The sequence below is a fragment of the Streptomyces sp. NPDC057287 genome, from assembly GCF_042667905.1.
In the GTDB taxonomy this organism is placed as follows: domain Bacteria; phylum Actinomycetota; class Actinomycetes; order Streptomycetales; family Streptomycetaceae; genus Streptomyces.
This window is the reverse complement of sequence record NZ_JBHUYV010000007.1, coordinates 166,743-223,276: the sequence shown is the minus strand read 5'-3', so window position 1 is coordinate 223,276 and position 56,534 is coordinate 166,743. Positions and strand designations below refer to the sequence as shown.

The following is a 56,534-nucleotide window of genomic DNA, read 5'->3' as shown; positions in this document are numbered from 1 at the left end:
GCTTCACGGGGGTTTCCTCCCAGTGGCTGGGCGGGCTCGGAGGGCTGCGCAACACGGTCCGCCAGGAGCTCGTCGCCCGGCAGCTCGACGAGCAGATAGCCGGGCGCTTCCCCGTGGGGCAGCGGCTGCGGGTGCTCGACGTCGGCATGGGCCAGGGCACGCAGGCGCTGCGCCTGGCGCGGGCCGGGCACTCCGTGACGGGCCTCGAGTCCGACCCCGAGATGCTGCGGACCGCGCGGGAGTCCCTGGCGGGCGAGCCCGAGGGCATCCGGGAGCGGGTGCGGCTCATCGAGGGCGACGGGCGGGACACCGGGGTGCACTTCCTGCCCGGCAGCTTCGACGTGGTGCTCTGTCACGGCGTCCTGATGTACGTCCCCGAGCCGGATCCGCTGCTCGCCGGTCTCGCCAGGATGCTGGCGCCCGGCGGGCTGCTCTCGTTGCTCGTCCGGAACGCCGACGCCCTGGCTATGCGGCCGGGGACGGCGGGCGACTTCGCCGCCACCCTCGCGGCGTTCGACACGGACACGTACACCAACAGGCTCGGCCTCGACGTCCGGGCGGACCGGCTCGGGGTGCTGCGGGCCACCCTCGCCGGGATCGCCGCCCCGCTGCACGCCTGGTACGGCGTGCGGGTCTTCACCGACAACGTGGGGAACGAGGAGGAGCTGCCCGGCCCCGAGGAGCTGGAGCGGATCTTCGCCGCGGAGGACAGGGCGGGACGGACCGATCCGTACCGCGGGGTGGCCGCGCTCCTGCACCTGTGCGGGGTACGCGGCTGACCCCGTCGGAGCCGTACGGCTGATCGGCCCAGCACCGCAGGCCGCGCCCGGCGGGCCCTGGCGATACTCCGGGAATGGACGCAACCCCTTCCCGCAGCCGGGTACGCCGCTCGCTCACGCCCCTGGCCGCCGGTGCCTGCGCCATCGCGCTGGCGGGCGGCTGCACCGGCCTCGGGCCGGCCCCGGCCGCCGCCCCGGCCCAGCAGGCGGCGGTGTCCCGGGCCGCGGGTGACCTGGAGGACCAGTACCGGGCCGTGATCAGGGACGTCCTGCCCTCCGTCGTGCAGATCGGCGCCGGTGACGGGCTCGGCTCGGGCATCGTCTACGACGACAAGGGCCACATCGTGACGAACGCCCACGTGGTGGGCGACGAGAAGACCTTCGACGTCAGCGTCGCCACCGGCGAGAAGGTGTTCAAGGCCTCCCTCGTCTCCTCCTATCCGGAGCAGGACCTGGCCGTCGTCAAGCTCGACGACGTCCCCGACGGGCTGCGGGCCGCCGAGTTCGGTGACACCGACGAGGTCGAGGTGGGGCAGATCGTCCTCGCGATGGGCTCACCGCTCGGCCTGTCCAGCAGCGTCACCCAGGGCATCGTCTCGGCCGTGGGCAGGACCGTCAGCGAGAGCAGCTCGGGCGGCGGCACCGGGGCGACGCTCGCGAACATGGTGCAGACCTCGGCGGCCATCAACCCCGGCAACAGCGGCGGAGCCCTGGTGAACCTCGACAGCGAGGTGATCGGCATCCCCACCCTCGCGGCGACGGACCCCCAGCTGGGCGACAGCGCGGCACCCGGGATCGGGTTCGCCATCCCCGTCTCGATGGTGCGGACGGTCGCCGACCAGATCATCAAGTCCGGAAAGGTCACCGACTCGGGCCGGGCGGCGCTGGACATCAGGGGCCGCACCGTCGTCGACGACGAGTACCGGCCGGCCGGAGTCGCGATCGTCAGTGCGCAGAAGGGCGGGGCCGCGGAGAAGGCCGGCCTGCGTGCCGGGGACATCATCACCCGGATCGGCGACACCCGGGTCACGACGATCACGTCGCTCTCGGAGGCCCTGGCGGACGACGATCCCGGTCAGAAGGTCGGGGTGACGTACCGGCGGGGGGACGCGTCGAGGACCGCCCAGGTCACCCTGGGCGAGATCTGAGAGCGGGCCGGGGGCACGACGGCCGCACGGCCCGCCCGGACACCGTGGCCCGGGCGGACCGGCGGACCTCAGTCGGCCTGGAGGCTCATCGGGCCGTAGATCTTCGTCGTGTCCTCGAAGAGCGTCACCTGGTGCGCGCCGCCTTCGAGGAGCTCCTTCCAGAACTCACCGATCCAGGACTCCGCGTCGCCCTGAGTGGTGAACTCCTCCGGCTGCAGCGCCGGCTCCGTCTCCGTACCGTCGGACTTCTCGAACCGCCACGTCCACGCCATGTCCGCCTCCTGGGTCACGTTGCTCCCCGAAGACTAGTGGGTGTCCCGGGCGCGCAGGTGGTTCACGGACGCGGGAGGATCGACACGTGGAACTGACACTGCTCGGCACCGGAGCCCCCGACGGGCTGCCGCGGCCCGACTGCCCCTGCGCCGTCTGCGCGTTCTCCCGCGGTACGGGGGCCCGTGCCGCGACCGCGCTGCTCGTGGACGACGCGCTGCTCCTGGACCTCACCCCGGGGGCCGTGTTCGCCGCCGCCCGCGCGGGTCACTCGCTCGCCGCCGTGCGGCAGGTGCTGCTGACCCATCCCCACGACGGGCCCGCCGTGGAGCTGCCCGACTCGCTCCCGCCCGCGGGACGTGTCCCGGACGGCCAGGAGCTGACGCTGATCAGCGGTCACCGGATCCGGGCCCTGGCCATGGACGCGCCGGGCACCGGTTACGAGGTGACCTCGCCGGAGGGCGAGCGCCTGCTCTATCTGCCGCCGGGCGCAGCGCCCGCCGGTCTGGCCGACCCCGTGGCGGAGCCGTACGACATGGTCGTCTGCGATGTGATCGGGCGTCCGGACGCGGTGGCCAGGCTGCGGGCGACAGGGGCCGTCGGGGCCGCCACCGAGGTGCTCGCCGTCCACCTGGACCACGACGCGCCGACCGGGGCCGAGCTGGACCGCCGGCTCGCCGCGGGCGGGGCGCGCGCCGTGCCGGACGGGACGACCCTGCCGGTGGGCGCCTACCACGCCGTGCCCGAGGTGCCCCGGCGCACGCTGGTCACCGGCGGGGCCAGGTCCGGGAAGTCGGTGGAGGCCGAACAGCGCCTGGAGACCTTCCCCGAGGTGGTGTACGTGGCGACGGGCGGCCGCCGTGAGGGGGACGCGGAGTGGGACGCCCGGATCGGGCTTCACCGGGAACGCAGGCCTGCCGCCTGGCGCACCGAGGAGACCTGCGAGCTGGCGGGCCTGCTGGAGCAGGACGGTCCGCCGCTGCTGATCGACTGCCTGTCGCTGTGGCTGACGGACGCGATGGACCGGGTCGACGCCTGGGACGACGGCCGGTGGGCGGACGGCGGGGAGGAGAAGCTGCGCGAGCGGGTCTCCGAGCTGGTCCGCGCGGTGCGCGGGACACGTCGTACGGTCGTCGCCGTGACCAACGAGACCGGGTCGGGCGTGGTCCCGGCAACGGCCTCCGGACGGCGTTTCCGGGACGAACTGGGCCGTCTCAACGCGGCGTTCGCCACCGAGTGCGAGCAGGTGCTGCTGGTGGTGGCGGGGCAGGCCCTGGTGCTGCGGGGCTGAGCACGGGCACGTGCGGGGCCGGGGATACGGGAAGGGGTGCCGGGTACTGTTCCGCAGAGGAGCCCTCCGGCGGGTTCCGGCCCACCCAACGCCCACCCAGCGCCGACCCGCGAGGCAGACCCCCGTGAACCTGGACGACTTCTCCGACCTGATCGAACGCCCCGACGGGGGCGTGCGGCGCGATGCCGAGGAACGCCGGGAGCGGCTCGCCGTTCCCGTCGGCGCGCTCGGCCGGCTCGACGAGCTGGGTGAATGGCTGTCGGCAGCCCAGCAGTCGGTCCCGGTCCAGCCGGTCGAGCGGCCGCGCGTGGTGCTGTTCGCCGGCGACCACGGTGTGGCGGAGCTGGAGGTCTCCGGCCGGGCTGCCGGTACCGCGCACGAGCTCGTCCGGTCGGTGCTGGACGGTGCGAGCCCCGTCGCGGTGCTGGCCCGCCGCTTCTCCGTCCCCGTACGGATCGTGGACGCCGGTCTGGACTGCGACCCCGGGCTGCTGCCCGAAGCCGTCGTACGCCACCGGGTGCGGCGCGGCAGCGGCCGGATCGACGTCGAGGACGCGCTGACGGCCGAGGAGGCCGAGCAGGCCGTGCGGCTCGGCATGCGCATCGCCGACGAGGAGGCCGACTCCGGCACGGACCTCGTGGTGCTGGGTGATCTGAGCGTCGGCGGCACGACGGCGGCGTCGACCCTGATCGCCGCCCTGTGCGGCACGGACGCCTCGGTGGTGACGGGGCGCGGCGGCGCCGGGATCGACGATCTGGCGTGGATGCGCAAGTGCGCCGCGATCCGGGACGCCCTGCGGCGGGCCCGGCCGGTCCTCGGCGACCAGCTGGAGCTGCTGGCCGCGGTCGGCGGCGCGGATCTGGCGGCGATGACCGGATTCCTCCTCCAGAGCGCGGTGCGCCGGATGCCCGTGGTGCTGGACGGCGTGGTCTCGGCCGCCTGTGCGCTGGTGGCCCAGCGGGCGGCCTTCCGGGCGCCGGACTGGTGGCTGGCGGGGCAGCTCAGCGGGGAGCCGGCGCAGCTGAAGGCGCTGGACCGGATGGCTCTGACGCCGCTGCTGGACCACGGGATGACGGCGGGCGAGGGCAGCGGCGCCCTGCTCGCGCTGCCGCTCGTCCAGGCCGCGGCGGCACTGGCGGCGGAGCTGCCCGAGCGCGTGCGGGAGCCCGCCGGGGAGTCGGAGGAGCCTTCGGGGGCCACCGAGCCCGCGGAGACGACCGCCTGAGACCTCAGGGGCCGGCGCCCGGGCGGGGCGGCAGCGGGGTCCTGTCCGGGGCCCCGCCGATCAGGTCCTGGAAGCGGCGCCGGGGCCCCACCCAGCGCACGTCGTGGTGATACGCCCTCAGCACCGCCCTGGCGCGGGCCCGGTGGCGCCGGCGGTACAGGCGCCTCGCCCACAGCGACGCGGGCCGGGCGAGCCTGATCGCGCCGATCAGCGCGACGAACGGGATCAGGGTGCCGATGACCGCCATCCGGGCCTTGCCCTTGAACAGCGCGATCAGCACCAGCCCGAAGTTGAAGACGTAGGTCAGGACGACACCGAGCCTGTCCTGCTGCTGCTGCCCGGTCAGTTCGTCGACGCCGAGCGGTGAGAAGCCCGCCAGGACGAGCAGGACGAGCGAGGCCGTGAGCACGACGACCTCCACGCTCTGGCGGCCCTCCTCCGTCCAGTACACGTCGTCGAGGTGGAGGATCAGCGCGAACTCGTCGAGGACGAGGCCGGCGCCGACAGCGAAGATCACCGCGAAGATCCCCGCCGCGACGCCGTGCTGACCGCTGGCGACCGCGCCGAAGCCGCCGACCACCGACAGCACGACACCGGGCACGACGTGGTGGACGTGCACGCCACCGGGCGTGATGTTGCCGAACGGCCCCTTTCCGGCCCTGATCATCCTGGTGATCACCCGGGTGATGGCGAAGGTCAGCACGAAGGCGCTCAGCGCGAGCAGCAGAGGAAGCTTGCCCGGCTCGACGATGTTCTGCTGGAACCAGTGACCCATGCCACCTCCACCCGAGGACCGCATGTGCGGCTTATAGGACACTTTGCCCAATTCGGCGCGCCGCCGCACCGGCTAGCGTGCGCGCGGTGACCTCCCTGAACACCCACGGCGTGCGTTTCGCCTTCGGCACCCTGACCGCGCTCCCCGTACGTGTCTCCCGCTGGGACCGGCGGGCCGCCCGCGCCGGAATGCTGTGCGCCCCGCTCGCCGGCCTCGCCGTGGGGCTGCTCGCGGCCGTCCCCGGGGTGCTGCTCCTGATGGGCGGGGCGGGCCCCCTGCTGTCGGCGGTCGCCTCCGCCGCACTCCCCGCCGCGCTGACCCGCGGACTGCACCTGGACGGGCTCGCGGACACCGCCGACGGGCTCGGCAGCGCCAGGCCCGCCGAGGACGCGCTGCGGATCATGAAGCAGTCGGACATCGGCCCGTTCGGTGTGGTCACCCTGGTGTTCGTGCTGCTGGCCCAGGTCGCGGCGCTCTTCGAGCTGTACGGCCGGGGCTGGGCCGACGGCGCGCTGGGCACGGTCGCCGCCGCCGTGACGGCGCGGCTCGCGCTCACCCTCGCCTCGCGCCGGGGCGTCCCGCCCGCCCGGCCGGAGGGTCTCGGCGCGGCTGTGGCGGGCACCGTCCCGCCCCTGGGCGCGGCGGCGGCGGCCTGCGCGGTGGCCGCGTGCTGCGCGGCGGCCGGCGCGGCGGCGGGCGGATTCGGCGCGGCCCTGCATCACACCCTCGCCGTCCTGGCCGGCCTCGGAGCCGCGCACCTGATGCTGCGTCACTGCGTGCGGCGCTTCGGCGGGGTGACGGGCGACGTGTTCGGCGCACTGGAGGAGACGGCCGCGACGGCGGCTCTGCTCGCGCTGTCGCTGGGCTGAGGGCACCGCCCCCGTGAGCGGGACGCATCGGCGCGCGTAGGCTCATTCCCGGCACATTGCGGCGGGTCTACGATGCGCCGGGCCCGGTCGGCCACCCCCTCGACCAACACAGACCGGCACACAACTCAACGGAAGCGAGATTTCACCACCGTGACTGCTCTCACTCTCAGCACCTCCGGTGCGGCGACGCTGCGCGCCGACGCACTCGTCGTCGGCGTCGCCAAGGGCGCTGGGTCCAAGGCGGGGAACCTGGTCGTCGCACCGGGCGCCGAGGCCGTGGACAAGGCGTTCGACGGAAAGCTCGCCACCGTCCTGGAGACCCTGGGCGCCTCCGGCGCCGAGGGCGAGGTGACCAAGCTCCCCGCGCCGGCCGGCCTCAAGGCCCCGGTCGTCATCGCCGTCGGCCTGGGTCCGGTCCCGGAGAAGGACGACGCCTACGACGCCGAGACGCTGCGCCGGGCCGCCGGAAGCGCCGCACGTGCCCTGAAGGGCTCCAAGAAGGCCGGATTCGCGCTGCCGACCGAGTCGGTCGAGGACGCCGCGGCCGTCGCGGAGGGCGCCCTCCTGGGCGCGTACGCGTTCACCGCCTACCAGGGCGGCGAGAACAAGCTCGCCCCCAAGGGCGCCAAGCCCGACGCCAGGAAGCTTCCGCTCGGCGAGGTCGCCCTGCTCGGCACCAAGCCGCGCGACAAGGCCTTCAAGGCGGCCGCCGAGCGCGCCGTCGCGGTCGCCGAGGAGATCAACCGGGCCCGCGACCTGATCAACACCCCGCCGAACGACCTGTACCCCGAGTCCTTCGCCGCCGTGGCCACCGCCGCCGGCAAGGAGCACGGCATCAAGGTGCAGGTCCTCGACGAGAAGGCGCTCGTCAAGGGCGGCTACGGCGGTCTGCTCGGCGTCGGCCAGGGCTCCACCCACGGTCCGCGCCTGGTCAAGCTGGCCTACACCCACCCGAAGGCCGAGAAGACCCTGGCGCTGGTGGGCAAGGGCATCACCTACGACTCGGGCGGCATCTCGCTCAAGCCGGCCGGCCACAACGAGACGATGAAGTGCGACATGAGCGGCGCCGCCGCCGTGTTCGCCGCCGTCGTCGCGGCGTCCCGCCTCGGCCTCCAGGTCAACGTCACCGGCTGGCTGGCCCTCGCCGAGAACATGCCCTCGGGCAACGCCACCCGCCCCGGTGACGTACTGCACATGTACAGCGGCAAGACCGTCGAGGTCCTCAACACGGACGCCGAGGGCCGCCTGGTCCTCGCGGACGCACTGACCCGCGCCTCGGAGGAGAAGCCCGACGCGATCGTCGACGTGGCGACCCTGACCGGTGCGATGGTCCTCGCCCTCGGCAACCGCACCTTCGGTGTGATGGCCAACGACGACGCCTTCCGCACGTCGATCCACGAGATCGCCGAGGAGGTCGGCGAGGCCTCGTGGCCGATGCCGCTCCCCGCCGACCTGCGCAAGGGCATGGACTCCCCGACCGCCGACATCGCCAACATGGGCGAGCGGATGGGCGGCGGCCTGGTGGCCGGCCTGTTCCTGAAGGAGTTCGTGGGCGAGGGCATCGCCTGGGCGCACCTGGACATCGCGGGCCCGGCGTACCACGAGGGCGCCCCGTACGGCTACACGCCCAAGGGCGGCACCGGCTCCTCGGTCCGCACCCTGGTCAGGCTGGCCGAGCGCACGGCGGCCGGCGACCTCGGCTGAGGTCTCGACAGGCCGTCCGCACGGGACGGTCCGCCCGCGGCGCTCCCGCGCCGTACACGGCCCCGGGCATACGTCCGGGGCCGCGGGCGTTCACCCTTCGGCTCCGTCCTACTTTTTCCGAAGATCTGTACGCATCGGTAACCGTCCTGGCCCGGTGATCGTCCGGCTCGGAGCAGGGGCCCGCGTCCCGTCCGCCCGCAACAAGTGCGAAGATGGGTTCTCGGCAGGACAGGGCCCCCACCACAGGGCCGAATAACGCAAGCGGCCGAACACCAGCCGACCGGCCGGTCACACCCCAGCGACGGGGCCCGGCATACGGCGCACATGCATGGAGGACGTGACGTGGCGAACGACGCCAGCACCGTTTTCGACCTAGTGATCCTCGGCGGTGGTAGCGGCGGTTACGCCGCGGCCCTGCGCGGAGCTCAGCTGGGCCTGGACGTCGCACTGATCGAGAAGGGCAAGGTCGGCGGCACCTGCCTGCACAACGGCTGCATCCCCACGAAGGCGCTGCTGCACGCCGGCGAGATCGCCGACCAGGCCCGCGAGGCCGAGCAGTTCGGCGTGAAGGCCACCTTCGAGGGCATCGACATGGCGGCCGTCCACAAGTACAAGGACGACGTGATCTCGGGCCTGTACAAGGGTCTGCAGGGGCTCATCGCCTCGCGCAAGGTGCACTACATCGAGGGTGAGGGCCGTCTCTCGTCGCCCACCTCGGTGGATGTGAACGGCCAGCGTGTCCAGGGCCGCCACGTGCTCCTGGCGACCGGCTCCGTGCCGAAGTCGCTGCCGGGCCTGGAGATCGACGGCAACCGGATCATCTCCTCGGACCACGCGCTGAAGCTGGACCGCGTGCCGAAGTCCGCCATCGTCCTGGGCGGCGGCGTCATCGGCGTCGAGTTCGCCTCGGCGTGGAAGTCCTTCGGCACCGACGTCACCATCGTCGAGGGCCTGAAGCACCTGGTCCCGGTCGAGGACGAGAACAGCTCGAAGCTTCTTGAGCGCGCGTTCCGCAAGCGCGGCATCAAGTTCAACCTCGGCACCTTCTTCGACAAGGCCGAGTACACGCAGGACGGCGTGAAGGTCTCCCTCGCCGACGGCAAGACCTTCGAGGCGGAGGTGCTGCTGGTCGCGATCGGCCGCGGCCCGGTCTCGCAGGGGCTGGGCTACGAGGAGGCCGGCGTCGCGATGGACCGCGGCTACGTCCTCGTCGACGAGTACATGCAGACCAACGTGGAGACCGTCTCGGCCGTCGGTGACCTGGTCCCGACCCTCCAGCTCGCTCACGTCGGCTTCGCCGAGGGCATCCTGGTGGCGGAGCGGCTCGCCGGCCTCAAGACCGTGCCGGTCGACTACGACGGCGTGCCGAAGGTGACGTACTGCCACCCCGAGGTCGCCTCCGTCGGCATCACCGAGGCCAAGGCCAAGGAGATCTACGGTGCGGACAAGGTCGTGGCCCTCAAGTACAACCTGGCGGGCAACGGCAAGAGCAAGATCCTGAAGACCGCGGGCGAGATCAAGCTCGTCCAGGTCAAGGACGGTGCCGTGGTCGGCGTCCACATGGTCGGTGACCGCATGGGCGAGCAGGTCGGCGAAGCCCAGCTGATCTACAACTGGGAGGCGCTGCCGGCCGAGGTCGCGCAGCTCATCCACGCCCACCCGACGCAGAACGAGGCGATGGGCGAGGCCCACCTGGCCCTGGCCGGCAAGCCTCTCCACTCCCACGACTGATCCAGTCCCGGGGACGACCGACCACATCCGCACTTTCGTAAGGAGCAACTGAAACCATGTCGGTTTCCGTAACCCTTCCGGCGCTCGGCGAGAGCGTCACCGAGGGCACTGTCACCCGTTGGCTGAAGGCCGAGGGCGAGCGCGTCGAGGCCGACGAGCCGTTGCTCGAGGTCTCGACCGACAAGGTCGACACCGAGATCCCGGCGCCCGCCTCCGGCGTCCTGTCGTCCATCAAGGTCGCCGAGGACGAGACCGTCGAGGTCGGCGCCGAGCTGGCCGTCATCGACGACGGCTCGGGCGCACCCGCCGCCGAGGCTCCGGCCGCCGAGCCGGAGGCCGCACCGGCTCCGGCCGAGGAGGCCCCGGCCCCCGCCGCCGAGGCCCCCGCTGCCGAGGCGCCCGCCGCCGAGGCCCCTGCCGCCGAGGCCCCCGCTGCCGCTCCGGCCGGCGGTGCCTCCGGCACCGACGTCACCCTCCCCGCGCTCGGCGAGAGCGTCACCGAGGGCACCGTCACCCGCTGGCTGAAGGAGGTCGGCGACGAGGTCGCGGAGGACGAGCCCCTGCTCGAGGTCTCCACGGACAAGGTCGACACCGAGATCCCCGCCCCGGTCGCCGGCGTGCTGCTGGAGATCGTGGTCGCCGAGGACGAGACCGCCGAGGTCGGCGCCAAGCTCGCCGTCATCGGCGCTCCGGGTGCCGCACCGGCCGCCGCTCCGGCCGAGGCCGCCCCGGCCCCCGCCGCAGCACCGGCACCGGCCCCCGCCGCACCGGCCGCACCGGCTCCGGCTCCGGCTCCGGCAGCTCCGGCTCCGGCCGCGCCCGCCGCTCCGGCACCGGCCCCGGCTCCGGCCGCCCAGGCACCGGCGGCACCGGCACCCGCCGCTCCGGCACCCGCGGCTGCCGCTCCGGCTCCGGCCGCTCCGTCGGCGCCTTCCGGTGACGACGGCGCGTACGTCACGCCGCTGGTCCGCAAGCTCGCCGCCGAGAACGGCGTCGACCTGGGCTCGGTCAAGGGCACCGGCGTCGGTGGCCGCATCCGCAAGCAGGACGTCGTCGCCGCAGCGGAGGCCGCCAAGGCCGCCGCAGCCGCTCCGGCTCCGGCCGCCGCCGCTCCCGCGGCCAAGGCCGCGCCGAAGCTGGAGGCGTCCCCGCTGCGCGGTCAGACGGTCAAGATGACCCGCATGCGCAAGGTCATCGGCGACAACATGATGAAGGCCCTGCACTCGCAGGCCCAGCTGACCTCGGTCCTCGAGGTCGACATCACCAAGCTGATGAAGCTGCGCAACCAGGCGAAGGAGTCCTTCGCCGCCCGTGAGGGCGTCAAGCTGTCCCCGATGCCGTTCTTCGTGAAGGCGGCGGCCCAGGCGCTGAAGGCCCACCCGGTCGTCAACGCCCGGATCAACGAGGACGAGGGCACCATCACGTACTTCGACTCGGAGAACATCGGCATCGCCGTGGACGCCGAGAAGGGTCTGATGACCCCGGTCATCAAGGGTGCGGGCGACCTGAACATCGCCGGTATCGCGAAGAAGACCGCCGAGCTGGCCGGCAAGGCCCGCGGCGGCGGCCTCACCCCGGACGACATGTCGGGCGCGACCTTCACCGTCAGCAACACCGGTTCGCGCGGTGCGCTGTTCGACACGGTCATCGTGCCGCCGAACCAGGCGGCCATCCTGGGCATCGGTGCCACGGTCAAGCGTCCGGCGGTCATCGAGACCGCCGAGGGCACCGTCATCGGTATCCGCGACATGACCTACCTCTCGCTCTCCTACGACCACCGCCTGGTGGACGGCGCGGACGCCGCCCGTTACCTGACGACGGTCAAGGCGATCCTCGAGGCGGGCGAGTTCGAGGTCGAGCTCGGCCTCTGAGCCGTACAGCTGTAACCAGCCTCACCAGCGGCGCCCCCGTCCGGAACACTTCCGGACGGGGGCGCCGCCGTATTGTCTAGACACCACCGGTCGTCTCCGCCGCCGGTCGGCGCAGGCAGCACCGGTTCGTCCCCGAAGGAGCTCCTCATGACCCCGCCCGTCGTCCACTCGCTGCGCGAACAGATCCGCGAGCACATCGTGGAAGGGATAGTCAGCGGGCGCTGGAAGCCGGGCGAGCGGATCGTGGAGCGCCGCATCGCCACCGAGCTGGAGGTCAGCCAGACACCCGTGCGCGAGGCGCTGCGGGAGCTGGAGACCCTGCGGCTGATCGAGTCCGCGCCGAACAAGGGCGTCCGGGTCCGCAATCTCACCGCGGCCGATCTGGAGGAGAGCTATCCCGTGCGGGCCGGGCTCGAACAGATCGCGGCCGAGCTGGCGGCGCCGGCGCTCGGCGAGGACTGCTCGGCGCTCGCCCCGCACGTGGCGGCGCTGTACGAGGCGGACCGGCTGGCCGACGGTGAGGCACAGGTGCGGCACACGGTGGCCTTCCACCGGGAGATGGTGCGGGCCGCGGGGAACGCCGTCCTGCTCCACACCTGGGAGGGACTGGGCATCGAGGTGTTCACGGCCCTGTCCATCCGCTGGCTGGGCACAGTGCAGAAGTCGTACGCGGAGGAGCACGAGGCGCTCATCGAGGCGTTCCTCCGGCGGGACCCGCGGATCGCCGTGCTGGTGAAGGAACACGTCCTCGGGTGCGCTCCGCGCGCCTGACGTTCCGACCGGCCGCGGGCAGGTCGCCCATCTGCGGCGCAAGGCGCTCGACCGTGCAGGTCAGCGCCCGTTTCGCCCCCTTGATCCCGTCACTGCGTGCCCCGTTTCGCGGCACCGCATGCCACTTTTCTTCATATCGAGAAGTTTTGCCCTTCACCCTTTGATCGATCATCGATCGGAGACTTACAGTTCATCCGCGGGCCCACCGGCCCGATCGCCCTGTCCTGCCAGTCAGGGCCTTCTCCACCCCCTCCCACTCCGGAAGGCGGCGATCATGACCGACCCCGTAGCAAAGCTTCCGAGCGAGCTCGACCAGCTCCCGGACCGCGACCCCGAGGAGACCGCCGAGTGGGCGGCCTCCCTGGACGCCGTCACCAAGGCCGCGGGCCCGCACCGCGCCGCGTACCTGATGCGGCGTTCGCTGCAGCACGCCGAGGGCGCCGGCATCGCGCTGCCCAAGCTGCTGGAGAGCGATTACGTCAACACCATCCCCACCTCCGCCGAGCCCGCGTTCGACGGCGACCTGGAGATGGAATCGAAGATCACCGCGTGGAACCGCTGGAACGCGGCCGCGATGGTCACCCGTGGCGCCCGGTACGGCGTCGGCGGTCACATCGCCACGTTCGCCTCGGCGGCCTGGCTGTACGAGACCGGCTTCAACCACTTCTTCCGCGGCAAGGAGGGCGACGGCTCCGGCGACCAGCTCTACATCCAGGGCCACGCCTCGCCCGGCATCTACGCCCGCGCCTTCCTCGACGGCCGCCTCTCCGAGCAGCAGCTCGACAACTTCCGCCAGGAATCGGGGGGCGACGGCCTGCCGTCGTACCCGCACCCGCGGCGACTGCCCTGGCTGTGGGAGTTCCCCACGGTGTCGATGGGTCTCGGCCCTCTCTCGGCGATCTACCAGGCGCGCTTCAACCGCTATCTGACCAACCGCAAGATCAAGGACACGTCGAACTCGCACGTCTGGGCCTTCCTGGGCGACGGCGAGATGGACGAGCCCGAGTCGACCGCTGCCCTCGCCCTCGCAGCCCGTGAGCAGCTCGACAACCTGACCTTCGTCATCAACTGCAACCTGCAGCGCCTCGACGGCCCGGTCCGCGCCAACTTCCGCGTGGTCCAGGAGCTCGAGGGCGCGTTCCGCGGGGCCGGCTGGAACGTCGTCAAGACGCTCTGGGGTTCCGCCTGGGACGAGCTGTTCCAGCTGGACACCACGGGCGCGCTGATCCGCCGCCTCCGCGAGGTCCCGGACGCGCAGTTCCAGACGTACGCCACGCGCGACGTGGCCTACATCCGCGAGCACTTCTTCGGCGCCGAGCCCGCCCTCGCCGAGCTGGCGAAACTGCTGAGCGACGCGAAGATCGCCGAGTGTTTCTACAGCTCCCGCGGCGGCCACGAGGCCCGCAAGGTGTACGCGGCCTACCGCGCCGCCCTGGAGCACAAGGGCGCGCCGACCGTGATCCTGGCCCAGACGGTCAAGGGCTACACGCTCGGCAAGGGCTTCGAGTCCAAGAACGCCAACCACCAGATGAAGAAGCTGTCGATCGACGAGTTCAAGAGCATGCGCGAGCTGCTCGGCCTCCCGATCCCGGACAGCGCCTTCGAGGACGGGCTGGTCCCCTACGGCCACCCGGGTGCCGACTCCCCCGAGGTCCGCTACCTCCAGGAGCGCCGTGCCGCCCTCGGTGGCCCCGCCCCCGCCCGCCGGGTGCACGCGGTGGCTCTTCCGCAGCCCGAGGAGCGCGCGTTCAAGGCCCTGTACAAGGGGTCCGGCAAGCAGGAGATGGCCACCACCATGGCGTTCGTCCGCCTGGTGAAGGACCTGATGCGGGACAAGGAGACCGGAAAGCGCTGGGTTCCGATCGTCCCGGACGAGGCCCGTACCTTCGGTATGGAGTCGCTGTTCCCCTCCGCCGGCATCTACTCGCCGCTCGGCCAGACGTACGAGCCGGTCGACCGCGACCAGCTGATGTACTACAAGGAGGCCAAGGACGGCCAGATCCTCAACGAGGGGATCACCGAGGCCGGGGCCATGGCCGACTTCATCGCCGCCGCTTCGTCGTACGCGACGCACGGCGAGACGATGATCCCGTTCTACATCTTCTACTCGATGTTCGGCTGGCAGCGGACCGGCGACCAGATGTGGCAGCTCGCCGACCAGCTCGGCAAGGGCTTCATCGTCGGCGCCACCGCCGGCCGTACGACCCTGACGGGTGAGGGCCTCCAGCACGCGGACGGCCACTCGCACCTGATCGCGTCCACGAACCCCGCGTCGCTCAACTACGACCCGGCGTTCGCGTACGAGATCGCGGTGATCGTCAAGGACGGCCTGCGCCGGATGTACGGCCCCGAGGCCGAGAACGTCTTCTACTACCTGACGGTCTACAACGAGCCCAAGCAGCAGCCCGCGATGCCGGAAGGCGTCGAGGACGGCATCGTCAAGGGCCTGTACCGCTTCAAGGAGGGCGTGCCCGCCGAGGCGGACGCCCCGCGCCTCCAGCTCCTGGCGTCCGGTACGGCGATCCACTGGGCCCTGGAGGCCCAGGAGCTGCTGGCCGCCGACTGGGGTGTCACGGCCAACGTCTGGTCCGCCACCTCGTGGGGCGAGCTGCGCCGTGACGCGCTGGAGTCCGACGAGGCGCTGCTCCGCGGCGAGGAGCGCGTGCCCTACGTGACCCAGGCGCTCTCCGGTGCGCCGGGCCCGGTCCTCGCGGTCAGCGACTGGATGCGCGCGGTCCCGGACTCCATCAGCCAGTGGGTGGAGCAGGACTGGTCCTCGCTCGGCACGGACGGCTTCGGCCTCTCCGACACCCGCCAGGGCGCCCGCCGGCACTTCGGTGTCGACGCCGAGTCCGTCGCGGTCGCCGCGCTGGCCCAGCTGGCCCGCCGCGGTGAGATCCCGGCCTCGAAGGTCAAGGAGGCCCGGGAGAAGTACGGGATGTGAGTCCCGGTGGGGGCGGGTACCGGGCGACCCGGTACCCGCCCCCACCGTGTTCGCCGGTCCGCCGCACAATGGGGTCCATGCGTGCTGCCCGGCTGATCAAGATGGTGCTGCTCCTGCAGTCCCGGCCCTCCATGACCGGCGCCGAGCTGGCCGGGGAGCTGGAGGTGTCGGAGCGCACCGTGACCCGGGACGCCCAGGCGCTCTCGGAAGCGGGTGTGCCCGTCTACGCCGACCGCGGCCGGGCCGGAGGCTACCGGCTCGTGGGCGGCTACCGGACACGGCTCACCGGGCTGGCCCGTCACGAGGCCGAGGCACTCTTCCTGTCCGGGCTGCCCTCCGCCCTGCGGGAGATGGGGCTCGACGACGCCGCGTCGGCCGCCCGGCTGAAGGTCTCGGCCGCCCTGCTCCCCTCGCTCCGGGACGCCTCGCACAGCGCGTCCCGGCGCTTCCACCTCGACGCCCCCGGCTGGTACCACGATCCGGTCACCCCCGAGCTGCTGCCCGCCGTCGCGGAGGCCGTCTGGGACGACCGGCTGGTCCGGGCCCGCTACCGCCGCCGGTCCTCGGGCGAGGTGGAGCGGGAACTGGCCCCGTACGGACTCGTCCTGAAGGCGGGCGTCTGGTACCTCTGCGCCCGCGCGGAGGACGACTTCCGGGTGTACCGGATCGACCGGTTCACCGCGGTCGCCGCGTCGGGGACCCGCTTCGAACGGGACGAGGACTTCGACCTGCCGCGCTTCTGGGAGGAGCGGGCGGCACAGTTCGCCCGGTCGATCTTGCGCGCGGAGGTGACTGTGCGGCTGTCGGAGGAGGGCGCGCGGCGGCTGCCGCACGCCGTGGACCGGGCCGCCGCCGAGGAGGCGCTGGCCGGGGCCGCGGGCCCGGACGGGGACGGGCTGCGCACGGTCGCCCTGCCGGTCGAGTCCCTGGAGGTGGCGTACGGCCAGCTGCTCACCCTCGGACCGGAGGTGGAGGTTCTGGCACCCGCGGCCCTGCGCGAACGTATGGCCGATACTGCCGAACGACTGCGCGACCTCTATCGCTGAAGTGGCCCGGAAGTGATGCCGAAGGCTTCTTTTCGGTGTCTGGGCGTGCGTCGCCCGTCCTCGGGGCAGATGCTGGACCAGTGATGGACGAGACGGAGTTCTGGGAGATCGTCGACAGCACCCGCGAGGCCGCCGAGGGCGACCCCGAGGAGCACGCCGACCTGCTCGTCGAACGGCTGGTGCGGCTCGACCCCGACTCCGTGCTGGACTTCGCCAGGCATCTGGAGGCCCGCTACAACCGGGCGTACCGCTGGGACCTGTGGGGCGCGGCGGCCGTCCTGCTGGGCGGCGCGAGCGACGACGCCTTCGACTACTTCCGCTGCTGGCTGATCGCACAGGGCCGTGAGGTCTTCGAGGGCGCCGTGCACGACCCGGACAGCCTGGCCGAGTTGCTGGACGACTTCGACGAGGAGCTCGACGGGGACGGCGAGGACTTCGGCTACGCCGCCGACGAGGCCTACGAGCAGCTCACCGGTGTCGTCACTCCCGACCTGGGGCTGCCGCCGCAGGCCTCGGAACCGGCCGGCACGCCCTTCGGCTTCGACGACGCGGCACTCGCGGAGCGCTTCCCCACGCTCTGGGAACGCTTCGGTCCGGCCTGAGGCCGGGCCGGGTCTCAGGCGGGAAGGTCCGTGCCCCGTTTCAGGCCGCTGTCGAGCGCGCCATCAGGACGTCGTCGACGTACCGCCCGCCCAGGAAGAACTCCCCCGGGAGCACGCCCTCCACGGTGAAGCCCTCCGACTCGTACAGCGCCCGCGCGGCGTTGTTGTGGCCGAGCACGCGCAGGGTGAGCCGTCCGGCGCCCTGCCGCCGCGCCTCGGCGTACGAGGCGTGGAGCAGCGCCCGTGCGACGCCGTGGCCCCGTGCCCAGCCGGCGACCGCGAGGCCCTGTATCTGACGCACGTGCGCGTTGCAGGCGAGCGGCGTCGGGCGGCCCAGCCGGAGATAGCCGGCCGGGCTCACACCGCCCGCGCCGGTGACCGCGTCGGCGACGAGGAACTCGCCGGGCGGGTGCCGGTCGTCGAAGAAGCGCTCGTACGGCGGCTGCGGTCTCGGCGTGACGGCGTGAAGCGTCGACCAGGCGGCACGGTCGAGCTCCCCGAGCGCGGTCTCGTCCCCGGGCAGGGCGGGACGGACGGGGCGGAGGGAACGGAACTGCGGCGCGGACATGAGCGCCACTGTGCCACGTCCCTTCCGTGTGACCGGAGGCACATGGGGCAGACTGGGCGTCATGCTGCGCTCCCGAATCGCCGTCACCGGATCGACAGGCCTCATCGGAGCGGCGCTCGTGCGCTCGCTGCGTGCCGACGGGCACGAGGTGGTGCGCCTGGTGCGCCGCCCGGCCGCCACCGGTGACGAGGTGGAGTGGGACCCGAAGCGGCAGTACGTCGACGTGGCGGGCCTGGTCGGCTGCGACGCGGTCGTCCACCTCGCCGGTGCCGGCGTCGGGGACCACCGGTGGACCGATGCGTACAAGCGGGAGATCCGCGACAGCCGGGTGCTGGGCACGGCGGCCGTCGCCGAGGCGGTGGCCTCCCTGGACACCCCGCCGAAGGTGCTGCTGTCCGGGTCCGCCGTCGGCTACTACGGCGACACCGGGGACCGCGCCGTGGACGAGGGCGCCCCGCCCGGCGAGGGTTTCCTGCCGTCGGTGTGCGTGGAGTGGGAAGAGGCGACGGCCCCCGCCGAGGAGGCGGGCGTACGCACGGTCCACGCCAGGACCGGTCTGGTCGTGTCCCGGCGGGGCGGCGCCTGGGGGCGCCTCTTCCCGCTGTTCAAGGCGGGGCTCGGCGGGCGGGTGGGGAACGGCCGGCAGTACTGGAGCTTCATCGCGCTGCACGACCACATCGCGGCGCTGCGGCACATCCTGGACACGGAGACGCTGTCGGGTCCGGTGAATCTGACGGGCCCCTCCCCCGTCACCAACGGTCAGGTGACCGCGGCGATGGGGCGGGTGCTGCGGCGTCCGACCCTGTTCACCGCCCCGGCGCCCGCGCTGAGGATCGCGCTGGGGGACTTCGCCGGGGACGTGCTGGCCAGCCAGCGGGTGCTGCCCGGCCAACTTCTCGACTCCGGCTTCGCGTTCGCCTTCCCCGGCATCGACGACGCCATCCGCGCCGCTCTGCGCTGACCGCGGCCGGGGCCTGCCCCTGCTCCCCGCACCGGGCCACCGTGCGACCCCGTGCACCGGTGCCCGGGGTGCGCGCGACTGCGCCTCTCTCGGCCATACGCCTAGCCTCGACCCGAACTCGGGCATTCCGGGGGCCTGTTGGGGGCAATAGCCTCCCACCAGTCGCACCGACTCGGGGAGGGGCACGTGATCGGGGCACACACAGCAGACCACGCGGATGTGGTCATCATCGGGGCCGGGATCGCCGGCCTGTCGGCGGCCCACCAGCTGATCAGCGCGGGGGTGGGCGTCAGCGTCCTGGAGGCCGCCGCGCACGTGGGCGGCCGGATGGCCACCCACGACGTGGACGGTTTCCGGCTCGACCATCTGGGTCCGCTGCTCAGCTCCGCGCATCCGGAGCTGAGCACCACCCCGGGGCTCACGGGGCTGGTCCTGCGGGACTTCGCCCCCGGAGTGCTCGTCCACAGCGGGGGGCGGCAGTACCGCGCCGGGGACGTACGGAGCGCGAGGGGCGCACTTCGCGCCGCGCGCTCCCGACCGAGCGCCCCTCGCGCGCCCCTGGGTGGCGCGATCGAACAGGCGCGGCTCGGGGCCTGGCTGGCCCGGCTGGCCGCCACACCGGAGTCCCGGATCCTGGCCCGGCCCGACAGGGCGGCGGCCGGGGCGCTGTCGGCGCGCGGCCTGTCGTCCCGCGTCGTCGGCGGATTCCTGAACCCGCTGCTCTCAGCACTGCTCAACGACCCCGGGCTCACCACGTCGAGCCGCATGGCCGACCTCATCCTCCGGGACTACGCGCGCGGCCGGCTCTGCGTCCCCTCGGGCGGTTCCGCGACGCTGCCCGAGCTGCTGGCCGCCGCCCTGCCGCCGGGAACCGTACGGACGGGGGTCCACGTGACGGCCGCCGACATCACCTCCGTGCGCACCAAGGAGCACGGCGAGCTCGGCTGCCGGTCGCTCCTGCTGGCCACCGGGGCGGGGGCGGCCGCCGAGCTGCTGCCGGGCCTGCGGATGCCGGCGTTCCGCCCGGTGACCGTGCTGCACCACACCGCCGCGGAGGCGCCGTCGACGGGCGCCCGTCTGCTGCTGGACGCGGACCGTTCGGGGCCGGTCGCGCACACCGCCGTGATGAGCGAGGTAGATCCCTCACGTGCCCCGCGCGGCAGGGCCCTGATCACCTCGACGGTGCTCGGTCCCCCGCCGCCGGACCTCGACCGCTCGGTACGCGCGCATCTCGCCTCGCTGTACGGCACCCCCACCGACGACTGGGAGCTGCTGGCCTCCCATCACGATCCGGAGGCCGTGCCGGCCATGCCGCCGCCGCACGATCCGCTCCGGCCCGTCCGGGTCCTCGCCGGGCTGTACGTGTGCGGGGACCACCGCGACACCAGCACGGTCCAGGGGGCCCTGCGCTCCGGCAGGCGCGCCGCCTCGGCGATCCTCACGGACCTGGGGGTGCCCCGGCCGCACACGGACGGGGCGGGGCTGCCCGCCGCGGCGTAGGAACCCTCCGTCAGGAGGCCGGGCCCGGGCCGGATCCGCTCCCCGGCCCGGGCCCGGCCTCCTGCCCCGATCTGTCCTGCCGGTCCGTCCCGGCCGCTCCCGGTCCGGACGGGAGCCACGGGTCAGCCCAGTGCGGCGACCCGTTCGCGGTACCCGCGCACGGCGACGGCGTCCCGGTACGGCTCCAGGCGGCGCTCGAAGTCGCGTACGTACTCCGTCGCGCGCACGGACCGCATCTCCGCCGCCTGCTGCGCCGCCTCGGCGCCCAGCAGGCAGGCCTGGTCCAGCTCGCCGAGCCCGAGCCGCGCGGAGGCGAGCACCACCCGGCAGAACAGCCTGCTCCGGGCGTACGCCGGTGCGCGCAGCTCGAGCGACCGCTCCGCGTGCTGGGCGGCGACACGGTACTGCTGCAGATCGCGGTGGCAGTGGCCGAACTCGTCGGCGAGCTGGGCCTCGTCGAAGTAGCGGGCCCAGTGCGGAATGTCGTCACCCTGCCGGGAGGCCCCCAGGGCCCGCTCCGCCCGCACGAGCGCGGCGACGCAGGCCCTGGTCTCGCCGAGGACGCCGTGCCCGCGCGCCTCGACCGAGTGCAGCAGGGCCATGACCACGGGCGGCGCGGAGGAGCCGATGCCCTGCTGGGCGACGCGTGCGAGCTGGACGGCTTCCCTGCCGTGCCCCAGGTAGACCGCCTGCCGGCTCATCGTGATCAGGACGAAGGCTCCGTACGCGCGGTCCCCGGCCGCCTGGGCGAGCCGCAGCGCCTGGACGAAGTAGCGCTGGGCGAGGCCGTGCGCCGCGATGTCGTACGAGGTCCATCCCGCCAGCCGGGTCAGGTCCGCCACGGCGGCGAACAGCCGGCGGCCCAGCACCTCTCCGTAGCTTCCCCGGAGCATGGGCTCCGCCTCGTGCTCCAGGTACCGGACGAGCGCCTGCCTGGCGTGCCCGCCGCCGTAGGCGTTGTCGAGCGTGCGGAAGAGTTCGCCCACCGAGCGCAGCGCGGCGACGTCACCGCTGCCGACCCGCTGGCCGGCGCCGCGGTCGGTCTGCCGCTGGCGCGGGACGCCGGGCGTCGGCAGGCGGGTGGAGCCGGGTCCACGGGTGGAGCCGGTCCGGACCCCGTGGCCGCCCGCCCCCTGGGCCTGGCCGGGTCCGCCGGACGGCTGCGGGGTGCCGGACCCGTTGGCCTGGTGGAGCCCGTGCGGGACACGCGTCCCGTGGGCCTCGGCCGCCGTACGCGGAGCGGGCAGGCCGGCGGCTCCGTTCACGCGGTCCGGTGCCTCACCGCGGCCGACCCATTCGTCGGCCCTGCCGATCAGCCAGTCCCTGCTGGGGACGACCAGCCCGGCGGGAGTGAACGCGATCTTGCGCAGCTCGGCATGGCTGCCCGAGTCCTTGCGCCACAGTCCGCTGACGATGTCGACGGCCTCTGCGGGCGTGGCGGCGAACTCCAGACCGGCGTAGACGGGCGCACACGCGTCCAGGCCGAGGTCCTGCGCCGAGAGCCGGCGCCCGAGGCGCCTGGTGAAGACCTCGGCGATCAGTGCGGGGGTGGTGCCGCGGGGCTGCTGGCCGCGCAGCCAGCGGGTCACCGAGGTCTTGTCGTATCGCAGGTCGAGCCCGTGTTCGAGGCCGAGCTGGTCCACTCGGCGGGCCAGGCCCGCGTGGGAGAACCCGGCCTCCGCGATGAGGGCAGCGAGCCGCCGGTTCGGGGTGCGCTGCGGAGGTCGTTCCGACATCAGCTGTAAGGTCTCCTGCCTTCGGCGCCGGGCGGGCAGCCCTTACGGGCTCCCCCACGATTGGGAGCGGGCGAGCCCGTTATGGAACGGCGCGAACTTAACCGCCCCGGCGGCAACCCCGGTGACCTTCGCTCCACATTCATCCGATCGTGTGAGGAATGTCGGATCGCTGACGGAAGTCCCCCTGCCCGTAACCTGCCCGACCCGCTCCTCCGGAGCGGTCGTACAGTGGCTGGGGGCGCACATCAGTGCATGGTGACGTGGCTCCGGGGACACCCCCCGGCCCTCCGGCACCGCGAGTAGGGAGGCACCCGAGTGAGTGAGCTGCGGTTCGTCCGTCTGGGATTCGGCGAGGAGCGGGTCGAGTACCAGGAGGCCTGGCAGAAGCAGCGCGAGGTGCACGCCGCCCGGTTCGAGGACGCCGTCCCGGACACGTGCCTGCTCCTCGAGCACCCGCCCGTCTACACGGCGGGGCGGCGCACGACGGTGAGCGAACGCCCGCTGGACGGCACCCCCGTCATCGACGTCGACCGCGGCGGCAAGATCACCTGGCACGGCCCCGGGCAGCTCGTCGGCTACCCGATCCTGAAGCTCCCCCGCCCGGTGGACGTGGTCGCCCACGTCCGCCGCCTCGAGGACGCGCTGATCCTCACGGCCGCGGAGTTCGGCGTGCGGACCAGCCGGGTCGAGGGCCGCAGCGGTGTCTGGGTCCTCGGCGATCCGGTCGAGGACCGCCCGCTGCTCGGCGGGCTCTCCCTGGACTTCGACCCCCGGCTGCACGACGAGGAGTTCGACGCCCGGCTGAACGGCCCCGAGTACGCGCCGTCCAACGCGGGCCAGCGCCGCGAGGACCGCAAGCTGGCCGCGATCGGCATCAGGGTCGCCAAGGGAGTGACCATGCACGGTTTCTCGCTGAACGTGAACCCCGACAACACGTGGTTCGACAAGATCGTGCCCTGCGGGATCCGGGACGCGGGCGTGACCTCGCTCTCGTACGAGCTGGGCCGCGAGATCACGATCTCCGACGTCCTCCCGGTCGCCGAGAAGCACCTGAGGGACGTCCTGGAGAACGCGGAGCCCGCGCCCCGCGTCATCGAGCCGCCGACGCCCCCGAAGGCCGCGGCGCCCGCCTGAGGTGCCGTACGGCCCGCCGGAATAGGGCCTGTCGGCCACAGGTTGGCCATACGTAAGACCGTTCTAACCACGGGCGTACCCTGGTGTTCGCCGAAGAATCCAATGCAGCGAAAGCAAAGGGGTGCCGGAGTGTCCGGTGTCGCACCCGACGGGCGCAAGATGCTGCGCCTGGAGGTCCGAAACAGCCAGACCCCCATCGAGCGCAAGCCCGAGTGGATCAAAACCCGGGCGAAGATGGGCCCCGAGTACACGAAGATGCAGGCGCTCGTGAAGGGCGAGGGCCTGCACACCGTGTGCCAGGAAGCCGGCTGCCCGAACATCTACGAATGCTGGGAGGACCGCGAGGCGACCTTCCTCATCGGCGGCGACCAGTGCACCCGGCGCTGCGACTTCTGCCAGATCGACACGGGGAAGCCGCAGGCGCTGGACCGGGACGAGCCCCGCCGCGTGGGCGAGTCCGTCGTCACGATGGACCTGAACTACGCGACGATCACCGGCGTCGCGCGCGACGACCTGGACGACGGCGGCGCGTGGCTGTACGCGGAGACCGTGCGCCAGATCCACGCCCTGACCGCGGACCGGGAGGCCGGCGCCACCAAGGTGGAGCTGCTCATCCCCGACTTCAACGCGGAGCCCGCGCAGCTCGCCGAGGTCTTCTCCTCGCGGCCCCAGGTGCTCGCGCACAACGTCGAGACGGTCCCGCGCATCTTCAAGCGCATCCGGCCCGGATTCCGTTACGAGCGCTCCCTGGAAGTCATCACACGGGCCCGCGAGGCCGGCCTGGTGACGAAGTCCAACCTGATCCTCGGCATGGGCGAGACCCGCGAGGAAGTCAGCGAGGCACTCCAGGACCTGCACGACGCGGGTTGCGAGCTCATCACGATTACGCAGTACCTCCGGCCCTCCGCGCGGCACCACCCCGTCGAGCGCTGGGTGAAGCCGCACGAGTTCGTGGAGCTGAAGGACGAGGCCGACGCCATCGGTTACTCCGGCGTCATGTCGGGCCCGCTGGTGCGTTCCTCGTACCGCGCGGGGCGTCTCTTCCAGCAGGCGATGGAGCGGCGCGGCGCGACCGCCGCCACCCCGTCCGCCGTGTGAATCGGCGCACAAGAGATTACTGAGCAGTAATAGCCGTGACGACGCGGCCCGTACGTCCCCCGCAGGTCGGGGGCCCGTATGGGCCGCGTCGGCGTGCGCGGCGCCGAAATCAGAGGTTCATTGGTGTTTGACCGACCGGTCATGCACTGGTAACACCGAGCAGTGACCCTAGGTACATACGCGGTGGCTCGCACAGCCGCCGTCGTCATTGCTTCCCGCTACTCAGTGCGCGCCGGGCGCGCGCATCCGCTCCGAGGGGGAACACCCACGATGCACGCAGCACCGGTACGAGCCAACGCCATCCCGACCGTCACCACCGCGCTCCGCGCGGTCGAGTCGCTGCTGATGAGCAGTGGCCAGCGCACCGCCCGCCGGAACGCCTGGACGGCCGTCCTCGAGGACCGCCGCAGGGCCCAGGACCGGGTCGAGGTGGAGCATGTGCTGAAGGCTGTGGCCGACCACCGTTCCTAGGTCACTCCCGGGCCACGTAAACTTCGGTACATGGCGCGGAAGGCAAACACTGAAGGCGCGGACAGCGCCGAGAACGCGGGGCGGCTCAAGCAGATCGCCCTGACCTACAAGATGACCAGGCGGTCGGACCCCAAGGTGGGTCTCGTCGTCGCGGGTGTGGGAATCGTCACCTTCGGTGTCCTCCTCGCCATCGGTTTCCTGATCGGTCACCCGGTCTACGCGGGCATCCTGGGCTTCGTCCTGGCCTTCCTCGCGATGGCGATCATCTTCGGACGACGTGCCGAGCGCGCGGCCTTCGGTCAGATGGAGGGACAGCCCGGCGCGGCCGCTGCCGTCCTGGACCGGGTGGGCCGCGGATGGACCACGACTCCGGCCGTCGCGATGAACCGCAGCCAGGACGTCGTCCACCGGGCGGTCGGCAAGGCCGGCATCGTCCTGGTGGCCGAGGGCAACCCGAACCGGGTGAAGAGCCTGCTGGCGGCCGAGAAGAGGCGGATGGCCCGCATCGTCGTCGACGTACCGGTGCACGACATCATCGTCGGTGACGGCGAGGGCCAGGTGCCGCTCAAGAAGGTGCGCACGACCATGCTGAAGCTCCCGAGGGTCCTGACCGGCCCGCAGGTGACCGCGGCGAACGACCGGCTCCGGGCGATGGGCGACCTGATGAGCAACATGCCGCTGCCCAAGGGCCCCATGCCGAAGGGCATGCGGATGCCGCGCGGCGGAAAGATGCGCTGACCCAGCACGTAGGAGAGGAGCGGCCCCGGACGAGTGCATCGTCCGGGGCCGCTGCTCGTGCCGGACCCGGACCCGGAATCGTCCCGCACACGGACCGGGAACCGTCCCGGCCACGGGCCCGGACTCGTCTCAGATACGGACCTGGACGGCGCGGGCCAGCCTGTCGTGGAGGCCGCGGCTGTCGCGGTCCCAGACGATGGCCGGGATCACCAGGAGGAGCAGGACGCTCCTCAGGACGACCCGGACGACACCGAGCCGTCCGCCGTCCTCGGCGATGACCCGCAGGCCCAGCATCCGCTTGCCCGGGGTGGAACCGACGGTTCCGACCGTCAGCAGGCTCAGGACGAGGAACACGCCGAGCGCCCAGTTCCCGGCCGCCTGCTGGTCACCGCGAGCGAGCAGCCCGTATGCGATCACCATGCATACGGCCCAGTCGATGAAGAGGGCCCCGAAGCGCCGGCCGAGCGGGGCGATCGACCCCGGGCCGTCCTGGGGCAGACCGAGGCGTTCGCCCCGGTAACCGAAGTCGGCGCCCATCTCCTCGGCCGCCGCGCGCGGCCCCGAGAGCCACGATCCGATTGCTTGCCTGTTGTCCACCCGTCCACGGTACTGCGCCCACGTTTGCGCCTCGCCGGGCGGGGCACGGAACACGTCGCTGAGGTGCCGCCCACAACCGGGCTGGTTAACTTGTGCGAAACAAATGGGTCATGCTGGAGAAATCCCTTCTGCCTAAGGTCGGGTCCAGCGTGTGCCACCGCACTGGCCACACAGACGAGCTGCAACCCCGCCCTTTCCCGGGTCGGGAGTAGGAGGAGTTGGATGTTCCAGAACGCCGACGAAGTCCAGAAGTACATCGCCGACAACGACGTCAAGTTCATCGACGTCCGGTTCTGCGACCTGCCGGGCGTGATGCAGCACTTCACGATCCCCGCGGGGTCCTTCGACCCGGCCGAGGAACTGGCTTTCGACGGCTCGTCGATCCGCGGTTTCCAGGCGATCCACGAGTCGGACATGGCGCTCCGCGCCGACCTGTCCACGGCCCGTGTCGACCCCTTCCGCCGCGACAAGACGGTGAACGTCAACTTCTTCATCCACGACCCGATCACCGGCGAGCAGTACAGCCGTGACCCGCGGAACGTGGCCAAGAAGGCCGAGGCCTACCTCGCCTCGACCGGCGTCGCGGACACCGCGTACTTCGGCCCCGAGGCGGAGTTCTACGTCTTCGACAACGTCCGCTTCCAGACGTCGGCGAACGAGAGCTTCTACCACATCGACTCCGAGGCCGGCGCCTGGAACACCGGGTCCGAGGAGAACAACCGCGGCTACAAGGTCCGCTACAAGGGCGGATACTTCCCGACCCCGCCGGTCGACCACTTCGCCGACCTGCGTGCCGAGATCTCCCTGGAGCTGGACAAGAACGGCCTCCAGGTCGAGCGTCAGCACCACGAGGTCGGCACCGCCGGCCAGGCGGAGATCAACTACAAGTTCAACACGCTGCTCGCCGCGGCCGACGACCTGATGCTCTTCAAGTACATCGTGAAGAACGTCGCCTGGCGCAACGGCAAGACCGCGACCTTCATGCCGAAGCCGATCTTCGGTGACAACGGCTCGGGCATGCACGTCCACCAGTCGCTGTGGCAGGGCGGCACGCCGCTCTTCTACGACGAGCAGGGCTACGCGGGCCTCTCGGACATGGCGCGCTACTACATCGGCGGCATCCTGAAGCACGCCCCGTCGCTGCTGGCCTTCACCAACCCGACGGTGAACTCCTACCACCGTCTGGTCCCCGGCTTCGAGGCCCCGGTCAACATGGTGTACTCGCAGCGCAACCGCTCCGCCGCGATGCGCATCCCGATCACGGGCTCCAACCCGAAGGCGAAGCGCGTCGAGTTCCGCGCCCCCGACCCGTCCTCGAACCCGTACCTGGCGTTCTCGGCCCTGCTGATGGCCGGCCTGGACGGCGTCAAGAACAAGATCGAGCCCCCGGAGCCGATCGACAAGGACCTCTACGAGCTGGCGCCCGAGGAGCACGCGGGCGTCCAGCAGGTCCCGACCTCGCTCCCGGCCGTCCTCGACGCCCTCGAGGCCGACCACGAGTACCTCCAGGCCGGCGGCGTCTTCACGCCCGACCTGATCGAGACGTGGATCGACTACAAGCGCACGCACGAGATCGCCCCGATCCAGCTGCGCCCGCACCCGCACGAGTTCGAGCTGTACTTCGACCTCTAGGGGTCACGAGCTCATCAGCAGCCGGAGGGCCGCCGTCCCGCAGGGGACGGCGGCCCTCCGGCGTGCCGGGACCGGCGCTCAGTCCGCCAGCAGCTCCCGCAGTTCGGCGACCGCCTCGCGGAGGTGGTCCGCGAAGGCGTGCATCTGGCCGGCGACCGTGCGCGGGGTGCTCAGGTAGAGGTTGAAGCGGTCCGGCAGCAGGACGTAGGCGATGCCGATGCAGCGGCTGCTCGTCGAGCCGAAGCCGAAGTACTGGATGTTCTCGGACGGCGCCGAGCTGGTGCTCAGGTAGTCGTCCCGCAGGGTGAGCCAGCCCGGGGAGCGAAACAGGGCGGGCTGTTCGTCCACGCCGAGCTCCTCGCCGCGGCGGCGCTGGATCAGTTCGAGTTCCCACAGGTGCTGCTCGGGCGCCTCGCCCGCCTGGCATTCCCTCGCCCGCGCGACGTGGGCCGCGGCGGCCGCCCGGAACGCGGCACGGCGGGTATCGCGGCCGGCCGCGGGATCGTCCATCGCCGCGACGAAGGCCGGCATCTCGGGGGTGACCACACGCATCGCCTCGGTGCGGCCGTGACGGAACTGCCGGGTGGCGATCGACTCGTACGTCGCCCCCAGGTGTCCCTTGGCGCGCTGGTGGGCCAGTTGGTAGGCGACCTGGACGAAGGCGTCCGGGGACACCTTCAGCGCCTTGGCCGCCGTGCTGCCGAAGTCCTGGAAGGACACCGTGGTGGTGGCGGTGTCCCGTCCGTACGCGGCGAACGACTCGGCGGCGGCGCGCACCTGGGCCCTCAGGGGCTCGTCCAGCTCGAAGGTGAGCGGCTGAGGGACGGGTTCGCCCTGGGAGCGGGCGCCGGAGCGGAGGGAGTGCTCCTCGGGCGCGGTGCCGAGCAGCGCGTCGGTGAAGCTGAGGATGGTCGTCCCGTCCAGCTCGCAGTGCTCGACGTTGATGCCGGCCCTGCCGTCCGCGTGGACGACGAAGGAGACGGCCTTGTCGAACCAGCGGTTGCCGCGGTCCCCGTGGAGCAGTTCGTCGCAGGCCTCCTGGGTGCCGGCCGGTGCGAAGTCCTCCAGGCAGACGCAGAACAGTGCGGTCTCGATGTCGTCCAGCGTCTGGGCGTTGCCCGGGTGGCCGGCGGCGAGGGACGCCCGGGTGGCCGCCCATTCCGCCCGCGCCATCGTGGTGAGGTGGCCGGCCCTGTCCTCCTCGGGCGTGTGGACGTCGGCCTTGGTCACGGCGCGCAGCCCCGCCTCGATCTCGTCGAGGCTGTGCGGGACGCCGTCCGGCCCGAGCACGTCCATCCGGAACATGGTGCCCCGGAAGAACACCACGATGTGCCGGGCGGTGGACGGCCCGGGTGCCTGCTCGCTGTACGGGGCGCGCACGGAGTCCAGCGGCACGCCGGGGATGCGCGTCGTGGAGAAGAGGTACCTGTTCTGCACCATCGACTGGGGTACGCCGCGCTGCTCCACCGGTGCGATCAGGCCCTCGTCGAGCTGCCGCTTGTAGTGCAGGGCTCCCGCCACGAGTCCGGCCGCCCTGTCGAGCTGTCCCTGGCCGGTGTCCTTGAACAGGAAGAAGAAGTTGGCGTTGAGCGCGATCCGGTCCCGGCGGCCGAGGTAGCGGTACGGCCAGAACGTGTCGAGCCAGCTGTGCACGCCCTCCGTCGCGTCGTACTCCTCCAGCGCCGCGTGCAGGGTCCGGCCGGGACCGCCGGGCCGCAGGAAGGCCGTGACCTCGGCCTCCGTCTCCGCCCGTTCCTCCGCGGTCAGCAGCGGGGCGCACCAGGCGAGGAACCGCTCGCAGCTCGCCTCGAGCGTGGGCAGCGGCACGCGCGGGAGGGTGCCCTCACGGGCGAAGGTCGCGTCGGCTGCTGCTTCCTGACTGACGTTCAATGCGGCTCTCTTCTCGGTGAGTGGGGATGGGGGGGTCTAGGGGTGCTGCGGCCGTGAGAGGTAGAGCTGAGCGTAGAGCCAGCCGTCCTCCTCCAGACCGCTCGCGTCCACGCCGGCGGCGGCCATGCCGTCCAGGACGCCGCGCTGTTCCTCCGGGCCTGCGAACCGGCGCTGCTTGAAGACCTCGTCGACCCGGACGGTCCGGTAGCCCAGCTCCGCCAGGGCCTCCTCGACGGGGTCGAAGGGGAACATCCGCAGGACGAAGTGCGCCATCCAGGGGAGGCGGCCGTCCTGGGCCCGCACGACGCGGGTGAGGGTGCGTTCGGTGACGTAGCCGATGCAGCCCGTGGAGATCACCAGGTCCGTCCCGGCGAGCAGGTCCCGCTGCTCGGGGGTGGGGTCGTGCGCCTCCAGGTCCGCGTGGACGGTGTCGTCGAGGAAGCCCGCTTCGTGGGCGTAGGCCAGGGCGCTGGTGGAGGCGTCCAGGCCGGTGAAGCGCAGGCCGTGCGCGGGGCTGCGGGAGCGGGAGAGGTCCCGGTCGCGCTCCAGCAGGGCGGCGCGGGACGCGGGGCCGCTGCCGTCGTAGCGCGCGTACAGCTCGTCCATCGTGGCGTCGTACTTGAGCAGGGCCGCGTTGATCCCGTACGAGCAGCCGATGTCCAGGACCCGCGGGACGGCGACCTGCTCCGTCTCCCGGTACTCCTTGATGAGCTTGTCGAACCAGGGCTTGGCCAGTTGGGGGACGCGGTAGCCGAGAGGGCGGAGCTCCTGGAAGTACGTGCGGGGGTCGGGCGCGGTGTAGATGTGGTCCAGCGAGACTTTTCCGGACGCGTCGAGACGCAAGGGGCTTCTCCTCGGTGGGGCGCGTGGGGGTGCCTGGAACCGTTCGCCGGTGCTCTAGTCCAGCAGCCGGTCGCCCCGCACCCGGCCCTCCGCGGCCAGGTGCCCGGGCAGCACGCGGCCGAAAAGCTGCCGGGTGCGGGCCACGCTCCCGATGACGCCGGGGCGCTCGCTGTAGGCGAAGATCGCGCTGTGGCGCGCGAGGCCGCCGCGGACGGGACTGACCCGGTGCAGCGAGTAGCGGCCCTTGAACAGCTGAAGGTCGCCCGGCCTCAGGGGCAGGCGCTCGGGCTGCCGTGCGGGACTGCCGTCCAGGACGGCCCGGACGTCGTCGAAGCGTTCGTCCTCGGCGGACCTGATGTTCGGGCAGTACTCGAAGGAGCCGCCCTCCTGAGCCTCCTGGGTCAGCATGCTGACCGTGTACTCGTTGGTGTCGAAGTGCCAGGGGTGCCCCATGCCCGGCCGTACGACGTTGAGCACGAGCCCGGAGAGCGGGTCGGCGAGCTCGTACAGGCGGGGCAGGGCGAAGCAGTCGGCGACGAAGCGCTGGAACGGCTCGTGGGCGTAGAGCCTGCTGATGAGGGCGTCCCCCGGGATGCGGTCGCGGGCGACGAAGGCGTTGCCCCGCTCGAAGGTGCGCCGGCCGGGGTGGTGCCCGGGCAGCTCCGCGTCCACCTCGATGTTGTAGACGTTGACGGTTTCGACGTCGAAGTACGCGTGCGGGGCGAGGGCGGCGCACTCCTCGCGCAGCACGTCGTGGAACGAGGGCCGGACGAAGTCGGGCAGTACGGTGCAGCCTGCCTCGGCGAGTTCACGCCTCGCCCGTGCCACCACGGCACGGGCTTCGGTGCTTTCGGGGTCCGACAGGGGGTAGCGGTCCGTGTCGACCACCTGGTCGAGCGTGATGGCTTGCAGAGTGCTCATACGACCCTCTCCACGCGCGTTCCGGTAACTCAACCGACGAGTAACAGAGTTGAAGTTCCCACAGCACCGCTGCGTTGTCTGTGACACGTCACACTTCCGGATCGCGTGTGCCGTGGCAGGGGCGCTTCCCGCCCGTGCCCGTCAGTCGAGGTCGATGACGGGGCGCGCGTTGAAATCCTCGAACACGTCCTCGCCCTCGGGGCCGTCGAGGAACTCGGCCGTGGCCGGATTGCGGTTGGCGGTGGCCAGCGGCAGCCATTCGAGCAGGGTGCCGTACCCCCCGCAGACCGCTTCTCCCCCGTCGCCGCCGTATACGGAACCGGCATCCGAGGTCATCTCGGCGCTGTCGTAGACGTCGAAGGCGATGTGGAGCCCGAAGGCGTTCGGCAGGAGGTGCGGGCCCTTGCCGCCGCCGTAGGGGGACACGTCCGCGGGGAAGCCGTCGCCCCAGCGGAACAGCGTGCCGGCGCCGGCGCCGCAGGCGTGCTCCCACTCGTCGGGGTGGGGCAGCCGGAGCCCCTGGCCGGCGAGCAGGGCGGGTACCAGTGCGGGGAGTTCGGGGAGCTTCCTCGGCTCCAATGCCATCAGCACGGCGGGCAGGGTGGCCTTCCGCCGCGGGGTCAACACCCGCGCGAGGTGTTCGCGCGGATCGGTCTCGAAGCCGAAGCCGCCCGCGAGGCTCTCCTCGCGGTAGGAGGCGAGCTGCTCGGGGAGCGGCCGCCACCCGTCCACGTCGAAGCCGACCGTCACCTCGCCGCCCGGGACCAGGACGAACTGCTCGCCGTCCCGCTCGATGACGGCGCGGTGCACCACACCTTCCGGGTGCGGGGCGGGGTCGACGCGCAGGAGGCGGCCGCCCGCCCTGTCGGCCGCCTCCCGCGCGCACCGCCCGGCGGAAGCCGTGTCCAGGGCGCGCCAGTGGGCGAGGGTCAGGCCGGCGAGAGACATGGCGTGCAGTCTCGCAGCCGGCCGGCGCACCCGGGCCCGTGCCCCCGGAGGACTCGGGGGCACGGGCGGGCGGTGTCAGCGGCCGGAGCGGATCAGGGCGCGGACCATGCGGCAGGTGGTGTCGGACGGCGGGTGGATGGCGAGACGGTCGGCCGCCTCGCGGATCCGGGCGTTGTGGGCGCTCGACGGCTGGTACACGCCGGTGTCGAGCAGGGCGATCGCCAGGCGCATGGCCTTCAGTCGGCGGTTGTGGGAGACGTACCACTCGCGGGGCCGGCCCGCGGGGAGACGCTTCTTCCGCAGGGGCTTGTGGAGCGGCTCGGGTGTGGCTGTGGCGACGGCCATCGGCAACCTCCTGGCACGGTGGTGGAACTCTCACGAACTCCCTCCATTTTACTGCCTCCCACTGACAATCGCCCCTGGCCAGAGGCTATTTCGGGGATCCCTCCCGTACCCTTGGCCCCATGGAGATCTGGATCAATCCCGCCTGTTCCAAGTGCCGCAGCGCGCTCACCCTGCTCGACGCGGAGGGGGCCGACTACACGGTCCGCCGCTACCTGGAGGACGTGCCCTCGACGGGGGAGATCCGGGCGGTGCTCGACCGTCTCGGGCTGGAGCCGTGGGACATCACCCGGACCCAGGAGGCGGAGGCGAAGGAGCTCGGGGTGAAGGAGTGGGCGAAGGACGCCGGTGCGCGCGAGCGGTGGATCACGGCGCTGGCGGAGCACCCGAAGCTGATCCAGCGCCCGATCATCACCGCGCAGGACGGTTCGGCCGTGGTGGCGCGGACGGACGAGGCGGTGCGGGACGCTCTGGGCCGGTGAGGACGCGGCGGGCCGGCCCCGGCGGCCGGGCCGCCGGGCGTTCGGCGTCAGGCCTGCCCCAGTGCCGCCTCGGCCTCGGCGAGGACCTCGGTGAGCCGCAGCCCGAACCGTACGTCGCAGGGGTGCGCCACCCCCGTACGCGCCGCGCCGGTCAGCGCGTCGACGGCCGCCCGGAACGCGCCGAGCGCGTCGCCGCCTCCCCCGGGCAGGGCGGACACTCCCCGCTCGCCCCGGAACTCGACCTCGGTGCCCACGGCTCCCGGCGGCGCGTCCAGCGCGAGCGTCACCGTGCTCGACGCGCCGGAGGCATGGCGCAGCAGCAGCTGCGTGGTGCCGGCCGGGCCGCGGGCGGCGACCACCTCCGTCACGTCGCCCAGGACCGGGATCAGGACCGAGAGCGCGTGGGGGCCCACGTCCCAGAGGCCGCCCTTCTCACGCCGCCAGGGCGAGGCCGCGAACTCGCTGCTCGTGCCCGGGGCGAAGAGCGCGCCCATCCACAGGGCGCGCGCCGTGAACCAGCCGCCCGCCGCGGCCTGCTCGGCGATCCACCCCGCCGTGCCCTCGGCGAACCGCAGCGTGCAGAAGACCACGGAGGCGACCCGGGCCCGCTCGGCCGCCTCGGCGACCTCGCGCGCTCCCGCCACCGTGGTGGCGACCGGCTTGTCCAGCAGGAGGTGGCACCCGGCGTCGGCGGCCCGCACGGCCAGGGCCGACTGGACGTCCGGCGGCACGGCGAACGCCACCGCGTCACTCGTGGCCAGGAGCGCGTCGATGCCCGCCCCGCCCGTGTGCGCCTCGGTGCCGTGGGCGGCGGCCAGCGCCTCCGCCGCCTCGGGCCGGCGGCCCCACACGCCGCTCAGTACGGCACCGGGGTGGGCGGCGAGCGCGGGGGCGTGAGTCATGCGCGCCCAGGGGCCCGCCCCGACGAGGCCGATCCTGAGCGGCCCGGCGGAGGCAGTCTGTGTCGTCATGCGGCCAGTCTGCCCCGGCCGGCCGCCGGCCCGGAACGTATCCAGTGCGCCGCAGGGTGAGACGGCCCGGGGCGGCGGGGACCTGCCGTCCGACACCCCCGGGAAACCTCGGTAACACGGGGTTCACATACGGGCAACGGTCGGGAAATCGCGTCTTGCGAAGCTGCGCACCACAGACCGCAGCACCCGCAAAGGATGGCGTCCGTGACGTTCAAGGCTGAGTACATCTGGATCGACGGCACCGAGCCGACCGCCAAGCTTCGCTCCAAGACGAAGATCATGGCCGGCAGCCCCTCGGGGGACGTGGCGGACCTGCCCATCTGGGGCTTCGACGGTTCGAGCACCAACCAGGCCGAGGGCCACGCGTCCGACCGGGTCCTCAAGCCTGTCTTCACCTGCCCGGACCCGATCCGCGGCGGTGACGACGTCCTCGTCCTGTGCGAGGTCTTCCACATCGACATGACTCCGCACGAGTCCAACACCCGCGCCGATCTGCGCCCGGTGGCCGAGCAGTTCGCGGCCCAGGAGCCCATCTTCGGCATCGAGCAGGAGTACACCTTCTTCGACGGGCACCGCCCGCTGGGCTTCCCCGAGGGCGGCTTCCCGGCCGCGCAGGGCGGCTACTACTGCGGCGTCGGCTCGGACGAGATCTTCGGCCGCGACATCGTCGAGAAGCACCTCGACAACTGCCTGAAGGCCGGCCTGGCCATCTCCGGCATCAACGCCGAGGTCATGCCCGGCCAGTGGGAGTTCCAGGTCGGACCGGTCTCCCCGCTGGAGGTCTCCGACCACCTGTGGATCGCGCGCTGGCTGCTCTACCGCACCGCCGAGGACTTCGACGTCTCCGCGACGCTGGACCCGAAGCCGGTCAAGGGCGACTGGAACGGCGCCGGTGCGCACACCAACTTCTCCACGAAGGCGATGCGCGAGGGCTACGAGGCGATCATCACCGCCGCCGAGTCGCTCGGTGAGGGCTCGAAGCCGATGGACCACGTCAAGCACTACGGCGCGGGCATCGACGACCGCCTGACGGGTCTGCACGAGACCGCCCCGTGGAACGAGTACAGCTACGGGGTCTCCAACCGCGGCGCCTCGGTCCGCATCCCGTGGCAGGTCGAGCAGGACCAGAAGGGCTACATCGAGGACCGTCGCCCCAACGCCAACGTCGACCCGTACGTCGTCACACGGCTGATCGTCGACACCTGCTGCACCGCGCTGGAGAAGGCCGACCAGGTCTGATCCCGCACCTGTCCGTCGCGAAGGGGCGCCCGCCTGCCGGGCGCCCCTTCGGCGTTCACAGGCCGCCGCCCGGCCCGGGACAGCCTGCGGACGCGCCGGGACGGGCGGTGCGGAAGGGGATCGTGAGGAACCTGACACGGCGGTCCGTATCGACGGGTGAGAGGACCCTGCTGCGGAACGGCAATCTCTGCTTCAATGGGGGCATGGCCAGCTACCAGCACATCGCGTCGGGTCGCAGCGACCTCGAGCCGTTCTGGCCCTCCCGTCAGCACCATGACTTCGACCGGGTGTGTTGCCGCGCGTGGAACGCGCAGGCCCTCTAAAGCCGCCTCATACCGGCCTTCGGCCCGCGCGCACGACGTACGTCCTCGACGACTCCTCGCGCGAAAGAGCTGACCCTCATGGCGAACACCCGTACCTTCTCCACCGCGTCCGCCGCCACCGCGGCCACCGCGGTGTCCGCTGCGGCCACCACCACCGCCCGCAACACCCTGTCCCCCAACCGCCACCGGCTGCGCGCCGTCGACCGTGACGAGGTCGTCGAGCTCGCCGATGTGGCCGGCTTCCTCCCGCCGGGCGCCACATGGCTGCCCGCGCCCCAGCACACCCTGCCGGCCCTGCCGGGCCGGCCGCCGATGATCGGCTACCTGGTGCTCGTCCCGGCCGACCAGCAGCCGGCTCTGGCCGGGGCCGTGGCCTCCGCCCAGCACCGGGAGTCCGTGCCGGAGCCGGCGGCCGACGTCCCGGCGGGCGGTCCCGTGCAGATCGACTCCACGCGGCGCACCGCCGCGGTGGACGGCGCCACCCTCGATCTCACCTACCTCGAATTCGAGCTGCTGGCCCACCTGGTGGCGCATCCGCACCGGGTGCACACCCGGGACCAGCTGGTGACGACGGTCTGGGGTTACGGGCACGTGGGCGACGGCCGCACCGTCGACGTCCATGTCGCCCGGCTGCGCCGCAAGCTGGGCGCGGAGCACCGCCGGGCGATCCAGACCGTGCGGCGCGTCGGTTACAAGTACGCACCCTGATCCCGCTCCGCCGTACGGGAGGCCCCGGGACGCGTCCCGGGGCCTCCCGCCGTGCCGGGGGTGGTGCCAGGTACACCACCCGTCGGGTGGCGGAACGGCTGACGAAGGTCCCTCCGGCCGGGCGAGACTGGTCCCGGACGGGATCCGGCGGGGAGCCCGGCGAGGGGAGACAGCATCATGGGATCGGCAAAGAGCCGGGTACGGGCCGCGTATCTGGCCGGTGGACGGGCGTTCGTCCTCTCCTTCGCCAGCATCGCGGGGTCGGCGACCCTCTTCGTCCTGTCGCTCCTCTCCATCACCTTCATCCTGCTGGGCGTCGGGCTGTTCACCACGCCGGTGCTCATGGAGACGGTGCGCAAGCACGCCGACAAGCGCCGTCTCCTCGCGGCGGCCTGGTCGGACGTCCGTATCCCCGTGCCCTACCGGCCGTTCCCCAAGGACCTGCGCACGGGATTCACCGGGCAGGTCGAGCGCACCGTGCTGATGCTGAAGGATCCGGCGACCTGGCGTGACCTGCGATGGCTGCTGCTCGACATGACCGCGGGCTACGTGGTGCTGGTCTTCGCCTTCGCTCTGCTGGTGTATCCGGTGGAGGGGCTGGTCCTGGCCGCGGGACTGTGGCGGGTGTTCGAGGACAGCACGTACTGGTACGGCTTCGTGCCGGTGAACAGCCAGGCGACGGGGCTGGCCGCGGCGGCGCTCGGCGGTGCGGTCCTCCTCGCCGGTCTGTGGGCGAGCCGGCCGCTGCTGCGGCTGCACTTCGTGCTCGCCCGGTCGGCGCTGTCGCCCACCCCGGAGGAGCTCGCCCAGCGCATCGACCGGCTCACCGAGACGCGGCACGAGGCCGTGGACACGGCGGCGTCCGAGCTGCGGCGCATCGAGCGGGACCTGCACGACGGGGCACAGGCCCGGCTGGTCGCCATGGGGATGAACCTCGGCACGATCGAGGCGCTCGTCGAGAAGGACCCGGCGCAGGCGAAGAAGCTGCTGGCGATGGCCCGTGCGTCCTCCGCGGAGGCCCTCACCGAGCTCCGCGACCTCGTACGGGGCATCCACCCGCCGGTCCTCGCCGAGCGCGGCCTCGGTGACGCGGTGAAGGCGCTGGCCCTGCGGATGCCGCTCGCTTCCGAGGTCACGGTGGAGCTTCCCGGCCGCGCCGACGCCCCGGTCGAGTCGGCGGCGTACTTCGCCGTCAGCGAGACCCTGACGAACGCGGTGAAGCACGCGGGTGCCGACCGCATATGGGTGGACGTGCACCACGCCGGGGGAATGCTGCGGATCTCCGTCACCGACAACGGCGGGGGCGGTGCGGCCGTCGGAACCGGCTCCGGGCTGAGCGGAATCGAACGCCGGCTGGGTACATTCGACGGCGTACTGGCCGTCAGCAGTCCTGTGGGCGGTCCCACCATGGTGACCATGGAGATCCCTTGCGCGTTGTCCTAGCCGAAGATCTCTTCCTGCTCCGCGACGGCCTCGTGCGCATGCTCGAAGCCTACGATTTCGAGATCGCGGCGGCAGTCGAGACAGGGCCCGAACTGACGCGGGCCCTGGCTGAGTTGAAGCCGGACGTCGCCGTCGTCGACGTCCGGCTCCCGCCGTCCCACACGGACGAGGGCCTGCAGTGCGCCCTGGCCGCCCGCCGCCACAGACCGGGGCTGCCGGTGCTCGTCCTGTCGCAGCACGTGGAGCAGTTGTACGCGCGGGAACTGCTGGCCGACGGCAACGGCGGTATCGGCTACCTGCTGAAGGACCGGGTGTTCGACGCCGACCAGTTCATCGACGCGGTCCGCCGGGTCGCCGCCGGCGGTACGGCGATGGACCCCCAGGTCATCTCCCAGCTGCTGTCCCGGCGCTCGGTGGACGCGCCTATGGGCGGCCTGACACCACGGGAGCGCGAGGTCATGGAGCTGATGGCGCAGGGCCGTTCCAACGGGGCGATCGCCTCCCAGATGGTGGTCACCGAGCGGGCGGTGGCCAAGCACACCTCGAACATCTTCAGCAAGCTCGGCCTGCCGGTGTCGGACGACGACAACCGGCGCGTACTCGCTGTCCTCGCCTACCTCGACCGCGGCTGACCCCACGACCCCGTCGCCCGCCCGCGCGGCCGGTAGCGCTCGGCCGGTACCGCGCGGGTGGCCCCGCTCCCGCGGGGGTCAGCTCGCGAACCAGCCCTCCGCGTCCAGCCGGAACGCGCTCGCGGGCGCCATCCGGCGCAGGTCCGCCTCCAGGGCACGGACCCGCTCCGCGCCGAGCACCGCGACCCACTCCGCGCGGATCCGGTCGAAGCCCTGGGCGGATCTGTTCAGCACGCCGACGCCACGGGCGGTGAGCCTGACCAGCTTGCGCCGGCCGTCGCGGGGGTCGTCGGCCCGTTCCACGTAACCGAGGCCCTCCAGCTTGTCGACCGTCTTCCCGGCCGCCTGCTTGGACACTCCCAGCCGCCGGCCGATCTCGCTGGCGCTCGCGCCCTCCGGACCGACCGCCTGGAGGGCGAAGCCGTGAGCCGGACGCATCTCCTGGTCGCCCTGGGCCGCCAGGTCCCGGTGCAGGGCGTCGATGACCGACCGGAAACCCGCGAACAGCAGCAGCGGCAACTCGAAGCCCGCCTCTCCTCCGTGCTCCTCAGCCATTGCACACCTCGACAACCTGGTTTACCTTTTCGACAATCACGTTGTCGAGTTTACCCGAGGAGTCCGCCATGCCTGCTCCGCACTTCCCCGATCTCACCCTCGACTCCGCGCCGCCCGCAGCCCGCCGCACCATGGAAGGGATGGCCAGGAAGCAGGGCGGCCTGGTGCCGTCCGCCGTGGCACGGCTCGCCGCTTCGCCCGAGACCCTCGACGCCTTCCTCCGGGCGAGTGCCGCCTTCGAGTCGACCACCCTCGACCCGCTGTCCCGCGAGGTCGTCGTCATGACGATGGCCACGCGCAACGAGTGCCACGTGTGCGTGGAGAACCACACGGAGAGACTCACCTCGCTCGACGCGGCGCCCGAGCTCGTCGCCGCGCTGCGAGCCCCCGAGGACCGGCCTCTGCCGGACGAAAGGCTCGAAGGCGTACGCCTGTTCACGCTCGCGGCCCTGAAGACGTCGGGCGCCGTCGGGGACGACGACCTCCGGGCCTTCCTGTCTCTGGGTCACACCCCGCGCAACGCCCTGGAAGTGGTCCTCGGCATAGGCGCCTACACCATCTCCACCCTGGCCAACCGGATGACGGGAGCGCCGGTGGGCACCGTGCCGGCGTAGTCCGTCGCCGGCGAGTTCCACGGCGGTCTGAACGGGTGGGGCCTCCGGTCCGTATGGGACGTCACGCTTCCGACTCGAAGCACTCGAAGCGGACTCGAAGCGGAGGAGTTCCATGGGACGCACATCGCGCAAGAAACGTTCGACTCTGGCCAACCGGGCGATCGTCGCCTCGGCCGCACTGATTCTGGGGGGAGGTGGGCTGGTCGCCGTCAACGTCTACGCGAGTGCCGGGGAAGGCGGCTCCGGCGCACCTCCCGGGCAGTTCCGCGACGCGGCTCGCCAGATGTCCACCATCGACTGCCCCGACGCGGGGATCTCCCTCCCCGACGTGCCGGACCGGGCGCGGCCGGAGGTCGACCGTGAGCTCGCCGCCATGGATACGCAGATCACCGACGCGTACCGGCAGTTCGCGGACCGCAAGGAGCGGATCGCGCGGGACCCGGCACTCGCCGAGAACGCGGTGCTCGGCCCGCTGAGGAGCAAGCGTTCGGCCAGCCTCGACCGGATCGGCATCGCCGTCGAGCGGGCCGCCGGCGACCGGCCGCAGGGCCTGGACGGGCTCGCGGGGTGCAGTCTGCGCGCCGACGACGAGGGCGGGCAGTCCGGCGGATACGGCGGTGACGGAGGCCAGGACGACGGTCAGGATCCCGCCGAGAGCGCGGACCCCGGCCAGGACGACGGCCAGGAGGAGGGCAACGGTCAGGGAGACGGCCAGGGCCAGGGGGACGACCAGGGCCAGGGGGACGACCAGGGCGGGCAGGGCAACGGCCCCGAGGCTTCCGACTTCGTCGACATCCAGTCCGTCCAGCCGAACGCCGACCGGCCCCGCAACCGCCGGGGCGCCTCGCGGGGGACGTTCACCACCGACTGCGGCCGCAACGAGAACGGCAAGTTCAACCCGGACAACGTCATCGCCGCTCCCGGTGTGAGCAACGGTGCCCACCACATGCACGACTACGTCGGCAACCAGGCGACCGACGCCTTCTCCAGTGACGACGATCTGGCCGGCGGTGAGTCGACCTGCCGCAACCAGGGCGACAGGTCCACGTACTACTGGCCCGTGCTCCGCCTGCAGAACGGGGAGGACGAGAACGACGTGGACGCGGACGGCGGCGGCAAGGACCAGAACACCGGGGAGATCCAGACACCTTCCCAGGTGACGCTGAAGTTCGTCGGCTCCCCCGCCGGGAAGGTCACGGCGATGCCCCGCTTCCTGCGGATCATCACCGGGGACGCGAAGTCCTTCACCAACGGTGACGCCAATGCCAACGCGTCCTGGAGCTGCACCGGATTCGAGGACAGGCAGCTCGCGGACAAGTATCCGATCTGCCCGGAGGGCAGTCAGGTGGTGCGCTCCTTCGCCTTCCAGAGCTGCTGGGACGGGCAGAACACCGACAGCGCCAACCACCGCACCCATGTGGCCTTCGCCCAGGACGACGGGCGGTGCCCGGCCGGTTTCAGGGCCGTTCCGCAGCTCGTCCAGCGCATCGTCTACGACGTCCCGCCGGGGCCCGGCTTCGCCGTCGACTCCTTCCCGGAGCAGCTGCACAAGCCCGGCACCGACCACGGTGACTTCATCAACGTCTTCGACGACAAGCTGATGAAGAAGGTGGTGAGCTGCATCAACGGCGGGCGCAAGTGCCGCTGACGCGGCACCCCCCACAGTGACGCCCGCCCCCCTCACCTGCGCGGTCAGCTCCCGTGGTGACCGGAGTGCCCTGCCTCGTTCCCCCCACCACCACTGTTCCCCGAGTGGTGCGACGAGGCGGTCTCCACCGTCCCCCCGAGCCGGCCGCGCAGTGCCGCGACCACGTCCGCGTCGCCGACGGCCACCCACTTCCGGCCGACGAGGTACGAGCCGCCGTAGTCGTTGGCCTCGTTGATCCACTCCCGCTGACCTCGGTCGGTGGCGAAGGTCGCCAGCACGTAACGCCCGTCATCGGTTGTGCAGTTGGCCTGACGGAGCTCCTCGGCGTCGGTCTGCAGATTCGGGTCGCAGTGCGCCTTCGACGCGAGCTGCTCCAGCGTCCCGCTCGCGGTCGGCGGACCGGCCTGCCTGTCGTCGCCGTCCGCTCCCCCGCCGCACGCGGTGAGCAGGGCGAACCCCGCCAGCACGGCCGCGGATGCCCGGCGGGCCCGTCCTCGTCGCCACTCAAGCCGTTCCACCATGCGGCCATCGTGCCCGGTGCTCCCGGCTCGCGCGGGGAAACCGCACAACCCGCCCGGGAGCGCGTGCGCCGGAGTGACCATCGCACCATTCGCTCGTTCAGCTGAACATGCCCCCGCCGCGAGCAGTACCGCCGTCCCCCGGCCGCCCGTACGAGGAGCAGCCGGCCAGGGAGCGGGCCGAGGCCGCGCCCGCCGAGCACTACGCCCGGCTGGTGCGCATCGCGTACCTCGTGCTGGCGCCCTCGCTCGGCCGCAACCGCCGGGTGCTGTCGGCCCACTGGCTGGCCCAGCGGGCCCTGGCCGGCGGGCAGGGCGTGGACCCGGGACGCGCGTACGCGAACGTACGCCTGCGGGTGGTGCGCTCCGCGCTGGAGGCGGGGCTGCCGCTGCTGCGGTTCGCGCGGCCCCGGCGGGCGCAGTTCCCCCCGGTGGTGCCCCAGGTGTGGGGGCTGAGGCTGTTCCCGCACTCCTGCGGCGCGGACGAGCTGGCCCTGGAGCAGGCCCTGGCCGCGGTGTCGGGGCCCTGCCGGGCCGCCCACGTGCTGCGGGGGCTCGAAGCGCTCGACGACGCCGACGTCTGCCGGGTCCTCGAGGCGGCGGGCGTCGCCGACCCGAGGGCGGCGCTGCTGGAGGCCGATTCCCTCACGACGCCCTACACCCTGCTGGCCTCACCGGAGTTCGATCCGTGTTCCCTGCAGGTCAGGCAGACCGACCCGGCCCGTCGCAGGCGGTGCGGGCGCACCCTCCTGGCCGGCGCCGGCGCGCTGCTGGTCTGCGGGACGCTGCTGCTGATGCCGGGGGACGGCCTGGGCGGCCCGCGTGCGGCCTCCGCGCCGCTCCAGGCACGCCACCGGAGCGCGCAACAGGCCCTGGACCCGGCCGCGTTGCGTCGCGTGCCCGACGGGCTCTGGCGGGGCTCCACGCGGAGGGACTTCACGGTCTGGCCCACGCGCGGCGACCGGACCGGGGACCCCCGGCTGCTGGGCCGCGCTCTCGCCGCCTGGGCACGGCCCGGCCCCGCGGTGGTCTCCTCGGTGACCCCCGGCACGCCCGACGGCCCGCCGATGGGGCCGCCGCAACTGCTGTACGCGGGCGAGGTCGGTACCGCCGCTGTGGTCCTGTTCCACGACGGCCTGCGCGTCGTGCGCTACGCCGAGCCGCGCGGTGCCGATCCCTCCGGGGGCGCCGCGCTGGACTTCGCCCGGGTCGACGGCGCGGACGCGGTGGCGGCGAGCGCGCTGGTGGTACAGCGGCGCGCCGGACTGATCCGCTATCTCACCGCGCCCTGGGTGCGGGAGGCCGGCGTACGGGACCTGCTCGCACCGCACGCGGCGGCCCGGCCGCTGCCCCGCGACCGTCACGGGGTGACGGGCCCGCTGACGGGACCGGGGACGACCGCGGGGGCGCGGGCCGACTGCCGTTCCTGGCAGGCCCTGGAGGTGCGGGACGGCACCGCGGCCCGGCTGATGACGGATCTCGGCGAGCTCACCCCCGTGCGCCTCACGTCGGGGCCGCCGTCCGCTCCCCACGACGTGGCCGGCCGGGCGGAGCGGGAGAGCTGGGCGCGCACCGCCTGTCTCCTGCCGGCGGTGCGGTCCAACGGCGTCCGCTCAGTGAACTCGTGGCCGTACGCGAGGCAGCGGCTGCCGGAGGGTGCGGGCGACGCACTGTGGCTCTGCACCAGGGCCGACACCTGGCGGGGTGCGGGCAGCAGGGTCCTGGCGCAGTTCCAGGCGCCGCCCGAGCTGTCGGGGGGTGCCGGCGCGCCGGGCGCGGTCGCGGCACGCGCGGAGGACTCGCCGGACTGCGGGATACGCCGGCCCCGGGTGCTGGCAGGAGTGCTGTGGAAGTCGGAGGGCGGGCGGTGGTACGTACTGGCCGCGGGCTCACGGCAGTTCACGTCACTGACCGCGACGGGCGGCGCGAAGGGCCGGGCGGACGGGCGGCTCCTGGCCCTGCCGACCAGGGAGGGGGACCGGCCCCGGCTCGACGGGCTGCTGACGGACGGCAGCCTGGTGGGATCCCTGCGCTGAGCCCGGGACCCTGCGGCGTCTCGGGGTGACTGCCCGCCGGGAGTGCGGCGGAAGGCCGCGTTCCCCCTCCCGTTAGGCTGTCCGGCATGACGACCGGGGTACGGCGCAGGATGGGCGTCGACGAGCGCAGGGCCCAGTTGATCGGCGTCGCCCTGGAGTTGTTCAGCCACCGCTCGCCCGACGACGTGTCGATCGACGAGATCGCGGCGGCGGCCGGCATCTCGCGTCCCCTCGTCTACCACTACTTCCCGGGAAAGCGGAGCCTCTACGAGGCGGCGCTGAAGCGGGCCGCCGACGAGCTGGCCGCCCGCTTCATGGAAGCGCACGAAGGTCCCCTGGGAGCCCGTCTCATCCGGGTGATGCACCGCTTCTTCGACTTCGTCGAGGAGCACGGTCCGGGCTTCGCCGCACTGATCCGGGGCGGTCCGGCGGGCGGTTCGTCGACGGCCAACGCACTGGTCGACGGGGTGCGGCAGGCCGCGTACGAGCAGATCGTCGCGCATCTCGGCGTCCCGTCACCGCCCGACCGGCTGGAGCTCGTCGTGCGGTCCTGGGTGTCGCTGGCGGAGTCGACGGCGCTGCTCTGGCTGGACGGGAGACGCATTCCGCGCGCCGAGCTGGAGTTGCAGCTGGTGCACGACTTCGCAGCGCTCGCGTCGGTGAGCGCCGCGTACGACCAGGAGATGGCCGGCATCATGCTGCGGGTCTTCGCGCAGGAGCCGGCGGACGGCCCGTTCGGCGACCTGCTCGCCAGACTCGCCGTCCTGGCACCCGCCGCACCGGCCGTTCCGCCGCAGCGTCTGCCTCAGTTCTTGCGGTAGGACGGGTCGAGGTCCCGGACCTCGGCCGAGGCGTGGACGGTGAGACCGTCGACGGGCTTCAGGTGCCCGGCCAGCAGGGCCAGCACGGCTTCCGTGAGTTGCGCCTTGATCTCGGGGGTGCGGCCGGGCAGCATCGCGATCGAGACGTTCACGACGGAGTCGCCCGTCGCGGCGTCACCGACGACGGAGTCCTCGGCCCGGCGGAACCGGGTCTTGCAGGCGGGGATCTTCGTGGACACGGTCTCGGCGACGAGCGGGTGCAGGGCCAGCGCGAAGCCGCGGCGGTCGAAGCTGTCGTCGAGCTCTGCGGAGTAGTCGACGGTGATCTGCGGCATCAAGCGCTCCTGTGTGCGGGTCGGTCGGGTGCGTATACGTGGACGGCGTGCACGCACATGTACGGCCTCAGCTTCGCGTGATCGCGCCGCCCGCACAAGGGAGTCCCCCACGACACGGACCGGCCGGCCCCCCGCTCCGGGCCCTGGCGGGGCGCGGAGCCGGAGACCGGCCGGCGGGGACGGGGAGGTCAGCGCGCGGAGAACACGGCGACCGTGCGCCCCGGCACGGTGAAGCTGCCCGACTTCCCCTCGTACGAGGACTTCTTGACCGCGGGGTCCGCGCCCGCCGCCTGGACGGGATGCAGGGCGTACGCCTTTCCGGCCAGGCCCGGGACGACCTGGCTCTGCGTGCCCGGGGTGGCGTTCATGACCACGACCAGACCGCCCAGGCGCATCGTGATCACCCCGGGGGTCTCGTCCTTGCCGGAGAGCGGGAAGGACAGGGCGTCCTGGACCTGCCCCGCGGTGGCCAGGCCGAAGTCCTTCTCCGTGGTCCGGATGGTCAGCAGGTCCTGGTACGCCGCGGACGCGCCCGTGATCTCGGCGCACCCGGGGGTGAGGGCTGCGGAGGTCAGCAGCGGCTTCCCGTAGGACCACTTGGCCTTGTTGTCGGCGGTGGGCGGCAGACCGCGGCCGAAGCCGTTGCCCTTGCGGCAGTCCCAGTGCAGGGCGTTGAACCAGTCGCCGCTGTCGTAGGAGTTGCGGTCCAGGGACTTGGAGCGGAGCAGGTCGGTGCCGGCCTGGGAGAGCGCCGGGCCCTGCGAGAGCGCGGCCGTCGCCATGGCCACGACCTGCATCCTGGCCCGTTCGGCGGCCGTGGTGTCCGCCGGGAGCTTGAAGGCGAGGGCGTCGTAGAGGGTCTCGTTGTCGTGGGCGTCGGCGTAGGCGAGCGCGTCACCCGGCGCCGCCGCGTAGCCGGCGGGGGCCCCGTTGTAGTCGACGGCCGATCCCTTGACCGTGCGGCCCTGGGTGTCGGTGAAGGTGTAGTCGGCGAGGTTGCCGGTGAGGCCGACCTTGATCAGGTCCTGGTAGTGGAGCAGCCGGGCCTTCTGTTCGGCCTCGGTGCCGTTGGCTGCCGACGTGTTGGGATCGGTGTAGAGACCGGAGGCGAAGCCCTGGACGCCGGGGTCCTCGTCGAAGGGGCCGCCGCCGCGCACCGCGTCGCGGGCCCGGTCGGAGAACGTGGCGATGCCGGTGCCGGCCATGTTCTTCTGCGTGGCCTGGACGAAGCGGGCGTCATCGGCGACCTCACCGAAGTTCCAGCCCTCGCCGTACAGGATGATCTTCTTCCCGTCGACGCCGTCCCTCGCGACGGTCAGCTTGTCCAGCGCCTCGCGGACGGCGAGGATGTTCGCCTTGGGGTGGTGTCCCATGAGGTCGAAGCGGAAGCCGTCGACCTTGTACTCCTTGGCCCAGGTGACGATCGAGTCCACGACGAGCTTGCCCATCATGGTGTTCTCGGTCGCGGTGTTGGCACAGCAGGTCGAGGTGGCGACGGTGCCGTCCTCCAGGAGCCGCTGGTAGTAGCCGGGCACGATCCTGTCGAGCACGGACTTGTCGTCCTGCCCGGAGGCGACGGTGTGGTTGTAGACGACGTCCATGACGGTCCGCAGCCCGGCGCCGTTGAGCCCCTGGACCATCTTCCGGAACTCGACGGTGCGCTTCGTGCCGTCGGGGTCGGAGGCGTACGAGCCCTCGGGAACCGTGTAGTGCAGCGGGTCGTAGCCCCAGTTGAAGGCGTCCTTCGCGGCGGCCTCGGTGACGCAGGCCTGCTGCTCCTCGGAGTCGGGGGCGTAGACGGACAGGTCGCAGGCGGGCTTCTGCTGGTCCTTCTTCTTCTCGGGGATCGTCCCGATGTCGAAGACGGGCAACAGGTGCACGTAGCTGGTGCCGGAGTCCGCGAGCTGCTTGAGGTGCTTCATCCCGTCGGAGCGGGTGTCGGTGAAGGCGAGGTACTCACCGGGGTGCTTCGAGGTCGGGTCCGTGACCGAGAAGTCGCGGACGTGCAGCTCCTGGATCTGCGCGTCCCGCAGGGGGACGGCGGCGGGCTTCTTCAGGCCGGACCAGCCGCTCGGTGCGAGCTCGGGGTCGTCCAGGTCGACGACGAGGCTGCGGGCGGAGTCGGCGGTCAGAGCGGTGGAGTAGGGGTCGGTGACCTTGTTGGTGACCGTCTTCTGGACAGTGGGCGCCCAGACGTCCACGGCGTAGCGGTAGGGCTTGCCGGTCCAGCTCCTGTTCCCGGTGACGGACCAGACGCCGGTGCGGTCGTCCCGGCGCATCGGGACGGTCCTCCCGTCGAGTTCGAGTGCGACGGTCCGGGCGGTGGGCGCCCATACGGAGAGTGTGGGGCTGCCCTTGCGGAAGACCGGGCCGAGGCCGGCGCCGCTCGCGGCCTTGCCGTACAGCTCGTCCAGTACGCCCGCCGTCTGTACGCCGGTGGCGGCGAGCAGGGCTCCGTTGGCGGCGCGCTGGGTGGCGATCAGCTGACCGCGCAGGGACTCACGGACCCTGTCCCGGTCACGGGCGTCGACGGTGAACGCCGGATAGGCGGCGAGGTGCGGGTACTTCGCCTTCTGGGCGGCGGTGAGCTCCGTCGCGCCGAGGCGGAGCCACTGCCCCTCGTCGGACAGGGCACCGTCGACGACGGAGATGCCGCCGTCCTTCGCGTACACGAGCTGCTGGCTGGTGGCGTCGGTGGCCTTCACCTTCCAGACGACGGTGTCCGCGTCGATCCACTGGGCCTCGGCCTTGGTGAGGTCGGGCGTCGGCACCCCGCCGGCCTGCGGCAGCAGGTAGCCGGACTTCCCGCCGAGCATCCAGACCTCGTGCCCGTACGAGGCGATGTCGAGGGACTGGTCGCTGGGCAGGTCCTTCTCGTCGCCCCGGTGGAGGATGTAGCTGAGCGAGGTGGCGCCGTCGGCCAGCGGCACTTCGAAGGTGACACCGTAGGCATCGGTCTTCACGGGCTCCAGGGGCTTGGCCCAGTCCGTGGGCGAGGCGGCCCCGGTCCAGGTGTGCAGGCCCCAGCCGGCGTAGTCGCCGTCGGGGCGGTGGTAGTGCAGGACGGCCTTGGTGGTGTCCTGGGGCGGGGCTTCGGGAGCCTCGGTGGACTGCTCGTCCTTGCCCTGCTCGATCCAGACCTGACCGGTCCTGGCGAGGTCGACGGTGCGCTCGGGCCCGTCGGCCGTGCCGTTCTTCTCCACCGTGTACGGCACGGAGGAGGCGCCCTCGTCGAGGTCGATCCAGGCGAAGGCGCCGTAGGCGTCGCGGCCGGTGAAGTCGGCAGCCGTCCCGCCGGACTTCAGCTGCCAGCCCTCGTAGTCGCCGTCCGCGCGCTTGTAGTGGACGACGGCCTGGTCGCGGTCGACGGCGACGGGCTTCTGCGCGGGCGGGGCCTGGCCGGCGGTGGTGGAGGCGAGGGCGCTCACGGTGCGTCCGGCGCGGTCGACGACGACGGCCTTGTAGCGGAGCGGGGTGCCGGCCTTCACCGAGCCGTCCAGGTGCTGGGTGACCTTGTACGGGGCGTGGTCGGCGGAGCCGAGGGTGGTCCACTTCCCGTTGCCGGTCTGCGCGGCGAAAACGACGCGGTTCAGGTCGCCGCCGTCCACGTCGGCACTGATCTCGACGGTGCCGGTGGCTCCGGCGGCCGGGGCCTTCAGGGTGAGCGAGGGCTTGGCGGCGGGGCTGCCGAGCGGCTTGTCGGCGCGCAGCACGATGCTGGAGAGCGCGGGCACGGTCACCTCGACGGCCTTGTCCGCACCGCTGCGGACGGTGCCGGAACCTCCGTACAACGTACGGAAGTTCATGCCGGCCGACTCGGTGGGCAGCTCGACGGTCTTCGCCCCGGTGGAGTTGTTCGAGGCGACGACGTACTCGTACGGGCGCTTCGCGTCCGTCCGCGAGAAGGCGTGGACGGAGTCCTCGGCGTAGCGCTCGGTCTGCGTGCCGTCACGCAGAGCCGGGTGCTCCCGGGTGAGCTTCGAGAGAGCCGCTATGGACCGGTAGAGCGGGTGGGCCGTGTCGTACGCGTCGGAGGCGTGCGTGCGGTCGGTGCCGATCTGGTCGTCGTCGAGGTAGTCGGCGGTCTTCGAGGCGAACAGCGTCTGGCGGGCGTCCTTGTCGCCGCCCGCTCCGGTGTAACCCTGCTCGTCGCCGTAGTAGATCACCGGATTGCCGCGGCCGAGGAACATCAGCTCGTTGGCGAGGCGGGCCCGGTCCAGGAGCTCGGCGTCGCCGGCCTTCGGGTTGTCCTGCTTCAGGAAGGTGCCGATCCGGCCCATGTCGTGGTTGCCGAGGAAGGTCACCTGCTCGTAGGCGTTGGCCTTGTCGGTGGTGTAGCGGTAGTCGTCACCGAAGACCGCGGCGAGCTTCGAGGCCGGGGCGCCCTGGGAGGCGTACTGCCGGGCGGCTTCCTGGAAGGGGAAGTCGAGCGTGGCGTCGAGACGGCCCCGGGTGACGTAGGGCGAGGTGATCGCCGTGTCGGCGGAGTAGACCTCGCCGAACATGAAGAAGTCGTCCCGGCCGTGCTTCGCCGCGTAGCCGTCGAGCGCGGTCGCCCACTGGGTCCAGAAGTCCAGGTCGACGTGTTTGACGGTGTCGATGCGGAAGCCGTCGATGTCGAAGTCGCGGACCCACTTCTCGTAGATCTTCTCCATGCCGGTGACGACCTCGGGACGCTCGGTCCACAGGTCGTCGAGGCCGGAGAAGTCGCCGTACTCGGTGGACTCGCCGGCGTAGGTCGAGTCGCCCCGGTTGTGGTACATCGTGGTGTCGTTGAGCCAGGCCGGCACCTTCTTACCGGTGTTGGCCGGGGTGTAGGGGAAGGAGCCGGCGTCCACCTCCTCCACGCCCTGGGTGTCGTCGAAGGGGCGACCGTCCTCGTCGAGGTACGGGAAGGCGCCCTTGGGCTTGTAGCCGTACTTCTTCTCGGCGTAGTCGACGGTGTCGGCGGTGTGGTTGGTGATGACGTCGAAGAAGACCTTCATGCCCTTGCCGTGGGCCTTGTCGATCAGCTTCGTGAGGTCGGCGTTGGTCCCGAAGTGGGGGTCGACCTGGGTGAAGTCGGTGATCCAGTAGCCGTGGTAACCGGCCGAGGCGTTGTCACCGGTGCCCTGCACGGGGCGGTTCTTGAAGATGGGGGCGAGCCAGATCGCCGTGGTGCCGAGGCCCTTGATGTAGTCGAGCCGCTGGGTGAGGCCCTTGAGGTCGCCGCCCTGGTAGAACCCCTTGTCCGTGGGGTCGTAGCCGGTCTCCAGCCGCGAGCCGGTCAGTCCGCCCCGGTCGTTGGAGGTGTCGCCGTTCGCGAACCGGTCGGGCAGCACGAAGTAGAACTGCTCACGGGTCAGGTCGTGCCTGGCCGGCTCCTTGGCCAGTTTCGCGTCCGAGGGCGGCGCGGGGGGTCTGGGCGCGGCGGACGCGGTGGCCGCCGGTACGACGGGCAGCAGCGCCGCGCACAGTGCGGCGACAGCCCCCCGCCGGAGGGTGGTTCGGGACACGGGAGGGTACTCCTCGGCTTTCGGGGATCGGGCAGGTGGAGCAGTGCGGGCCGGGGACGCTCACCCTCGCGTCCCCGGCCCGCCGATGAGGGGTCAGCCGCGCCAGACGTCGGCGGTCAGCGTGACCTTTCCGGAGGACGGCACGGTGGCGGTGCGGTTCGCGCCGCTCTCCCAGGTGACATTGCCGCTCGCGTCCTTGCGGAGGTACTTGTACTCGAACGAGGTGCCGGCGGGCAGGGCGACATCGAGCTTCCACACGGGGTACGTCGCCGGGTCGAGCTTCAGCGCGCTCCCGGGGGTCCAGCTGCCGAGCGCGGCCTGGTTGCCGGTGACGTAGATGTTCTGGCCGAGCTGCGTGGTGGCGTTGACGCCGAAGGAGGCGCCCGACTGGCCGGTGCCGGGGTCCGGGGTCGTGCCGCCGCCGGTGCAGGTGCGGGCGCCGACGTGCAGGGCGAGGGCCGTGTTGGCGGCGAGGGTCGCGGTGAACTGTCCGGAGCTGCTGACCGTGACGCCCTTGCCCGTCTGGACGTCGCAGTAGTCACCCGCGGGCAGCGACGTCTGGAAGGTGCGGCTCAGCGCGGAGCCCTCGTGGTTGATGGCGACGTAGGCCTTGGAGCCCCGGCCGAAGGCGATCTGGTCGCCGCCGTTGTCCCACCAGTTCGCCACGGCCTGTCCGCGGGCGGCGTTGCGGAAGCCGACCATGGAGGAGATCTCGCGCCAGGCGTGCTGGCACTTCCAGCCGTCGCTGTAGCAGGCGTTCACCTGGCCGCCGTTGGGCGGCCCGGCGTCCTTGTCGGACCACTCGTAGCCGGAGTGGACGTCCGGGGAGCCGTACGGGTAGGCCAGCATGAAGACGCTCGCGAGAGTGTAGTTCGCGCCGTCCTTGTAGTTCAGGGTGTCGCCGCCGCGCTCGGTGTCGTGGTTGTCGACGAAGACCGCGGACTTGCCGGACTCCATGAAGCCCCAGCCCTCGCCGAAGTTCTTGAGGTTGGCGAGGTTCTCGTTGTTGAAGACCTGCTTGAGGCTGCGGCCGTAGCGGAACTCCTGGACGTCGCCGCTGCCGAGGTACTCGGACGGCGAGACGGCCTCGCCGCCCCCGTAGATCGCCTCGTGCTTCCAGTACACACCGGTGTTGCTGAGCCGGGACTTGATGTTGGCGAGGTCGGCGGCCGGCATGTGCTTGGCGGCGTCGATCCGGAAGCCGTCGACGCCGAGGGAGAGCAGGTCGTTGAGATAGCCGGCGATCTTGCCGCGCACGTACTCCTCACCGGTGTCCAGGTCCGCGAGGCCCACCAGTTCGCAGTTCTGGACGTTGGCGCGGTCGCCGTAGTTGCTGATCTGCGACTGGCAGTCGTTCATGTCGCTGACCGAATAGAGGCCCGGGTAGTCGTACTTGCTGTACGACGAGCCGCCCGTGCCGGTGCCGGACCCGGCCGACATGTGGTTGATGACGGAGTCGGCGATGACCTTCACACCGGCGGTGTGGCAGGTGCTGACCATGTTCGCGAAGGCCGCACGGTCACCGAGGCGCCCGGCAATCCTGTAGCTGACGGGCTGGTAAGAGGTCCACCACTGGCCGCCCTGGATGTGCTCCTGGGGCGGCGAGACCTGGACGTAGCCGTAACCGGCGGGTCCGAGGCTGTCCGTGCACGCCTTGGCCACGGAGGCGAACTTCCACTCGAACATCACCGCGGTGACGTCCTTCTCGCCGGGAGGTGCGGCCTGGGCGGACCCGGCGGCGCCGAGTCCGGCCGGGACGGCGAGGACAGCGGCGCCCAAGGTGAGGGCGAGCGCGCCGGACAACGGTCTGCGTGCCATGACGTTCCTCCTGCGGTGGGGGAAGTGCGGGGATGGCGGAGCAGCCTCACCGGGCAACGCGCCGTGCCGTCAAGGCTCCTGAAGGTTCTTGCAGCAAGAATGCAAAACCTGGGGTGCAGCAGACCGTACGAGCCTGACCTGCCCCGGTCAACCCCCTGGACACGATGCGATTACACCCCGCTCACATCGACGAAATCTCGGAGATTTCTTCCTGCAAGGACTTACGCAAGATATTGCGGGACTGTTAAGTTCATCCCGACTCCGGCCCGGCCGGCCGGGGGTCCGGTACGCCGGACCCCACGCGCCCGGCCGGCCGGGCCGGTCACGCCAAGGAGAGGCCGCGACGTCGCTTCCCCGCCGGCCCAATCCTGGGCCGACGTCCGGACCTCTCCTGAGCGTGGCGGACCCGCACGCCCGCAGCGCCGCGCGCGGCGCGGATACCCCCGCGAATCCCCCGACTCGCCGCTCCCGTACGACATTCCCCCGGTGTCGCCAGCCTTCAGGGTGATGTCGAGCTCACGGGAACGGGATGCGGGGATGCAGGGAAACGGGGATACCCACCGTCGGCGGGGGCCCGACCGGGCAGCACTGGACTCACCGGCCATGTGGCCAGGACAGCAGTCGCCCCTCGGACAGCCGAACCCGCGGGACGGAAACCCACATCCGGTTCCCACGCAGTCCGGTCTCCCGCAGCCCGGCCCCGTCCGGCCTCGCTCGCCTCGACGGGCACCACCGGGGAAAAGGGTTCGAAGAGCACCGCCGAGGCCGCCGAGGACACGCCGAGGACGTGGGTCTACGGCGCGTACACCCAGCCCGACAGAACCCGTCTCGAGATCGGTGGGACCGAGGCTTACCGGACGAAGTCGGGTGTCGAGGGCAGCCCGGTGACCGTCACGTCCTCCGGGACGCCGGCCAAGGGCAGGTGCGACACCGACGGCAAGGCGGTGACGTTCGCCTTCAAGAACGCGCAGGGTGACTTCGTGTCCTGGACCTACCTCGGTGTGCACGGGGTGTCCGACGAGGTGCCCGACGCCACGATTCGCGAAATCCTCAGCACGGTACGGCTCTTCGAGGAGGGCGACGGGCAGGACTGAGGGGGAGCCGCCCTGCGGCGAAGCAGCGCAGACACCTCAGGCAGTCAACGTGTCGAGCTGCGGCCCCCAGCCCACTGTGTAGCCTGTCGATCTGTTCGAACGGGATGAGAGTGGGACGTGGAGACGCTGGTGGAGGGGGCCGTCGAGGAGGCGCTTCGCGACGGGCGGGGCGAGGCGGTCCGCCTGTATGTCGCCGCTTGTACGGAACGCATGGCGCCGCTGTTCGTCGGTCTGCGGGCGGGCGCACCGGGGCGAGAAGCCGACCTGGACCTCTATGTGGAGTCCGTGAGCGGTCTTTGGCTTGCGGACAGGCCACTCGCCGACGCCGCCGAGCGAGTGTGCCGGCTGGAGCGGTTTCCGGAGCTCCAGCCGAATGAGGAGGGGATCACCGGTGTCGCCGACACCTATGCGTTCTTCGCCGCCCTCTGCCTGCGCTATGCCCTGCTGGCCCACAACTCGGGCAACGCTGACGACGCGGTGTCCTGCGGGCATGGGGCACTCACCGCGATGGGGATGCTGGACCAGAATGTGGTGGGCGCCAGCCTTCTGGCCGACGAACAACGGCTCCAGTCCCTCTCGCTGAGCGGTGACGCAGCAGGCCTGTGGGACGCGAGCGTCACGGCAGGGCGGGAGAGGCTCCGTGTCGTGGTGGGGCACCTGCCCTGACAGACGCCCTCCTGATCGCTGATTGTGCGATGTGGCCTCTCGTTACGGGGCCGCTGTGACCCCTTCGTCGGGCGGGGGGTGCGGACGAGCCCGGCCGGGAGGTCGATCCGGACGACGAGTCGGGCGTCGCCATGGCCGCCACGGTAGGGCGGCAGATCAAGGCCTGGCGGGAGGCGGCAGGCATGCGGGCCGGTGAGTTCGGAGCCGCGATCGGGTACGGGGAGGACCTGGTCTGCAAAGTGGAAGGCGGTCGTCGCATCCCCCGGCCGGAGTTCCTGGACAGAGCGGACGAAGTCCTCGGGGCGGGCGGCAAGATCGCGATGCTGAAACGGGAGTTGGCGGAGGCCCGGTATCCGAAGAAGGTGCGGGAGCCGGCGAAGCTGGAGGCTCAGGCTGTCGAACTCCTGGCGTACGGAGACCACAACTTGCACGGACTGCGGGGCTACTTCCAGACGACGGCCACGACTGCCGCGGCTGCTGTGAACGACCCCACGGCGTAGAAGGCCCACGGCCGCTTGTTGCGCATGCCGATCAGCGCGACCACCGCCACGAGGGCGTCCAGGGCCAGCTTCACCCCCATCTTCAGGCCGTCCACCGGCAGGTCCAGGGCTGTTCGGGTCCATATGAGACCCGCACCGGTGACCAGCTGGACGACCGCGCTGCTCAGCATGTAGCTGCCTGCCACCGGGTCCTTCCCTCTCAGCTGGTAGAAGAGGCCGCCCATGAGCGCGGCGAACCCGAAGAGGTGGAAGACGAGGAACACATACCGAAGGATTTCCATGCCAAGGCTCTCTCTGGAGTCGGACGAGTGGCTGATTCTTCGTGCGGAGCGAGGTCTGCTGCTGCCGCGCCCGATTCTCGGGTCGCCCATGTTCTACGGGCGATTCATCGCAAGGTGAGCGGCGTCTCGGACGCGATGCGCGACAGCTTCTCAGGGTTGCGGACGACGTAGAGACCGGTGATGCGGCCGGCCTCCACGTGGGCCGCGACGATGCTGTCCAGCTCGCCGTCCAGGTGGAGCGCCAGCGCCGGGCTGCCGTTGACCATGGTGGGGCCGAAGGTGAGCGGGACCGTGTTCCTGCCGAAGCCGCCGGCCAGGAGGCGGGCCACCTTGTCGGCGCCGACGATCGGCCGCAGAGCGGAGTGCTTCACGCCGCCGCCGTCGCCCATGTAGACGACGTCAGGCGCGAGCAGGTCGAGCAGTTCCTGAAGGTCCCCGCTCTCCAGTGCCCGCACGAACGACTCCACGGCCGCCCGCGTCTGGCGCTGGGACACCACTGTGCGTGGGCGCCGGGCGTCCACGTGCCGACGGGCGCGGTGTGCGATCTGGCGTACTGCTGCCGGGGTCTTGTCGACCGCCGCCGCGATCTCGTCGTAGCCGACGTCGAAGACCTCGCGCAGCACGAAGACGGCCCGCTCGGTCGGTGACAGCGTCTCCAGGACCAGCATCACCGCCATCGACACGCTCTCGGCGAGTTCGACGTCCTGGGCCACGTCAGGCGTGGTCAGCAGTGGCTCCGGCAGCCATGGGCCCACGTACGACTCCTTGCGCCGGGACATCGTGCGCAGCCGGTTGAGCGCCTGCCGGGTCGTGATCCGGACCAGGTACGCGCGCTGGTCGCGCACCTGGTCGAGATCGACCTCGACCCACCGCAGCCAGGTCTCCTGAAGGACGTCCTCGGCGTCGACCGCCGAGCCGAGCATCTCGTACGCGACGGTGAAGAGCAGATTGCGCTGGGCGACGAAGGCCTCGGTCGCCCGGTCAACGACATGATCATCACTCATGTTTCGATCATCTCCCCCTCGGCCGGCCCGGACCTGGGAAATCCGTTCGCTCGCCGGCTCCACATCGCGCCCGGCCGTGTCGATCCGCCTCACACTGTCGACCACCAGCCGCACACCCCGCGCCGGCACATCCTGGTAGTCGACGACAGCGGCGTCGGTCCCGCCCACCATCCGGTGCAGGCGGACCCGGTGGAAGAAGGGTGGGGCGCGGGTTGACCAGCGTCACGGTCACGCCGTCGCGCCGCGTCAGTCGATCGGCCGCCGTGACGCCGGCGTATCCGCCGCCCACCACGGCCACGTCGGTGTTCTCCACCTTGATGATGTCTCCCTCGTCTCGAGCGGTTCGAGCTCAAGACACCACCTGCACGGCCCCTGTGACAGCGTGTGAGCCAGATCACTTCACACGCGCGGACATCCCGACGGGCTCCGGCCCGCGCCCCCTTCGGCGGCGAACCGGCCTCGGACGCACGGAGCAGCAGCCGTCCGGTCCTTGTGGGGCAGGTGGCCGGGCGACGGGTCCGAGTCCGGTCCTGGCAGGGGCACCTGTCGCACACGTGTGAGCACGGCTGACCGACCGGTGCACGAGGTGGTGGCTCAGCAGGTGTGACCGCCGGTGCCGGTCCTCCCGGCGGGGAGAAGCGCACGTGCACGGCGCCCGGCGCGGTCGCCCGCCCCGATCACGTCGTTCTGCCGGTGATGCTTCGCCTGCTCACGGAGGGCATCGATGAACGTCGTGACGTACGGGTGGTCACGACGGCGGCCGAGCGCGGCAACGCCGATGTGCCGGGCCGGAGTCGGCGGCTCGATCGGGACCGAGCGCAGGCCTGGCACCGTCGGGACGAGGGCGATGGAAGGGATCAGGGAGATCCCGATCCCCGCGGCGACGAGCGAGCGGGCGAAGAAGTAGTCGGTGGTGGTACCGCGCACGTCCGGTTCAAAGCCTGCC

The 56,534-nt window shown here is 71.9% G+C and carries 49 protein-coding genes and 2 pseudogenes (1 of these 51 only partly in view); 31 read left to right on the top strand and 20 right to left on the bottom strand.

The features are described from left to right. The first annotated feature begins 44 nt into the window (after positions 1-44). On the top strand, positions 45-779 hold the full coding sequence (locus tag ACFUNE_RS16175; protein ID WP_383567788.1) for a class I SAM-dependent methyltransferase: 735 nt from the start codon (positions 45-47) through the stop codon (positions 777-779). 74 nt (positions 780-853) lie between these two features. Continuing rightward, positions 854-1,927 (top strand): S1C family serine protease, encoded by a 1,074-nt coding sequence (locus ACFUNE_RS16170; protein WP_383567349.1) that lies wholly within the window; start codon positions 854-856, stop codon positions 1,925-1,927. A gap of 68 nt (positions 1,928-1,995) precedes the next feature. On the opposite strand, the gene ACFUNE_RS16165 is transcribed toward ACFUNE_RS16170, so the two are convergent. After that, positions 1,996-2,199: a hypothetical protein gene (locus tag ACFUNE_RS16165; protein ID WP_329227939.1), complete on the bottom strand. Its 204-nt coding sequence runs from the start codon at positions 2,197-2,199 to the stop codon at positions 1,996-1,998. Between the two features lie 86 nt (positions 2,200-2,285). Between ACFUNE_RS16165 and ACFUNE_RS16160 the strand changes: the two genes are divergently transcribed. Both ACFUNE_RS16160 and cobT read left to right on the top strand, forming a co-directional pair. Then, positions 2,286-3,488, top strand: a complete 1,203-nt coding sequence (locus ACFUNE_RS16160) for a bifunctional adenosylcobinamide kinase/adenosylcobinamide-phosphate guanylyltransferase (protein ID WP_383567346.1) — start codon at positions 2,286-2,288, stop codon at positions 3,486-3,488. Between the two features lie 124 nt (positions 3,489-3,612). Next, positions 3,613-4,713, top strand: a complete 1,101-nt coding sequence (gene cobT, locus ACFUNE_RS16155; protein ID WP_383567343.1) for a nicotinate-nucleotide--dimethylbenzimidazole phosphoribosyltransferase — start codon at positions 3,613-3,615, stop codon at positions 4,711-4,713. Between the two features lie 4 nt (positions 4,714-4,717). Here the strand turns inward: cobT and ACFUNE_RS16150 are convergent, their stop codons facing one another. After that, entirely contained in the window at positions 4,718-5,488 is a 771-nt protein-coding gene (locus tag ACFUNE_RS16150; RefSeq protein ID WP_383567340.1) for a hypothetical protein, read from the bottom strand. Between the two features lie 86 nt (positions 5,489-5,574). On the opposite strand from ACFUNE_RS16150, the gene ACFUNE_RS16145 reads away from it, so the two are divergent. The 8 genes from ACFUNE_RS16145 to ACFUNE_RS16110 all read left to right on the top strand — a co-directional run bounded on the left by ACFUNE_RS16145 (position 5,575) and on the right by ACFUNE_RS16110 (position 17,026). Continuing rightward, positions 5,575-6,357, top strand: coding sequence for an adenosylcobinamide-GDP ribazoletransferase (locus ACFUNE_RS16145; RefSeq protein ID WP_383567337.1), 783 nt, complete (start codon positions 5,575-5,577; stop codon positions 6,355-6,357). A gap of 150 nt (positions 6,358-6,507) precedes the next feature. Continuing rightward, a complete protein-coding gene (locus tag ACFUNE_RS16140; protein WP_383567334.1) occupies positions 6,508-8,061 on the top strand; it encodes a leucyl aminopeptidase in 1,554 nt (517 codons plus the stop codon). A gap of 342 nt (positions 8,062-8,403) precedes the next feature. After that, positions 8,404-9,792: a dihydrolipoyl dehydrogenase gene (gene lpdA / locus ACFUNE_RS16135; RefSeq protein ID WP_383567331.1), complete on the top strand. Its 1,389-nt coding sequence runs from the start codon at positions 8,404-8,406 to the stop codon at positions 9,790-9,792. 56 nt (positions 9,793-9,848) lie between these two features. Beyond that, the gene (gene sucB, locus ACFUNE_RS16130; protein WP_383567327.1) at positions 9,849-11,663 is read left to right on the top strand and encodes a 2-oxoglutarate dehydrogenase, E2 component, dihydrolipoamide succinyltransferase; all 1,815 of its coding nucleotides are present in this window, start codon (positions 9,849-9,851) and stop codon (positions 11,661-11,663) included. Between the two features lie 147 nt (positions 11,664-11,810). After that, positions 11,811-12,434, top strand: a complete 624-nt coding sequence (locus tag ACFUNE_RS16125; RefSeq protein WP_383567324.1) for a GntR family transcriptional regulator — start codon at positions 11,811-11,813, stop codon at positions 12,432-12,434. 274 nt (positions 12,435-12,708) lie between these two features. Further along, positions 12,709-15,378, top strand: coding sequence for a pyruvate dehydrogenase (acetyl-transferring), homodimeric type (gene aceE, locus ACFUNE_RS16120; RefSeq protein ID WP_383567321.1), 2,670 nt, complete (start codon positions 12,709-12,711; stop codon positions 15,376-15,378). Between the two features lie 77 nt (positions 15,379-15,455). After that, positions 15,456-16,424 (top strand): helix-turn-helix transcriptional regulator, encoded by a 969-nt coding sequence (locus ACFUNE_RS16115; protein ID WP_383567318.1) that lies wholly within the window; start codon positions 15,456-15,458, stop codon positions 16,422-16,424. An 83-nt stretch (positions 16,425-16,507) separates the two neighbouring features. Beyond that, positions 16,508-17,026 (top strand): DUF4240 domain-containing protein, encoded by a 519-nt coding sequence (locus tag ACFUNE_RS16110; protein WP_383567315.1) that lies wholly within the window; start codon positions 16,508-16,510, stop codon positions 17,024-17,026. 40 nt (positions 17,027-17,066) lie between these two features. Here the strand turns inward: ACFUNE_RS16110 and ACFUNE_RS16105 are convergent, their stop codons facing one another. Then, entirely contained in the window at positions 17,067-17,594 is a 528-nt protein-coding gene (locus tag ACFUNE_RS16105) for a GNAT family N-acetyltransferase (protein ID WP_383567312.1), read from the bottom strand. A 61-nt stretch (positions 17,595-17,655) separates the two neighbouring features. Here ACFUNE_RS16105 and ACFUNE_RS16100 point away from each other — a divergent pair, with 61 nt between their 5' ends. Continuing rightward, a complete protein-coding gene (locus ACFUNE_RS16100; protein WP_383567309.1) occupies positions 17,656-18,555 on the top strand; it encodes a TIGR01777 family oxidoreductase in 900 nt (299 codons plus the stop codon). Positions 18,556-18,741: 186 nt separating this feature from the next. Then, positions 18,742-20,055, top strand: coding sequence for an NAD(P)/FAD-dependent oxidoreductase (locus tag ACFUNE_RS16095; RefSeq protein WP_383567306.1), 1,314 nt, complete (start codon positions 18,742-18,744; stop codon positions 20,053-20,055). A gap of 122 nt (positions 20,056-20,177) precedes the next feature. Here the strand turns inward: ACFUNE_RS16095 and ACFUNE_RS16090 are convergent, their stop codons facing one another. Next, positions 20,178-21,791, bottom strand: a complete 1,614-nt coding sequence (locus ACFUNE_RS16090; RefSeq protein ID WP_383567302.1) for a regulator — start codon at positions 21,789-21,791, stop codon at positions 20,178-20,180. 315 nt (positions 21,792-22,106) lie between these two features. On the opposite strand from ACFUNE_RS16090, the gene lipB reads away from it, so the two are divergent. The 4 genes from lipB (at position 22,107) to ACFUNE_RS16070 (ending at position 25,232) form a co-directional block, all read left to right on the top strand. Further along, entirely contained in the window at positions 22,107-22,925 is an 819-nt protein-coding gene (gene lipB / locus ACFUNE_RS16085; protein WP_383567299.1) for a lipoyl(octanoyl) transferase LipB, read from the top strand. 129 nt (positions 22,926-23,054) lie between these two features. After that, complete coding sequence (gene lipA / locus ACFUNE_RS16080; RefSeq protein ID WP_383567297.1) at positions 23,055-24,023, top strand: lipoyl synthase; 969 nt, start codon at positions 23,055-23,057, stop codon at positions 24,021-24,023. Between the two features lie 270 nt (positions 24,024-24,293). Beyond that, positions 24,294-24,494 (top strand): hypothetical protein, encoded by a 201-nt coding sequence (locus ACFUNE_RS16075; protein ID WP_362933880.1) that lies wholly within the window; start codon positions 24,294-24,296, stop codon positions 24,492-24,494. Between the two features lie 30 nt (positions 24,495-24,524). Then, entirely contained in the window at positions 24,525-25,232 is a 708-nt protein-coding gene (locus tag ACFUNE_RS16070; protein WP_383567295.1) for a DUF4191 domain-containing protein, read from the top strand. Between the two features lie 129 nt (positions 25,233-25,361). Here ACFUNE_RS16070 and ACFUNE_RS16065 read toward each other — a convergent pair whose 3' ends face one another. Then, a complete protein-coding gene (locus ACFUNE_RS16065) occupies positions 25,362-25,829 on the bottom strand; it encodes an RDD family protein (protein WP_383567292.1) in 468 nt (155 codons plus the stop codon). 222 nt (positions 25,830-26,051) lie between these two features. Between ACFUNE_RS16065 and glnA the strand changes: the two genes are divergently transcribed. Further along, positions 26,052-27,461, top strand: coding sequence for a type I glutamate--ammonia ligase (gene glnA, locus ACFUNE_RS16060; RefSeq protein ID WP_383567289.1), 1,410 nt, complete (start codon positions 26,052-26,054; stop codon positions 27,459-27,461). Positions 27,462-27,539: 78 nt separating this feature from the next. Here the strand turns inward: glnA and ACFUNE_RS16055 are convergent, their stop codons facing one another. The 5 genes from ACFUNE_RS16055 to ACFUNE_RS16035 form a co-directional block, all read right to left on the bottom strand. Next, positions 27,540-29,351: a choline/carnitine O-acyltransferase gene (locus ACFUNE_RS16055; RefSeq protein ID WP_383567286.1), complete on the bottom strand. Its 1,812-nt coding sequence runs from the start codon at positions 29,349-29,351 to the stop codon at positions 27,540-27,542. Positions 29,352-29,387: 36 nt separating this feature from the next. Further along, a complete protein-coding gene (locus tag ACFUNE_RS16050; RefSeq protein WP_383567283.1) occupies positions 29,388-30,194 on the bottom strand; it encodes a class I SAM-dependent methyltransferase in 807 nt (268 codons plus the stop codon). Positions 30,195-30,248: 54 nt separating this feature from the next. Next, positions 30,249-31,115, bottom strand: coding sequence for an arpA protein (locus ACFUNE_RS16045; RefSeq protein WP_383567280.1), 867 nt, complete (start codon positions 31,113-31,115; stop codon positions 30,249-30,251). Between the two features lie 141 nt (positions 31,116-31,256). Continuing rightward, the gene (locus tag ACFUNE_RS16040; RefSeq protein WP_383567277.1) at positions 31,257-32,063 is read right to left on the bottom strand and encodes a hypothetical protein; all 807 of its coding nucleotides are present in this window, start codon (positions 32,061-32,063) and stop codon (positions 31,257-31,259) included. A gap of 75 nt (positions 32,064-32,138) precedes the next feature. Continuing rightward, positions 32,139-32,408 (bottom strand): hypothetical protein, encoded by a 270-nt coding sequence (locus tag ACFUNE_RS16035; protein ID WP_383567274.1) that lies wholly within the window; start codon positions 32,406-32,408, stop codon positions 32,139-32,141. 119 nt (positions 32,409-32,527) lie between these two features. On the opposite strand from ACFUNE_RS16035, the gene ACFUNE_RS16030 reads away from it, so the two are divergent. Continuing rightward, positions 32,528-32,887, top strand: coding sequence for an arsenate reductase family protein (locus ACFUNE_RS16030; protein WP_383567271.1), 360 nt, complete (start codon positions 32,528-32,530; stop codon positions 32,885-32,887). Between the two features lie 47 nt (positions 32,888-32,934). Here ACFUNE_RS16030 and ACFUNE_RS16025 read toward each other — a convergent pair whose 3' ends face one another. After that, on the bottom strand, positions 32,935-33,858 hold the full coding sequence (locus ACFUNE_RS16025) for a Gfo/Idh/MocA family protein (RefSeq protein WP_383567268.1): 924 nt from the start codon (positions 33,856-33,858) through the stop codon (positions 32,935-32,937). A gap of 204 nt (positions 33,859-34,062) precedes the next feature. On the opposite strand from ACFUNE_RS16025, the gene glnII reads away from it, so the two are divergent. The 4 genes from glnII to ACFUNE_RS16005 all read left to right on the top strand — a co-directional run bounded on the left by glnII (position 34,063) and on the right by ACFUNE_RS16005 (position 38,203). Then, the gene (gene glnII, locus ACFUNE_RS16020) at positions 34,063-35,097 is read left to right on the top strand and encodes a glutamine synthetase (RefSeq protein WP_383567265.1); all 1,035 of its coding nucleotides are present in this window, start codon (positions 34,063-34,065) and stop codon (positions 35,095-35,097) included. Positions 35,098-35,498: 401 nt separating this feature from the next. Continuing rightward, entirely contained in the window at positions 35,499-36,128 is a 630-nt protein-coding gene (locus ACFUNE_RS16015; RefSeq protein ID WP_383567262.1) for a winged helix-turn-helix domain-containing protein, read from the top strand. A 177-nt stretch (positions 36,129-36,305) separates the two neighbouring features. Further along, complete coding sequence (locus ACFUNE_RS16010; RefSeq protein WP_383567260.1) at positions 36,306-37,571, top strand: sensor histidine kinase; 1,266 nt, start codon at positions 36,306-36,308, stop codon at positions 37,569-37,571. Continuing rightward, entirely contained in the window at positions 37,556-38,203 is a 648-nt protein-coding gene (locus ACFUNE_RS16005; protein ID WP_383567257.1) for a LuxR C-terminal-related transcriptional regulator, read from the top strand. Before ACFUNE_RS16010 ends, ACFUNE_RS16005 begins: the two co-directional genes overlap by 16 nt. A gap of 78 nt (positions 38,204-38,281) precedes the next feature. Here the strand turns inward: ACFUNE_RS16005 and ACFUNE_RS16000 are convergent, their stop codons facing one another. Next, positions 38,282-38,758: a MarR family winged helix-turn-helix transcriptional regulator gene (locus tag ACFUNE_RS16000; RefSeq protein WP_383567254.1), complete on the bottom strand. Its 477-nt coding sequence runs from the start codon at positions 38,756-38,758 to the stop codon at positions 38,282-38,284. Between the two features lie 68 nt (positions 38,759-38,826). Between ACFUNE_RS16000 and ACFUNE_RS15995 the strand changes: the two genes are divergently transcribed. Both ACFUNE_RS15995 and ACFUNE_RS15990 read left to right on the top strand, forming a co-directional pair. Further along, positions 38,827-39,372, top strand: a complete 546-nt coding sequence (locus tag ACFUNE_RS15995) for a carboxymuconolactone decarboxylase family protein (RefSeq protein WP_383567251.1) — start codon at positions 38,827-38,829, stop codon at positions 39,370-39,372. A 112-nt stretch (positions 39,373-39,484) separates the two neighbouring features. After that, a complete protein-coding gene (locus ACFUNE_RS15990) occupies positions 39,485-41,020 on the top strand; it encodes a DUF1996 domain-containing protein (RefSeq protein ID WP_383567248.1) in 1,536 nt (511 codons plus the stop codon). Between the two features lie 44 nt (positions 41,021-41,064). Here the strand turns inward: ACFUNE_RS15990 and ACFUNE_RS15985 are convergent, their stop codons facing one another. After that, complete coding sequence (locus ACFUNE_RS15985; protein WP_383567245.1) at positions 41,065-41,541, bottom strand: hypothetical protein; 477 nt, start codon at positions 41,539-41,541, stop codon at positions 41,065-41,067. A gap of 107 nt (positions 41,542-41,648) precedes the next feature. On the opposite strand from ACFUNE_RS15985, the gene ACFUNE_RS15980 reads away from it, so the two are divergent. Together ACFUNE_RS15980 and ACFUNE_RS15975 are read left to right on the top strand one after the other, a co-directional pair. Continuing rightward, complete coding sequence (locus tag ACFUNE_RS15980) at positions 41,649-43,574, top strand: hypothetical protein (protein WP_383567242.1); 1,926 nt, start codon at positions 41,649-41,651, stop codon at positions 43,572-43,574. Positions 43,575-43,660: 86 nt separating this feature from the next. Further along, positions 43,661-44,395: a TetR/AcrR family transcriptional regulator gene (locus ACFUNE_RS15975; protein ID WP_383567239.1), complete on the top strand. Its 735-nt coding sequence runs from the start codon at positions 43,661-43,663 to the stop codon at positions 44,393-44,395. On the opposite strand, the gene ACFUNE_RS15970 is transcribed toward ACFUNE_RS15975, so the two are convergent. The 3 genes from ACFUNE_RS15970 to ACFUNE_RS15960 form a co-directional block, all read right to left on the bottom strand. Then, the gene (locus tag ACFUNE_RS15970; RefSeq protein ID WP_383567236.1) at positions 44,380-44,730 is read right to left on the bottom strand and encodes a 5-carboxymethyl-2-hydroxymuconate Delta-isomerase; all 351 of its coding nucleotides are present in this window, start codon (positions 44,728-44,730) and stop codon (positions 44,380-44,382) included. The genes ACFUNE_RS15975 and ACFUNE_RS15970 overlap by 16 nt on opposite strands. A gap of 188 nt (positions 44,731-44,918) precedes the next feature. Then, the gene (gene pulA, locus ACFUNE_RS15965) at positions 44,919-50,225 is read right to left on the bottom strand and encodes a pullulanase-type alpha-1,6-glucosidase (protein ID WP_383567233.1); all 5,307 of its coding nucleotides are present in this window, start codon (positions 50,223-50,225) and stop codon (positions 44,919-44,921) included. A gap of 93 nt (positions 50,226-50,318) precedes the next feature. Further along, positions 50,319-52,043 (bottom strand): carbohydrate-binding module family 20 domain-containing protein, encoded by a 1,725-nt coding sequence (locus ACFUNE_RS15960; protein ID WP_383567230.1) that lies wholly within the window; start codon positions 52,041-52,043, stop codon positions 50,319-50,321. Between the two features lie 884 nt (positions 52,044-52,927). Here ACFUNE_RS15960 and ACFUNE_RS15955 point away from each other — a divergent pair. The 3 genes and pseudogenes from ACFUNE_RS15955 to ACFUNE_RS15945 form a co-directional block, all read left to right on the top strand. Beyond that, positions 52,928-53,137: a hypothetical protein gene (locus ACFUNE_RS15955; protein ID WP_383567227.1), complete on the top strand. Its 210-nt coding sequence runs from the start codon at positions 52,928-52,930 to the stop codon at positions 53,135-53,137. 117 nt (positions 53,138-53,254) lie between these two features. Next, positions 53,255-53,803, top strand: a complete 549-nt coding sequence (locus ACFUNE_RS15950; RefSeq protein ID WP_383567224.1) for a hypothetical protein — start codon at positions 53,255-53,257, stop codon at positions 53,801-53,803. A gap of 77 nt (positions 53,804-53,880) precedes the next feature. Continuing rightward, positions 53,881-54,240, top strand: a pseudogene (locus ACFUNE_RS15945) (helix-turn-helix domain-containing protein); the annotation flags it as partial. A gap of 5 nt (positions 54,241-54,245) precedes the next feature. On the opposite strand, the gene ACFUNE_RS15940 reads toward ACFUNE_RS15945, so the two are convergent. The 4 genes and pseudogenes from ACFUNE_RS15940 to ACFUNE_RS15925 all read right to left on the bottom strand — a co-directional run. Then, a complete protein-coding gene (locus tag ACFUNE_RS15940; protein WP_383567221.1) occupies positions 54,246-54,584 on the bottom strand; it encodes a hypothetical protein in 339 nt (112 codons plus the stop codon). A gap of 104 nt (positions 54,585-54,688) precedes the next feature. Beyond that, entirely contained in the window at positions 54,689-55,588 is a 900-nt protein-coding gene (locus tag ACFUNE_RS15935) for an RNA polymerase sigma-70 factor (protein ID WP_383567785.1), read from the bottom strand. A gap of 48 nt (positions 55,589-55,636) precedes the next feature. Continuing rightward, positions 55,637-55,907: pseudogene (locus ACFUNE_RS15930) on the bottom strand (NAD(P)-binding protein); the annotation flags it as partial. Between the two features lie 275 nt (positions 55,908-56,182). Continuing rightward, positions 56,183-56,534, bottom strand: partial view of a LysR family transcriptional regulator gene (locus ACFUNE_RS15925; protein ID WP_383567218.1) — the end only. The gene runs 647 nt beyond the window's last position; only the last 352 of its 999 coding nucleotides appear in the window; its start codon lies off the right edge, out of view — the gene reads right to left on this strand; it ends in the stop codon at positions 56,183-56,185.

Bases quoted from the DNA above. Each gene is read 5' to 3' on its own strand.
- ACFUNE_RS16170 (WP_383567349.1), top strand. From the start codon at position 854: ATGGACGCAACCCCTTCCCGCAGCCGGGTACGCCGCTCGCTCACGCCC.
- ACFUNE_RS15990 (WP_383567248.1), top strand. From the start codon at position 39,485: ATGGGACGCACATCGCGCAAGAAACGTTCGACTCTGGCCAACCGGGCG.
- ACFUNE_RS15940 (WP_383567221.1), bottom strand. From the start codon at position 54,584: ATGGAAATCCTTCGGTATGTGTTCCTCGTCTTCCACCTCTTCGGGTTC.
- ACFUNE_RS16045 (WP_383567280.1), bottom strand. From the start codon at position 31,115: ATGAGCACTCTGCAAGCCATCACGCTCGACCAGGTGGTCGACACGGAC.
- ACFUNE_RS15960 (WP_383567230.1), bottom strand. From the start codon at position 52,043: ATGGCACGCAGACCGTTGTCCGGCGCGCTCGCCCTCACCTTGGGCGCC.
- ACFUNE_RS16090 (WP_383567302.1), bottom strand. From the start codon at position 21,791: ATGTCGGAACGACCTCCGCAGCGCACCCCGAACCGGCGGCTCGCTGCC.
- ACFUNE_RS16000 (WP_383567254.1), bottom strand. From the start codon at position 38,758: ATGGCTGAGGAGCACGGAGGAGAGGCGGGCTTCGAGTTGCCGCTGCTG.
- ACFUNE_RS16075 (WP_362933880.1), top strand. From the start codon at position 24,294: ATGCACGCAGCACCGGTACGAGCCAACGCCATCCCGACCGTCACCACC.
- ACFUNE_RS16105 (WP_383567312.1), bottom strand. From the start codon at position 17,594: ATGTCCGCGCCGCAGTTCCGTTCCCTCCGCCCCGTCCGTCCCGCCCTG.
- ACFUNE_RS16125 (WP_383567324.1), top strand. From the start codon at position 11,811: ATGACCCCGCCCGTCGTCCACTCGCTGCGCGAACAGATCCGCGAGCAC.
- ACFUNE_RS16040 (WP_383567277.1), bottom strand. From the start codon at position 32,063: ATGTCTCTCGCCGGCCTGACCCTCGCCCACTGGCGCGCCCTGGACACG.
- ACFUNE_RS15980 (WP_383567242.1), top strand. From the start codon at position 41,649: ATGCCCCCGCCGCGAGCAGTACCGCCGTCCCCCGGCCGCCCGTACGAG.
- ACFUNE_RS15995 (WP_383567251.1), top strand. From the start codon at position 38,827: ATGCCTGCTCCGCACTTCCCCGATCTCACCCTCGACTCCGCGCCGCCC.
- glnA (WP_383567289.1), top strand. From the start codon at position 26,052: ATGTTCCAGAACGCCGACGAAGTCCAGAAGTACATCGCCGACAACGAC.
- ACFUNE_RS15935 (WP_383567785.1), bottom strand. From the start codon at position 55,588: ATGAGTGATGATCATGTCGTTGACCGGGCGACCGAGGCCTTCGTCGCC.
- ACFUNE_RS16115 (WP_383567318.1), top strand. From the start codon at position 15,456: ATGCGTGCTGCCCGGCTGATCAAGATGGTGCTGCTCCTGCAGTCCCGG.
- ACFUNE_RS16150 (WP_383567340.1), bottom strand. From the start codon at position 5,488: ATGGGTCACTGGTTCCAGCAGAACATCGTCGAGCCGGGCAAGCTTCCT.
- aceE (WP_383567321.1), top strand. From the start codon at position 12,709: ATGACCGACCCCGTAGCAAAGCTTCCGAGCGAGCTCGACCAGCTCCCG.
- ACFUNE_RS16165 (WP_329227939.1), bottom strand. From the start codon at position 2,199: ATGGCGTGGACGTGGCGGTTCGAGAAGTCCGACGGTACGGAGACGGAG.
- ACFUNE_RS16035 (WP_383567274.1), bottom strand. From the start codon at position 32,408: ATGGCCGTCGCCACAGCCACACCCGAGCCGCTCCACAAGCCCCTGCGG.
- ACFUNE_RS16010 (WP_383567260.1), top strand. From the start codon at position 36,306: ATGGGATCGGCAAAGAGCCGGGTACGGGCCGCGTATCTGGCCGGTGGA.
- ACFUNE_RS15985 (WP_383567245.1), bottom strand. From the start codon at position 41,541: ATGGTGGAACGGCTTGAGTGGCGACGAGGACGGGCCCGCCGGGCATCC.
- ACFUNE_RS16100 (WP_383567309.1), top strand. From the start codon at position 17,656: ATGCTGCGCTCCCGAATCGCCGTCACCGGATCGACAGGCCTCATCGGA.
- ACFUNE_RS15975 (WP_383567239.1), top strand. From the start codon at position 43,661: ATGACGACCGGGGTACGGCGCAGGATGGGCGTCGACGAGCGCAGGGCC.
- ACFUNE_RS15970 (WP_383567236.1), bottom strand. From the start codon at position 44,730: ATGCCGCAGATCACCGTCGACTACTCCGCAGAGCTCGACGACAGCTTC.
- ACFUNE_RS16070 (WP_383567295.1), top strand. From the start codon at position 24,525: ATGGCGCGGAAGGCAAACACTGAAGGCGCGGACAGCGCCGAGAACGCG.
- ACFUNE_RS16110 (WP_383567315.1), top strand. From the start codon at position 16,508: ATGGACGAGACGGAGTTCTGGGAGATCGTCGACAGCACCCGCGAGGCC.
- sucB (WP_383567327.1), top strand. From the start codon at position 9,849: ATGTCGGTTTCCGTAACCCTTCCGGCGCTCGGCGAGAGCGTCACCGAG.
- ACFUNE_RS16015 (WP_383567262.1), top strand. From the start codon at position 35,499: ATGGCGAACACCCGTACCTTCTCCACCGCGTCCGCCGCCACCGCGGCC.
- ACFUNE_RS16025 (WP_383567268.1), bottom strand. From the start codon at position 33,858: ATGACGACACAGACTGCCTCCGCCGGGCCGCTCAGGATCGGCCTCGTC.
- ACFUNE_RS16030 (WP_383567271.1), top strand. From the start codon at position 32,528: ATGGAGATCTGGATCAATCCCGCCTGTTCCAAGTGCCGCAGCGCGCTC.